Raw genomic sequence first — 57,671 nt, 5'->3', positions numbered from 1 at the left:
GCGTGGTGGATGTGATCAAGGTCGGTCAGCAGATCATCGAGCGCACCTACGAGTCGGTGCTGATCTACGGCTTCCTGTTCCTGTTTTTCTTTGTCCTCTGTTATCCGCTGTCGGCCGCCTCGCGCGTGCTGGAACGTCGCTGGAGTCATGCATGACCGCGTTGATCGAACTGGATTCATTCAGCAAAAGCTTCGGCGCCACGCCGGTGCTGCGCAAGGTCGACCTGCGTGTCGAGCGCGGCGAGGTGGTGGTGATCCTCGGCCCCAGCGGTTGTGGCAAGAGCACTCTGCTGCGCTGCCTCAATGGCCTGGAGCAGGGGCAGGGCGGCAGCCTGCGTTTCGCCGGGCGCGAACTGGGCGGCAAGACCGACTGGCGCGCCGTGCGCCAGGAAGTCGGCATGGTGTTCCAGAGCTACCACCTGTTCCCCAACAAGACGGTGCTGGAAAACATCCTGCTCGGTCCGCTCAAGGTGCAGAGACGCGCCTTCGGCGAGGCCTTGGCCCAGGCCGAGGCGCTGCTGGAGCGGGTCGGCCTGCTGGACAAACGCAATGCCTACCCGCGTGAGTTGTCTGGCGGCCAGCAGCAGCGCATCGCCATCGTCCGGGCGCTGTGCATGAACCCGCAGGTGATGTTGTTCGACGAGGTGACCGCCGCCCTCGACCCGGAAATGGTCAAGGAGGTGCTGGAAGTGATCCTCGGCCTCGCCGAAGGCGGCATGACCATGCTTATCGTCACTCACGAAATGGCCTTCGCCCGAGCGGTGGCCGACCGAATCCTGTTCATGGACGGCGGCGTGATCGCCGAACAGAACGACCCTGAAACTTTTTTCAGCAACCCGCAAACCGCACGCGCGCAGCAGTTTCTGGAGAAGTTCTCCTACGTGGAAAACATGCCCAAAAGGAAAGCGCAATGACCTTTAAATCTGCCCTGACATTCCCCTTGCTCGCTGCCAGCCTGCTGATTGGTTGCGGCCCATCCGATGAACCCAAGCAGGCCGCGGCCGAGCCCGCCGCGCCGACGCCGCCGGCCGCCGAAGCTGCGCCCAGCGACAGCTACCTGGAGAAGATCAAGGCCCGCGACAAGCTGATCGTCGGTGTCTTCAGCGACAAGCCGCCATTCGGCTTCGTCAACGAGCAGGGCGAGTACGTCGGCTTCGATACCGATATCGCCAAACGCTTCGCCAAGGATCTGCTCGGCGACGAGAAGAAAGTCGAATTCGTGGTCGTCGAGCCGGCCAGTCGTATCCCGTTCCTGCAGAGCGACAAGGTCGACCTGATCCTCGCCAACATGACCGTCACCCCGGAGCGCGCCGAGGCGGTGGATTTCACCAACCCGAACCTGCGCGTCGCCGTTCAGGCCCTGGTGGCCGACGGCAGTGACGTACAGAAGCTCGATGACCTGGCCGACAAGACCACCATCGTCACCACCGGCACCACGGCCGATATCTGGCTGACCAGGAACCATCCGGAGTGGAAGCTGCTCAAGTTCGAGAAGAACTCCGAGTCGCTGCAGGCCCTGGCCAACGGTCGTGGCGATGCCTATGCCCAGGACAACCTGGTGCTGTTCAGCTGGGCCAAGCAGAATCCGGGCTATCGCGTCCTCGCCGAAACCCTGGGCGATGAAGCACCGATCGCCCCGGCAGTGAAGAAGGGCAACATCGAACTGCGCGACTGGGTGAACGATGAGCTGGCCAAACTGGGCGAGGAGAAATTCCTGCTCAGCCTGTACGATCAGTACGTTCGTCCGGAGCTGGCCGAGGGCACCGATCCAGAAGCGATCATCGTCGAAGGCGGCAAGTGGGAGGAGTGATCCGCCACTGACAACCGCTGCAATGAAGAAAGCCCGCCCGGGAAACCAGGCGGGCTTTTTTCCTTCAATTGTTTTTAGGAATTCAGGTGATTTGCCAAGAGCTGGTTACAGGAAAGAGGAGGGTGAGGGTATTTCTAGTTCATAGAGGAATATGGTTATGATAAATAGATTCTTTTAAGGCATAAGGCCATCAAGCAGACTGATGCCGTCATCCGCACCCACCCCGTAAGGAAACCCTGGATCATGCTGAAAAAACTCCTGTTGGCGACTGCCGTCACCACCTCGCTGCTCGGTAGCGCTGCTGTGCTGGCTGCAGACAAGCCGATTCTCAATGCCTCTTATGACGTGGCCCGTGAGCTGTTCGCCGAGATCAACCCCAAGTTCCAGGCCCACTGGAAAGCCGAAACCGGCAAGGATCTGAAGATCGATCAGTCGTTCGCCGGCACCTCGCGCCAGGCTCAGGACATCATCCAGGGCAAGAAGGTCGACACCGTGACCTTCAACCAGGTTACCGACGTGGATATCCTGGCCAAGCGTGGCCTGGTGCGTAAGGATTGGGCCGAGCAGTTCCCCAACGGCAGCTCGCCGTACTACAGCACCACCGCCTTCCTGGTACGCAAGGGCAACCCGAAGAACATCAAGAACTGGGACGACCTGGCCCGTGCGGACGTGAAGCTGGTGTTCCCCAACCCGAAAACCTCCGGCAACGCCCGCTACAGCTACCTGGGTGCCTGGCTGTACGCCAACGAAACGTTCAAGGGCGATGAAGCCAAGATCAAGGAATTCGTCGGCAAGATCCTGCACAACGTCGAGAACTTCCCCACCGGCGGCCGTGGTGCCACCGTGGCCTTCGCCCAGAATGGCCAGGGCGATGTACTGCTGAGCTTCGAATCGGAAGTGGTCAATATCGCCAATGGCGAAGAGTTCAAGTCCGGCGAGTTCGAAGTGGTGGTGCCGCCGGTAAGCGTGCTGGCCGAATTCCCGGTCGCCGTGGTGGACAAGGTGGTTGACGAGAAGGGTACCCGCGATGTCGCCAAAGCCTACCTGGACTTCCAATACAGCAAGGATATCCAGAAGCTGCTGACCACCTACCACTACCGCGTGCAAGACAAGGAAGTGGCTGCCGAAACCGCAGGCCAGTTCCAGGATCTGCGCCTGATCAACCCGACCGAAGTCCTCGGTACCTGGGACGAGATCACTGCCAAGCACTTCGATGGCAATGCTATCCTTGACCAGCTTTTGGCCGAAGGTCGCTGATCGTCTAGTATCGATCTGCTGCGCGTCGGCTCTGCAGCGTTGGAAACAGGCCGCTTTGCCTGTTTCCACGGGGGCGCCTAGCCCGTGCATGGTTCTAGCTCGCGAGATCTCGATCATCGCCGAGGGCTGAGCCGCATCAGATGTATTTCACAAACCGCCGATCCTTCGGCGGTTTGTGCATTGAAGGACTTTCGAGTGAGCAAGACCCCCGTTTTCTTTCTGCAGAATCCGTTGCTGCCGGGCTTCGGCCTGAGCTTCGGTTTCAGCGTTTTCTACCTGTCGCTGGTCATCCTGTTTCCGCTGTCCGCCCTGTTGCTCTACGTCAGCGACATGAGTTGGGCGCAGTATTGGCAGGCGATCAGCGATCCGCGCGTGGTGCAGAGCTACAAGGTCACCATCAGCGGTGCCTTCTATTCCACCGTGATCGTGCTGCTGATCGGCTTGCTGATCGCCTGGATCATCACCCGTTACGAATTCCCCGGCCGACGCCTGGTCGATGCGCTGGTGGATCTGCCGTTCGCGCTGCCGACCTCGGTCGCCGGCCTGACCCTGGCGACCCTGCTGGTGCCCGGTGGTTGGCTCGGCCAGTATTTCGACGCTGTCGGCATCAAGATCGCCTATGCGTATCCCGGCCTGCTGATCGCCATGGTGTTCACCAGCCTGCCGTTCGTGGTGCGCACCGTGCAGCCGGTGCTGCAGAGCCTAGGCACGGAATACGAAGAGGCGGCCAGCACCCTGGGCGCCAACAAGTGGCAGAGCTTCGCCTACGTGGTGCTGCCGAGCCTGGCTCCGGCGCTGATCACCGGGGCGTCCCAGGCGTTCGTGCGCAGCCTGGGCGAGTTCGGCGCGGTGATCATGATCGCCGGCAACATCCCGTTCAAAACCGAAGTCTCGTCCCTGATGATTTTCGTGCGCTTGCAGGAATTCAATTACCCGGCAGCGGCGGCGATCGCCTCGGTGATTCTCCTGGCATCACTGTTCCTGCTCTTCGCCTTGCAGGTGGTGCAGGGGCGCTTGTTCAAATGGCAGCGGCAAAGCAGATGAAAAAACCTCAGCACTGGCATCAATGGTTACTCATCATCCTCGGCCTCGGTGCAGTCGCGCTGATGCTGCTGGTTCCCTTGGCGCTGATTTTCACCAAGGCGCTCAGCGGTGGCTGGAGCGTACTGGTCGACAACCTGTCCCAGGACTACATGCAGCACGCCATCGGCCTGACTCTGCTGGTCGCTGCGCTCACCGTGCCGCTGAACCTGTGCTTCGGCATTCTGCTGGCCTGGTGCGTGACCCATTACGACTTCCGTGGCCGCAAGCTGCTGACCACTCTGGTGGATATTCCCTACGCCGTGTCACCGGTGGTCGCGGGCCTCTGCTATCTGGTCGTCTATGGGCTGGAAACCGCGCTGGGCCGCTGGTTCTACGATAACGACATGCAACTGATGTTCGCCTGGCCCGGCATCGTCATGGTCACCGTGTTCGTCACCGCACCCTATGTGGCGCGCATCCTGATTCCGGTGATGCAGTCCCAGGGCAATGACGAGGAAACCTCGGCGTTGTGCCTGGGAGCCAATGGCTGGCAGATTTTCCGCCATATCACGCTGCCCAATATCAAGTGGGCGTTGCTGTATGGCGTGGTGGTCACCAACGCGCGGGCAGTGGGGGAATTCGGGGCGGTGTCGGTGGTGTCCGGCACCATCCTCAACCAGACTCTGACCCTGCCGCTGCTGGTGGATCAGTTGAACAACGATTACAAACCCGTAGCGGCTTTTACCGCAGCGGGCCTGTTGGCCTGCATGGCGTTGTTCACCCTGTTCCTCAAGACCTACATGGAGTGGCGTCAGCGCGTCAACATGCAACGCGCTGCCGACAGCTGAGTCAGCTCGATACCTGCGTCAGGTGTCGAGCCAGCGCCGATTTGAGCGGCGACAGGTTCTGCGCCAGGCGCAGGCCGGCATTGCGTAGCAGGCGAGAGGGCATTCGATCATCGGTGTACAGCCGCACCAGCAGGCTGGTGGCCTGATACAAGGGCCAGCTGGCTCGCTGCTGGGCGCGGGCGTAACGCTGAAGAACGGCGGGGGTGCCGATATCTCGGCCCTGATGCAACGCGTCGAGAAGCACATCCGCCAGCCGTTTCTGGCTCTGCAAGCCAAAGTTGAAGCCATGCGCCGTCACCGGATGCATGCCCACCGCGGCATCGCCTACCAGGGCACTGCGTAACCCGGCGAAACGCTCGGCATAGACGCCAACCAGCGGGTAGGCATGACGCTCGCCAAGCAGTTCCATACGCCCCAGGCGTCGGTCGAAACGTCGCTCCATATCGCGTGCGAAGGCCTCGGCATCGAGGCTCATCACTTTGCTCATTTCCTCAGGCGATAACGTCAGCACCGCCGAGGCGCAGTTGCCGTTCAGGGGCAGCAGGGCAAGTGTCTGCCCATAGCCGAACCACTCCCAGGCAACCTGTTCATGGCTGTACTCGTGGGCCATGCGGCAGACCAGCATGGTCTTGCCGAAGTCCTCCATGCGCGCGCCGATTCCCAGACGCCGTCGGGTTTCCGAAAAACGACTGTCGGCAGCGACGATCAATCGCGCACCCAGGCTCTGGCCACTGCTCAGGCATAACGTCACGCCCCGTGTCGTGCAGCGCAGCTCGCTGACCGTGCACTCGGCCAGCAATTGAACGTCAGGGCATTCCTTTACTGCAGCGAAAGCGGCGCGACGGATCGCCTGATTGGGCACCAGGCATCCCAACCGATCCTGGCCGGCTGCCGCCGCGGCGATACGCAGTGCGTAAGGGGAAGGGCCATTGAGCACTTGGGCGTCGCGCAGCGGAGCGATGTCTTCAGCCGAGACGTGTTGCCACAGCCCTAGCGATTGCAGCGTTTGCTGCGATGTGTGGGTGAGGGCGATCTCGCGGCCATCGAAGGGCGGCATTGCCAAATCATCGAGCGACTGACGTTCGATCAGTCGAATGGAAAGCCCGTGGCCGGACAAGGATCGCGCCAGGCAAAGGCCCGCCGGCCCGGCTCCGACGATGACGACATCCGCTTGCATGGCGGCTCCCCGCAGTTGCTGACAGGCACTTACTGTAGGTCAGTAGCCACCGGGAGGCATTGCTCGGGATCAGGCAAAAGGACGGTCACCAGAAGCCGATGGGATGACGCTCGTTGATGTAATCGAGCGGCAGAGCGAAGCCTTTGCGGAAGAAGTTGGCCAGACGGGTGTCGATGACCTTTTCGTTGACCGATGCCAGCAGCGATTCCTGGCGGTGGATATCGCCGCTGTCGGCGTAGTACTCCTCATGCAGCATGCGCTGCGCCGCGATATTGGCGACCAGACTGTAGCTGCTGACCAGGCCTTCATCGGGCCGGCTGACCGCCAGGATCAGGCGCGGCTTGTCGTTTTCCAGCGCCAGATCGACCACCACGTCAAGATCGTGGTTGCGTGCGTAGCTGGCTGCTTCTTCGAACAGAGGGCGCGCTTTCTCGCTCAATGCCTGGATGAATGCATCGCGAATCGAACCATCGCTCACATCGTGCAGTTCATGGGTGTCTTGCAGCTTGCGCAGAGTATTCACTTCATTGCCCCTTGGGTTCGTCTGCTGTCTAGCGTGGGAAAAACAAGCGGGCTGCAGAGTTCAGCCGGGTCGATGGATGGTCTCTGCTAAATATCTGGAACTTGTAGCCCCCAAGTACTGCCATAGACACACAGTAACGGTTGGGTTGGAGACTTTCGCCAGCATGCAAAACATCGAGCAGGCGGTTCATTTCCTGGAAAAGTACAACCTGGTACTGAGCACTGCCGAGTCGGCCACGGCCGGGCTATTGGCCGCCACCGTTGCGGCCGTACCGGGCTGTGATGGCGTGCTCGAGAGTGGCTTCGTCGTTTACTCCAAACGGGCCATGCAGGCCAGCCTCGGGGTGAAACTGGAGACCATCGAGACCTTCGGCATGAATAGCGAAGAGGTCGCCCGGGAGATGGCGCTGGGTGTGCTGCTGGCCAGCAGTGCGGACATCATCCTGGCCATCACTGGCGCGCCAACCGCGGACGACAAGAGCGGCCTGCAGATGATTGATGGTGCCATGTGTTTTGCCTGCGTCACCCGCCTTGCCGAACATCAGGGTGTGACCAGCGAGACCATCACTTTCCCCGGAGACAACAACGAAAGGCGCGCTGCTGCGGCGTGCCATGCCTTGCTGCAACTGCCTTATTACTATGAACGGCTGCGTCAGACCTCCTGACGCCACCGGTTCAGCGACTCGTGCAACATCGACCATTCAAGGAAAAAACATGATCAAGAAATGCCTGTTCCCAGCCGCCGGTTACGGCACTCGCTTTCTGCCGGCGACCAAGGCCATGCCCAAGGAAATGCTGCCTGTGGTCAACACGCCGTTGATCCAGTACGGCGTGGAAGAAGCACTCGACGCCGGCCTGAACGAGATCGCCATGGTGACCGGTCGCGGCAAACGTTCCCTGGAAGACCATTTCGACATCAGCTATGAGCTGGAACACCAGATCCGCGACACCGAAAAGGAAAAATACCTGGTCGGTATCCGTCGTCTGATCGACAACTGCACCTTTTCCTACACCCGCCAGGTGGAAATGAAGGGGCTGGGACACGCCATTCTCAGCGGCCGCCCACTGATCGGTGACGAGCCGTTCGCCGTGGTGCTGGCCGATGACCTGTGTATCAACCTCGGCGGCGATGGCGTGTTGACCCAGATGGTCAAACTGTACAACCAGTTCCGCTGCTCGATCGTGGCCGTCCAGGAAGTGCCGATGGAAGAAATCCACAAGTACGGGGTGATTGCCGGCGAGATGATCCGTGACGATATCTTCCGCGTCAGCCACATGGTCGAGAAACCGAAGGCCGAAGATGCACCCTCGAACCTGGCGATCATCGGGCGCTACATCCTCACTCCGGATATCTTCGACCTGATCAAGGACACCCAGCCAGGCAAGGGCGGTGAAATCCAGATCACCGACGCGCTGATGAAACAGGCCCAGGAGGGCTGCGTACTGGCGTACAAATTCAAGGGCCGTCGGTTCGACTGCGGTGGTGCCGAGGGTTACATCGAAGCGACCAACTTCTGCTTCGAAAACCTTTACCGTGAAGGTAGCGGCTAACACGCGAACCTGAATGAGAAACCGGGCCATGAGCTCGGTTTTTTGTACCTGCGATAAGCAGAACCGGCTACGAGGGCTCGAAACCGTTGCTTGAACACGCCATAAAGGGCGGCGTTACCTTCATTGGCTCAGTATCCACAAGCAAGACTACCGTTCGAGTCAGTTGTTAATTAGAATCGATCTCGTTATTGACTCTCGCGACGGGTGCCCGGCATGTTCGGTTCGGCTTTATCAAATGAACAGGCTTTTCACGATCTCTATCGTGACCACCGCAGCTGGCTGGAGCAATGGCTGAGCCGGCGGATGGGCAACGGCTGGGATGCGGCTGATCTCAGCCAGGATGCCTTCATTCGTGTACTGGCCGGTTCTCAGGCTATCGCCGAGCTGCAAGAGCCGCGCGCCTACCTGAAAACCATCGGCAAGCGCTTGCTGATCAATCTGCACAAGCGCCGCAGCCTGGAGCAGGCGTATCTCGATGCTCTGATGCAATTGCCCGAAGCCTGCGCACCGTCGCCCGAACAGCGTTGGCTGGTGCTCGAAACCCTGCAAGCCCTGGACGAATTGCTCGATGGCCTGCCGCGAATGGTGCGTCGCGCCTTTCTACTCAGCCAGCTCGAAGGGCTGGGCTATCGGGAAATCGCCGAACGGCTGGAAGTTTCCGAGCGCAGCGTCAAACGCTATATGGTTCAAGCCTACGAACACTGCCTGCTGGTCGAGCTGTGCTGAACCGCGAGGTCGGTGACGACACCCGCCGTGTCGCGCGTTCCGCAGCACGCTGGCTGGCGCTGATCGAATCCGGCGAAGCCGGGGAGCGCGACCACGCTGGCCTGCAGCGTTGGCGTGAGCACAGTGCCAGCCACGAACATGCCTGGCAGCGGATTCAGGCACTGCGCACCCGTTTCGATGGTCTGCCGCCCGAACTGGCCATGGCCAGCCTCGATCGCCCTGATCAGGGCCGCAGGCGAATGCTCAAGGGCATGCTCGGTATTGCGGCGGTGGCACCTGCGGCCTGGCTGGTAACGCGGGAATTGCCCATCGATGCCTGGCGTGCGGATCTCTCCACGGGCACCGGCGAGCGGCGCAGCGTGACGCTCGCCAGTGGCAGTGTGCTGGATATGAATACCGCCTCGGCGGTGAATATCGACGCAGGTCGGCAACGCCTGACGCTGGTGCGTGGCGAAATTGCCTTGCGCGTGGCTGGAGCCTCACCGTTCATCATCGATACGGCTCAGGGGAGGGCGACGCTCGGTGCGGGTGAGATTTGCGTGCGCCAGCAAGGCGATACCTGCGAATTCTCGGTTTTCAGCGGTAGCGCGCCGCTACGGCCAACGGGGTACGACACGTTCGTGCTGAGGCCTGGCCAGCGCGTGCGGCTGCGCGAAGGGCGTATCGAGTCCAGACAGACCTTCGACACCGGAGTGCCAGGCTGGCGTGACGGCGTGCTCATGGCCAACGACCAGCCGCTGGGCGATTTCCTGCGTGAGCTCGACCGCTATCGAGCGGGCATCCTGCGTTGGTCTGCAGCGCTGGAATCATTACGGGTGACCGGCAGTTTCCGCCTCGCCGACACCGATCAGATCCTTGCTCTTCTCGCTGCCAGCCTGCCGCTGGAGGTGCGTGCCCGCACGCGTTACTGGGTGACCCTCGTACCCCGCGAGCGAGCGGCCTAAACCTGCCTCCATTAACCGGCAGGAGCTGCGGGGGCGCATAGCCTTGCGGGCGATACGATCGTAGCCATTGCGAACCATCCGTGGAGCCCCCACCAATCGCCGGCAAGCCAGCTCCTACATGTAGGGCGCTGAAGTTTTTTCCTGAAACCTGTCCCTTTTTTTTCACTGACCTGTCATGGGAAGTAAGTGAATTAAAAAGAGAGCGTTTGCCATGCTATCAATGACACGTCATCGGCCACGTCTGGTGTCATCCATTTCCTACCCCACGGTGTGCCTGAGCCTGTTGCTCGGCTTCGGGCCCGTTGCGCCGTTCATCAGTCATGCCCAGGCTCAGGAGCGCAGTTACAACGTGCCGGGCAGTGACCTCGGCGCGGCATTGAGCCGCTTCGCCAGCCAGGCTGGGGTGAGTCTTTCCGTCGATCCGGCACTGGTCAGTGGCCGCAGTACTCCGGGGATTTCCGGCAGTTACAGCGTTGATGAGGGCTTCGCGCGCCTGTTGCAGGGCAGCGGGCTGCGTCTGCAGGCGGTAGGCAGCGAGGCCTATACCCTGGTACTGGCCAATGAGGGGGCCGACGCCATGGAAATCGCACCAACGGCGATCACTGGCGTCACGGTTCCTTCCGAGAGTCTCGAAGGCGAGCGCTATGCCGGTAGCCAGGTGGCGCGTCGCAGTTCGCAAGGGCTGCTGGGCTCTCGGGACTTCATGGAGTCGCCGCTGAGCATGACTACCTACACCAGCGAGACGGTGAAGAACAATCAGGCGCGCACCCTGGCCGACCTGACCTCCAGCGACCCGGCGGTGCGTTCCACCAACCCGGCGGGCGGCCGCTACGAGCAGTTCACCATTCGCGGCTTCAGCCTGTTCAACACCGATGTGTCCTACGGTGGCCTGTACGGCATCATGCCGACCTATTCCATCGACATGGAAATGGCCGATCGCGTCGATATCCTCCGTGGGCCGACCCAACTGGTCAACGGCATCTCGCCGCGCGGCAGCGTAGGCGGCGGTATCAACATCGTGCCCAAACGTGCCACCGACAAGCCGATCACCGAGTTCACCGGCAGCTACGCCTCGGATAGCCAGGTCGGCGGCGCGGTGGACGTGGGCCGCCGCTTCGGCGAGGACAACCGCTTCGGCATCCGTTTCAACGGCGTGAAGCAGTCCGGCGACACCGAATGGGATCACCAGAAGGTCAACCGCGAAATGGCGGTGCTGGGGCTGGATTACCGCGACGAGCGCCTGCGTCTGTCGATGGATCTGGGACATACCGAGCGCGATACCGACGCGCCCCAGGAGCGTGTGCTGATCGCCGATGCGGCGCCGGTGCCGAAGGCCGGTGACGTACGCCACAATTATGCCCAGCATTGGAGCAAGGCCAAGACCGACGACACCTTCGGCGCCCTGCGCGGCGAGTTCGATATCGATGATTCGACCCTGGTCTATGGTGCCGTGGGCGCACGCAAGAGCAACCACGATTTCCTCCGCCACAATGTCTCGATCACCAATGCGGCGGGCGACTTCACCGTGCAGCCCCGCGACTTCACCCGCGACGAGGAAGTGCGCACGGTGAACATGGGGGTACGCAAGTGGTTCCACACCGGTGCTGTCAGCCATGAAGTCAATCTGGCCGCCGACTACTTCGAGCTGGATTTCGAGAACGGTGGCGCTCGCTACGCCAACGGCGACAGCAATCTCTACGATCCGGTGCAGACGCCGAAGCCGCTCGTCCCGACGCGTCTCGATGCGAAGATCTACACCGAGAGCCGCTTCAGCGGTGTGGCGCTGTCCGATACCCTGGGCTTCATGGACGATCGTCTTCTGCTGACCCTCGGCGCCCGCTGGCAACGGGTCAAGATCACCGACTGGAGCGACGGTGTCGAACGACCCACCGGCTACGACGAGGAGAAGGTATCGCCGTCGGTTGGCGTGCTGTTCAAGGCCACCGACCAGCTGTCCCTGTACGCCAACTATATGGAGGGGCTCAGCCAGGGCAAGATCGCGCCATCGACCTCGGACAACAACGACGAAATCTTCCCACCCTTCATCAGCCGTCAGATCGAGGCGGGTGCCAAGTACGACATGGGACGCTTTGCCGTCACTGCCGCGGTGTTCCGCATCAAGCAACCGGCCTATGAGACCAATTCCACATCGCGGCTGTTCGGCCCCAACGGCAAGCGGGTCAACGATGGCGTCGAGCTCAGTGTCTTCGGTGAACCCGCGAATGGCTTCCGCCTGCTTGGCGGGGTGATGTATATCGACAGCGAACTGCGCAACACCATTGGCGGTGCCACCGACGGCAACCGCGCACCGGCCACGCCGAAATGGAACGCCAACCTGGGTGCCGAGTGGGATGTGCCTGGCCTACAGGGGCTGACCCTGACCGGGCGCGGCATCTACAGCAGCTCGCAGTACCTCGACCAGGCCAACACCAAGGAAATCGATTCGTGGACGCGCTATGACGTCGGCGCGCGCTACGCCTTCAAGGTCGACGACAAGGACATCACCCTGCGCGGCACCGTCGAGAACGTGCTCGACTCCCGGGACTGGATCTCGGCCGGCGCGTCGGACGACAGCGAGCCGGGACTGACCATTTCCACGCCACGTACTTTCATTCTGTCGGCAACCGTTGGGTTCTGACCGTCCGTAGCACCTCTGTAGCGAACGCCTGTGCACCAGGCGTTCGACTGCAAACAATAAAACCAATTATTCAGGGATGACGCGGGAGACCCCAAAGGGGTTGCCCCGCATTTTGCGTGACCTGCCATTGACTGATGAGTGCAGTGCTGACGACTTTCAACGGCTCCACCCGGAGCCTCGAACAGATAGAGGCGAGCACCATGCTAAGTGAACGAACCATCCCGCTGGATCGAGTCCATCGCGATTCGGCCCAGAGCAACAATGCGGATTACCTGGAACGCCAGGAGCGATTCGAATCCAATGTGCGCAGTTACCCGCGCAAGCTGCCCCTGGCCATCGCCAAGGCACAGGGCGTGTGGGTGACCGATGTCGAGGGGCGTCGTTATCTCGACTGCCTGGCCGGCGCAGGAACCCTGGCGCTGGGCCACAACCATCCCGCCATCGTCGATAGCCTGGCTGGTTTTCTGGCTTCCGGGGTGCCCATGCACACCCTGGATCTCACCACGCCGCTGAAGGATGCCTTCAGCGAGACACTGCTGGGCGTGCTGCCGAGCCAGGGCTATTGCCTGCAGTTCTGCGGGCCCTCCGGCGCCGATGCCGTGGAGGCCGCGCTCAAGCTGGCCAAGACCGTGACCCGGCGCAGCAACGTCATCGCCTTTTCCGGTGGCTACCACGGCATGACCCACGGCGCCCTGGCGGTGACCGGCAATACCGGCCCGAAAGATGCCGTGGCCTCGCTGATGCCCGGCGTGCAGTTCATGCCATATCCCCACGAGTATCGCTGCCCGCTGGGCATCGGTGGCGAGGCGGGCACCCGTGCGCTGTCGTATTACTTCACCCAGTTCATCGCGGATGTCGAAAGCGGCGTCTGCCTGCCGGCGGCGGTGATCGTCGAGGCGGTGCAGGGTGAGGGAGGCGCCAACCCGGCACCCAATGAATGGCTGCGTACCCTGCGTGAAGTCACTCGGCGCCACGGCATCCTGCTGATCGTCGATGAAGTCCAGGCCGGTTTTGGCCGCACCGGGCGGATGTTCGCCTTCGAACACGCCGATATCGAACCCGACATCATCGTCATGTCCAAGGCGGTCGGCGGCGGTCTGCCCCTGGCCGTGCTGGCCATCAAGCGCGAGTTCGATGCCTGGCAGCCAGGCGCCCATACCGGCACCTTCCGCGGCAACCAGATGGCCATGGCCAGCGGCATGACCACCCTGCAGATCATTCAGAACGACGCCCTGGCCGAACAGGCCCGGGTACGCGGCGACTGGCTGAAAGAGCGTTTGAACGCGCTGCGTGAGCGCTATCCGGCGATTGGGCAGGTACGTGGCCGTGGGCTGATGCTGGGCCTGGAGATCGTCGACGAACGCCAGCCAGCCGACGCCCTGGGTGCCCATCCCATGGATGCGGCGCTGTCGGCTTCCATCCAGAGCCACTGCTTCAAGCAGGGTTTGCTGCTCGAACGAGGCGGGCGCCACGGCAGTGTCATCCGCCTGTTGCCGCCATTGATCATCGACGAGGCGCAGTGCGGCGAAGTGATCGTGCGTTTCGAACGCGCGCTGGATGCGGCACTAGCCGCTGCGCCGGGAGGTGCCCGTGGCTGATCTGTCCGCAAGCGCCATGCGCGCTTACCCAGACCTCGATGTGCAGCCAGTCGACGTCACTCGCATCGATTCCGTGCGCGCCAGCCTGGCGCAGGTGGTCAGTGAAATGGCCGCGTCCCATGCATTGCTCAACTGCCTGATCAAGGAATTCGCGCTGCCGGAGAACCGCGCGCGCTATGCCTGGCCGTCTCATGTGCGGGGTATCGCACCCGCCAGCTACCTGCGGGCCATTCAGGGCAAGGGCATGCCGCTGGTCATCGACCTGCCGCAAAAGTGGCAGTTTCTGGTGCTGGTGGATCGCCGCGATCCGCTTGGTAGCCAGCGATACCTGAGCGATGTGTACACGCGCCAGGGCGATGCCGACTGGCGTTGCCCGCCATTCGCCGAGTTCGCCGCGCAACTGCTGGAGGCCTGCCAACAACTCACCGGCTCGCGCAATGAGGAGTTGCTCGAGCAGGTCATGCAAAGCCAGGGCGTTACCGCGGCTATCGTCGACAGCGCGCTGGAGTCCGAAGAGAACGACCCACTGCGCGATTATCTCGCCAGTGAACAGGGGCTCTGGTTCGGCCACCCCAACCATCCGGCGCCCAAGGCCCGGCTGTGGCCCGAGCACCTGGGGCAGAAGACCTATGCGCCGGAGTTTCGTGCCTGCGTTCCGCTGCATGTCCTCGAAGTGCCCCGTGACGGCCTGCAGCTACGCGGTAACGGCCTGAGCGGTGAGCAGGTACTCGAGGGTTTCGCCAACCAGCGACTGGCGCACAGCGGCCGTGCGGCGATCTGTCTGCACCCGGTGCAGGCCCAGCTGTTTCTCGCCGATCCGCGGGTCAAGGGGTTGATCGAGCGTGGCGAGATCGTCGATCTCGGCCAGAAGGGGCCGCTGGCCAGCCCGACGGCCTCGATGCGCACCTGGTACGGGGAAGGCAGCGGCTACTTCCTCAAAGGGTCGCTCAACGTGCGCATCACCAATTGCGTGCGCAAGAACGCCTGGTACGAGCTGGACAGCGCCATGCTCATCGACCGCCTGTTCACGCGCCTGCAGCGCGAGCACAAGGCCACGATCGGCGGCGCCACCCTGGTCAGCGAGCCGGGTTCGCTCAGCTGGGCGCCGGCGGGCAGCAGCGCCGAGGACAGCCACTGGTTTCGCGAGCAGACCGGCGCCATCCTGCGGGAGAACTTCTGCCGCTATGCGCCTGCCGAATCCTGCCTGATGGCCGGCACGCTGTTCGCGAGGGACTTGCAGTTGCAGCCGCTGATCCATGGCTTCCTGCAGCAGGGGGCGAAAAAGCCCAGCGACGAACATCTGCTGGGCTGGTTCGAAGCCTACCAGGCGCTATTGCTGCGCCCGGTGCTGTCGCTGTTCTTCAACCATGGCGTGGTGCTGGAGCCACACCTGCAGAACGCGGTACTGGTGCACGACAACGGCTGGCCAGCGCAATTGCTGTTGCGCGACTTCGAAGGCGTGAAACTCACCGATGATCTGGGCGTGTGCTACCTCGAAGAGGGTGTGCAGGAGCGTGTTCGGCAATCGCTGACCTACTCGCGTCAACAAGGCTGGAAACGCATCAGCTACTGCCTGTTCGTCAACAACCTGTCCGAAGCGATCCTGGCGCTGAGCTGGGAGCGCCCGCACCTGGCCGCGATCATGTGGCAGCGGGTCGAGCGCCAGTTGTGTGAGCTGCGTGGCGAACTGATCAGGCCCGCGCCGGAGCTGGACGCGCTGCTCGCCGGGGAGCCCATCGTCTGCAAGACCAACCTCAAAGTGCGTCTGTCGGCCCAGGCCGACCGTCATGCCGGTTACGTGCAACTGGCGTGCCCGTGGGCCGAGGGGGTGCAGCATGGATAAGCTGCCCATGGCGGTGCTCGACGCCATCGAGCAGGCCCGCAGCCGTGCGGTGGATCCCCTGGCGCTGTTCGTCTATGACCTCGATGCATTGGCGCAGCACGTCCGCGAGGTCATGGCTGCGCTGCCCGCAGGCGTGGAGTTGTACTACGCGATCAAGGCCAACAGCGAGGCGCCGATCCTGCGGGCGTTGTCACCGCTGGTCGACGGCTTCGAGATCTCGTCCGGTGGCGAGATCGAGCGGCTGCAGGCGGCCGCCAGCGACAAGCCATTCGTATTCTCCGGCCCCGGCAAGCTCGACTCCGACCTGCGTGCCGCCCTGACGCACGGCGTGGAAGCGATCCATATCGAGAGCCTCAACGAAATCGACCGCCTGCAACGCATCGCCGCGGAACTCGGCCGCGTGCAAGCGGTGTTCATCCGTATCAACCCGGAACTGCCAGCCACGCTATCCAGCCGGCTGGCCATGGCGGGCACCGCGACGCCTTTCGGCCTGGACGAGTCAGAGGTGCCGCAGGCGGTCAGGCGTGTGGAGGCGTGCAGCCATCTGCGCCTCAAGGGCTTCCATGTACATGCGATGTCCCATCAGCAGCAGGTGGAGCGCCACGAGCAGTTGCTGGATCTGTACCTGGAACATTGGGCGCAATGGAAAGCCCTGGCCACGCGGCCCGAGACCGTCACCCATCTGAACGTCGGGGGTGGCATCGGGGTGGACTACCTGAGTGGCGAGCGCTTCGACTGGCCGCGGCTTTGCCACCATCTGGAGCAGCGTCTGGGGGCACTGCGCGATGCGCCGATCGTGCGCTTCGAGCCGGGGCGTTTCATCAGTGCGTTCTGCGGCTATTACGCCATAGAAGTGCTGGACGCAAAATCCAGTCACGGCCAGCACTTTCTGGTCTGCCGGGGCGGTACCCACCAGTTCCGCCTGCCGGTCGCCCAGGGTCACGATCATCCGGTGATCCATGTACCGGCGCCAGGTCGTGCAGCGAGTGGCGTGCCCCGGCTGTGGACGGTGGTTGGGCAACTGTGCACGCCCAAGGATGTGCTCAGCCGCAGTCGCCAACTGGTCGATGCCGCCGTAGGCGATCTGCTGGTACTGCCGCTGGCCGGTGCCTACGGCTACAACATCTCGCATGCCGATTTCCTCTGCCATCCGCGCCCCGAACAGCTGTTCGTCAGGGGCGAGGGCAGTCGGGGAGGTGACGGATGATGGCGCCGGCACGGGCGCCAGCACCGACGTCGCGCCGGCTGGTGGTGGTCGCTGTGATCCTCGGGACCACTACCGTGAGCCTCAACAACACCTCGCTGAATCCGGCATTGCCGGTCTTTATCGAGGCGTTCGAGCTGGGCCCGGTGATGGCTACGTGGATCGTGGCGGCCTTTATGGTGAGCATGGGCATGAGCATGCCGCTGACCAGCTACCTGGCCCAGCGCGTGGGGCGAAAGGTTCTGTATCTCGCCGGCCTGTCGCTATTCATCGGTGGCTCGCTGCTGGGCGCCATGGCCGACTCCATCGCCTGGGTGATCACCGCGCGGGTGGTGCAGGGCATTGCCAGCGGGCTGATGATCCCTTTGTCCCTGGCGATCATCTTTTCGGTCTACCCGAAGGGGGAGCGTGGCGCGGTCACCGGCCTTTGGGGCGCCGCGGTGATGCTCGCGCCCGCGGTCGGGCCGCTGTGCGGAAGCCTGCTGCTGCAGTGGTACGACTGGCGTGCGCTGTTTCTGGTCAACGTGCCCATCGGCTTGCTGGCCTTCGGCCTGGGCGTCAAGGTGCTGCCGAGGAACGAGGCGGGCGCGGGCAAGCCGTTCGACCTGACCGGCTACCTGCTGGTCGCGGTCGGCATCGGCGCGCTGATGGTCACCGTGGGACGGCTTCGCCATATACAGGCTCTGCAGGATCCGCTCAACCTGCTCGGCCTGTTGCTGGCGGCGGGTTGCCTGGTGGCGTTCGTCAGGCACCAGTTGCGGCACACGGCGCCCTTGCTGGAGCTGCGCATCTTTGCCCTGAAAGGCTATCGATCGAGCGTGATCATCGCCGTGGTGCAGTCCATCGGCATGTTCGAGTGCCTGGTGCTGGTGCCGTTGCTGGTACAGATGGTGATGGGCCACAGCGCCATCTGGACCGGTATCGCGCTGCTCTGCACCGCGTTGTCAGCCAGCCTGTTCGGCCACTACGGCGGCAAGTTGCTCGACCGCCACGGGCCACGAGGCATCGTCTCTGCCGGCTTGCTGCTGACCGGCCTGGCGACCTTCGCCCTGGGCATCATCGATCACGATGTCGGGATGCTCGCCATCTGCCTGCTGATGGTGGTACGCGGTGCCGGCCTGGGGCTGTCCTACATGCCGGTGACCACCGCCGGGCTGGACGTGCTGCCCGAGGCGCTGGTCACCCAGGGCGCGGCGATGAACAACATCTCGCGCCGCTTGCTGTCGTCCCTGGCCATCGTGCTGGCCTCGCTGTGGCTGCAGATCCGCCTGGGTGATAACTGGGGCGCGGCCCATACCGGCACGGCCAGCGCCATCGGCGAAGTGTTCATCGCCACCGCTGCCCTGATCCTGCTCGCGCTGCCTTTCGCCTGGCGCTTTCCGTATTCCCTTTCCAACGACCCGGTCGAGCCAGGCTCGGCCCTGTCCGAACACCGTTCATGAGGTGTCTATCCATGTCTTCCTTTTCTCCACTTCGCCTGCCCGAACTCATCGCCCATGCCCACGAGTGGCTGACCCCGGCGGATCCCCAGCGCTACCGCCAGGTGTCACAACGGGTGATCGGGCAATTGCTGCAAGCCCTGCTCTTTGAGGATGTGCTGAGCTATCGCTGCGAGGCTCTTGAAGAGGGTCGTCATCGCTTTATCGTCGAAGGCATCGATGAGCGGGAGGCCGTGGTCGAGTACCGCTGCCTTGGCTTGCTCAGCGACAGCTTCGCCATCATCCGTCTGGATCCGGCGACCCTGGAGCGCGTCGATGCGCAAGGCCAGTCCAGCCAGCCGGATCTGCACCAGGCACTGTCGGAACTGCTCGGCGCCCTGGCCGATGGCCCGCACATGCCGCGGTTCATCCAGGAGCTGGAACAGACGTTGCTCAAGGATCTGCAGTCGCGCACCCAGAGTTACCGACCCGCCGCCGCGCCGCACACCCTGGATGCCGACGCCCTGGAGCGGCATTTCATGGATGCCCACAGCTACCATCCTTGCTACAAGTCGCGCATCGGCTTTTCCCTGGACGACAACCGCCGCTACGGTCCCGAATTCGGCCAGCCACTGGCCGTGGTCTGGCTGGGCATCGCCCGGCATCTGGGCTCGGTCAACCAGTCGAGCGATGTGGATCTGCAGGCTTTTCTACAGGAAGCCTTTGGCGCGCAGCGCTGGGCTGAGATCGACCGGGCGCTGGCCGAGCAGGGCCGTTCCCTGGACGACTACTGGCCGATTCCCGTGCATCCTTGGCAGTGGGAACAGGCCATCGTACCGACCTTCCAGGCCGAGCTGGCTCGGGGCGAGCTGCTCTACCTCGGCACCTCGGGCGCCCACTACCGGGCCCAGCAGTCGATCCGCACCCTGGCCAATGTCGAGGAGCCGGCGAAGCCCTACGTGAAGCTCGCGTTGAGCATGACCAACACCTCCAGCACGCGCATCCTGGCGCGGCACACGGTGCTGAACGGATCGATCATCAACGACTGGCTGCAACAGCTGATCGCTACCGATGCCACGGCGCGGGAGCTGGATTTCGTGATTCTTGGCGAGGTCGCCGGGGTGAGCTTCGACTACGCGCAACTGCCTGCCATCCGGCAAAGCCAGGCCTACGGCACCCTGGGCGCGATCTGGCGGGAAAACCTCAATGGCTACCTGAAGGAGGGCGAGCAGGGCGTGCCGTTCAATGGCCTAAGCCATGTCGAGAATCGCTATGCCGAAGGCGATCAGCAGCCCTTCATCGACGCCTGGATCGCCCGCTACGGCCTGCACGCCTGGGTGGAGCAACTGCTGCGCGTGAGCGTGGCGCCCATCGTGCACATGCTCTACGCCGAAGGCATCGGCATGGAGTCCCACGGCCAGAACATCGTGCTGATTCACCGCGATGGCTGGCCGCAGCGTATCGCCCTCAAGGACTTCCACGATGGCGTGCGCTACTCGCCGGCGCACCTGGCCCGCCCCGAACTGGCGCCACAGCTGGTGCCGCTGCCCGAGAGCCATGCGCGGCTGAACCGCAACTCGTTCATCCTCACCGAGGATGTCGATGCGGTGCGGGACTTTTCCTGCGATGCGTTCTTCTTCATCTGCCTAGCCGAGCTGGCGATCTTCCTGCGTCAGCACTACAGCCTGGAGGAGGGCGAGTTCTGGCGCATGACCGCCGAGGTGGTGCTCGACTACCAGCGCAAACACCCGCAGCACGCGGCACGCTTCGCCGTGTTCGACGTGTTCGCCGCCGAGTACGAAGTGGAAGAACTGACCAAGCGCCGACTGCTCGGCGACGGTGAGCGACGCTTCAAGCGGGTGCCCAATCCACTGCACAGCCATGGGCCACGCACATGCTGAGAAGCAATCGACTCAAGGCGCAACTGGCCGCGGGCGAGGGCGCTCGAGGCCTGATCGCGTCGATTCCCGCGCCAGCCTCCATCGAGCTGATCGCCGAGGCCGGCTACGACTTCGTGATCATCGACCTGGAACATGTGCTGATCAACCCGGAAACCGTCGAGCACATGATCCGCACCGCCGAGAGCTATTCGCTCACGCCCCTGGTGCGGGTGCCGGATTTCGACCCCAAGCGCATGCTGCGGCTGCTCGACGGCGGCGCCCAGGGCATCGTCCTGCCACAGATGGAACGGCCGGAGGATCTGAGCGCGGCGATTCGCGCCTGCAAGTACTACCCGCTGGGCGAGCGCAGCCTGAATGCCGGTCGTCCCGGTGCCTTCGGCAAGGCCAGCCTGGCCGAGTACGTTACCCGGGCCAACGGCCAGATCATGGTCGTGGCCATGATCGAGAGCGTCGAGGGCGTGCGCCGTGCCGCCGAACTGGCTGCCGTACCGGGGTTGGACATGATCCTCGAGGGCGCTGCCGATCTCTCGCAGTCGTTCGGCACGCCCTGGCGTATCGACCAGCCTGCGGTGCAGGAAGCGCTGATCGATACTTGGCGTGCCGCCCAGGCTGCCGGTATCCCGTACTGCGCCATTCCACGCCAGCCCGATGACCACCTGCGGTGGCTCGAGCGGGGCGTCAATACCTTCGTGCTGGGCGACGAACGCGGCATCGCGTTCCGTGCCCTCCAGGCCAGACTGGCCGCCACCTCGACGAGAGGAAACTGATCTCATGACAAACACCCACCATTCGATTGCCGCTGACCTGGTGATGCAGGATTTGCTCGACTGCCTGCTGGCCGAAGACTTCTTCGGCACTCTCGACGCCAACCTGATCGAACCTGCCGCCTGGCACGCCGCTCACCCCCAGGCGCCGTTCGCCGACCTGGAGGTGCCGCACAAGGTCTGGCACTGGCACTACGACGCCGCCGAACAGCGCGGTCTGGCGGTCGCCCTGCGGGCCGGCATCACCCAGGCCTGGGAGAAAGTGCCGGGTACCCCGGTGCTGGATGTGCAGGGCGACAGCACCCGGGTGCTAAGCCCCGATTCGTTCATGACCCTGGCCCTGAAGGGCGTGAAAGTCGATGCGCTCGACAACGACAAGGGCATCGAGCTGTTCATGGACGTGCTGCGTACCAGCGTCCGGCAGACCGCGTTGTCCCTCGACCACAAGGTCGCTACCAGCGGTCTGCTGGAGAAGGACGGCGCCGCCTTCTTCCTGGCCATGGAGCAATGGGCCTCGCTGCGCGACCGTCCGTTCCACCCCCTGGCCAAGGCCAAGCAGGGCTTGGACGACGCTCAGTACCGTCAGTACCAGGCGGAGTTCGACCAGTCCCTGGCGCTCAACTGGGTGGCGGTGGCCAAGGCCAGCCTGACCTTCGGCGCTGGCATCGACGGGCTGGACGGCTGCCAGCCGGCCCAGTACATCCTCAGCGCCGACCAGCGCGCCAGCCTCGACGCCGAGTTGCGCGCGCTCGGCATCGCCGACAGCCACGTCGCCCTGCCTGTGCACCCCTGGCAACTGCAGCGGGTGCTGCCCGCGCAGCTCGGTGCGGCTTTCGAGCGCGGCGAGTGCCGCCGCCTTGATTTCCAGGACGGCAGCTTCAACCCCACTTCATCCCTGCGTTCGCTGGCCTGTGCGGCGGCGCCGGCGGATCACATCAAGTTGCCGATGGCGGTGTATTCCCTGGGCGCCTCCCGTTACCTGCCGGCGGTGAAGATGATCAACGGCGGGCTGAGCGAAGCCTTGCTGCGCCAGGGTCGCGAGCGCGACCCGGTGCTGCGCGAGGCCCTGCATATCTGCGACGAAAGCAAATGGTGGGGCTACATGCCGGACGGCGGCACGCTGTTCGACGAGGCGCCCCGGCACCTCTCGGCCATGGTACGTGGCTATCCGCCGAAGTTGTTCGAAGATGCCGCCACGCGCCTGCTGCCCATGGCTGCGCTGGGCACCCCGCTGCCCGATAGCGAGCGGCATTTCTTCGACGACTGCATGAGCCAGCGCGGCCTGCCAGCCGGTTCGTCCTCGGTGCTGCAGCTGTTCAGTGAACTGTGCGAGCTGTTCTTCGACGTCAACCTGCGCATGTTCCGCCTCGGCATGCTGGGTGAGGTGCATGGCCAGAACGCGGTGCTGGTGTACGAAGCGGGCAAGGCCAGGGGCCTGCTGCTGCGTGACCATGACTCGCTGCGCCTGTACGTGCCCTGGCTGGAGCGCAACGGTATGCTCGATCCGCAATACCGGATCAAGAAGGGCCATGCCCAGACGCTCTACCACGAGCGCCCGGAGGATCTGCTGTTCTGGCTGCAAACGCTGGGCATCCAGGTCAACCTGCGTGGCATCATCGACACCCTGGAACGGGTCTATGCAGTGCCCTCGGCCCAGGCCTGGCGGGTACTGCGTGACTCGCTGAGCGAGTGTATCGCTACCTTGCCGTTCGATGAGTCCGCCCGTGCGTTGCTGCGTCGCGAGTTGTTCGAGTCCGAGACCTGGCCGCAGAAACTCCTGCTGCGCCCGATGATCGAACGAGCCGGTGGGCCTGGCAGTATGCCGTTCGGCAAGGGGCTGGTCGTCAATCCATTGCATAGGATCGAGCTTGAAACCTGAAAGCGGGGCACCTCTAAAAACTACCTGCGTTGTCAGCGCTGCGTTGAAACCCGGCTCAAAATGCTCATTTACAGCACGTAAACTGCGCTTTCTCGCCGGGTTTCGCCTTGCGCTGACTGCCTCGCCTACTTTTTTAGAGGCACCCGGCACGGGGTCGTTGTCCAGGCGCATATTGATGCGCCTGTCCCTGGGAGCTCTCGCTGCAGGTGCAATCCCACTGGCCAAGGCCGGATCTGCACCGCAGCGGGTCATCACCTTGTTTCAGGGCGCCACCGATACCGCGGTGGCGCTCGGCATTCGGCCGGCTGGCGTAGTCGATTCGTGGAGCGAGAAGCCCATGTATCGCTACCTGCGCCCAGCCCTGGCGGGCGTGCCCCATGTCGGTCTGGAAACCCAGCCGAGCCTGGAGGACATCGCCTTGCTCGCACCGGATCTGATCGTCGCCTCGCGCTTTCGCCACGAGCGGATCCAGGGGTTGCTCGAACAGCTGTGCCCGGTGGTGATGTTGGACGAGGTTTTCGAATTCCAGAAGACCCTGAGCGTGATGGGCATCGCCACCGCGCGCAGGGTCGAGGCGGACGCCTTGCAGGCGAGCTGGGACGCGCGCATCGCCGCGCTCAGGGAACGTCTGCAAGCACATTTCGGCGAACGCTGGCCGCTCAGCGTGTCGGTGCTGGATATCCGGGAGGATCACCTGCGCAGCTACCTGCCCGACAGTTTCGCCGGTAGCGTGCTCGGCCAACTGGGTTTCGTATGGAACGAGCAGGGCCGTAGTGCCCAGGGCGTGTCCATCAAGATCAGTGGCCGGGAAAGCCTGCCAGTGGTGGATGCCGACATATTCTTCGTCTTCGGGCGTGCCGACAGCCCGGGCGTACAACGCCATTACCAGAGCCTGACCGCGCACCCGATGTGGCAGCGCATGGCGGCGCCACAGGCGGGGCGGGTCTGGTGGGTGGATGGGGTGGCGTGGATATTCTCCGGTGGCATCCTCGGCGCCAACCGCATGCTCGACGATATCGAACGGACGATTCTGCGGGACGCCCAGTCATGAGGCCGGTAAGCAAACTGGGCATCGCGCTGCTGGTGCTGCTGGGCTGCTGTGCGCTGAGCTTGTCCATCGGCGCCAGCTGGATCGCGCCGCATACGGTGCTCACCGCGCTGCTGCATGCCGATCCGCTGAACGTCGAGCAACTGCTGGTCAGCACTACACGGCTGTCGCGCACCCTGGTCGCGGTGGTGGTGGGGGCCAGCCTGGCGGTGGCCGGCGCGCTGATGCAGGCCATGACCCGCAACCCGCTGGCCTCGCCAGGGCTGTTCGGTATCAACGCCGGCGCGACTTTTTCGCTGATTCTCTGCCTGTCGCTGTTTTCCATCAGTTCGCCCGAGCAGTGGCTGTGGAGCGCCTTCGTTGGTGCGGCGGTGGCCGGTGCGCTGGTCTGGCTGGTGGGCAATACCGGACAGGGCGCGCTCAACCCCTTGCGCATGGTACTCGCCGGCGCGGCGATCACCGCCTTGTTCACGGCGTTCAGCCAGGCGCTGCTGGTGATCGATCAGCAAGGACTGGATACGGTGCTGTTCTGGTTGGCCGGTTCCCTCAGCGAGCGCAGCCTGGCGACCGCCCAGCCGTTGCTGATCTGCGCCCTGGTGGCCTTGCTGGTCGCCTGTCTGCTCGGTGCCCAGGTCAACGTCCTCAACGCCGGTGTGCAGATCGCCATCGGCCTGGGCCAGAACACCGGGCTGATTCGCCTGCAACTGGGCGTGCTGGTGGTGATGCTGGCCGGTAGCGCGGTGGCCCTGGCGGGCAGCATCGGTTTCATCGGCCTGATCGTGCCGCACCTGGTGCGCCGCCTGGTCGGCATCGACCACCGGGTGATGTTGCCCGGCTGCGCGCTGCTCGGTGCCACGCTACTGCTGGTGGCGGATATGCTGGCCCGGGTGGTGATCCTCCCGCAGGAAGTCCCGGTGGGGGTGATGACGGCGCTGTTCGGCGCGCCATTCTTCATTGCACTAGCCAGGCGCGGAGGTCGTCATGCTTAACCCCGTCGTGCTGCGCTGGCGCGGCTTCTCCCGTCGTATCGAGCGCAAGGGCTCGTTGCGTCTGCTGCTGGCCGTGCTGTTCAGCGCAGCGGTGATGCTGCTGAGCCTGTGTCTGGGCAAGGTCGTGCTGTCGCCGCAGAGCGTACTGCAGGTTTTGGCAGGCGAGGGCAGTGCAGCCTTGTCGTTTATCGTCAAGCAGCTGCGCCTGCCCCGGTTGCTGCTGGGCGCACTGATCGGCGGTGCTCTGGCGGTTTCCGGGCTGATTCTCCAGGCCATCGTGCGCAACCCGCTGGCCTCGCCGGATCTGCTCGGGCTGTCCAGCGGCGCCAGTGCGGCGGCGGTGCTGTACCTGTCGAGCTTCGCGGCGGTGTGGGGCATGGGCGGCTTGCCCCTGGCGGCGATGCTGGGGGCGGGGGCCGCTGCGCTGGCGGTTTATGCACTAGCGTGGAAGCAGGGCACGTCACCGCTGCGGCTGGTGCTGATCGGCGTCGGCATCTCGGCGATGCTGGCCGCAGCCACCACCTTCATGCTGGTATTCAGCCCGCTGACCACCACCTTGTCGGCCTATGTCTGGCTGACCGGCAGCGTGTACGGCGCCGGCTGGCCCGAAGTGCGTGCCCTGGCGACCTGGCTGGTCTGCCTGCTGCCGATCCTGATGCTGCTGTCGCGCCATGTGGTGGTTCAGCAACTGGACGAAGGGCTGGCCCGCGGCATCGGCGTGCGCGTGCAGTGGCTGCGCGCCGCATTGCTGGCCGTCAGCGTGGCCCTGGCGGGTTCCGCCATCGCCTGGGGCGGCGCCATGGCCTTCGTGGGGTTGATCGCACCGCATATCGCCCGGCAACTGATTCCCATCGGCTTCGCCGCCCAGGCCTGCATGGCCGCGCTGGTCGGCGCCAACCTGGTGATGCTCGCGGATCTGGCCGGGCGCACCCTGTTCCTGCCGCTGGATCTGCCCGCCGGCATCTTCGTCGCCGTGTTCGGCACACCCTATTTTCTGTACCTGCTGATCAAGCAGCGGCAGTGAGGAACCCTCGACATGACATCGATCGCGAGCCGCAACCTGACGCTGGCTTATCAACGACAAACCATCATCGAGTCCCTAGATCTGCAGTTGCCGCGCGGGAAAGTGTCGGTACTGATCGGCAGCAACGGCTGCGGCAAGAGCACCCTGCTCAAGTCCTTCGCGCGGCTGCTCAAGCCCCAGGCGGGAACGGTCATCCTCCATGGCACCGACATTCAGCGCAAGGCGACCGCCGCCGTGGCCCGGGAGTTGGCGATCCTGCCGCAGATGCCGGTACCGCCCGAGGGCATCAGCGTGCGCCAGTTGGTCGCTCTGGGGCGCTATCCGTACCAGAGCTGGATGCAGCAGTGGTCGGCCGAAGACGAAGCCGTGGTGGCCCGCGCCCTGAGCCGCACTGGACTGGATGACCTGGCCGAGCGCCCGGTGGACGCCTTGTCCGGCGGTCAGCGGCAGCGCGCCTGGATCGCCATGACCCTGGCCCAGGAAACCGAGCTGGTACTGCTCGACGAGCCGACCACCTTCCTCGATCTGGCCCATCAGATCGAAGTGCTGGATCTGCTGCGCGAGCTCAACCGCCAGGAGGGCAAGACCATCGTCATGGTGCTGCACGACCTCAACCTGGCCTGTCGCTACGCCGATCACATGGTCGCCGTGCACCAGCGAACGGCCTATGCCCAGGGCCGCCCGGAAGAGATTCTCACCGAAGCACTGGTCAAGACCGTGTTCGATCTGGATTGCCGCATCATCCCCGATCCGTTCTTCCATACGCCCTTGTGCATCCCCTTCGGCCGGGATATCCCGCGATGAGCCACGCATTCACCGAGTCCGAATGGGCCATGCTCTCGGGGCCGTTGCGGCTGAGAAGCGAAGGCGAGCGGGATCTGCCGCGCAGCCTGGCTGCAACCGAATTGCTGGACGAAAGCGTCTGCGTCGCGCTGTTGGACGAGCTCGGGCCCATCATCATCTCGCCGTCGAGGCGCATCACCGCGTCCCTGCTGGGCAAGCGCCTGTCGTTCCTGTTCACTGGCGCCTGCCTGTATGCGCTGTCGGCCTACGACAAAGGGCTGCAGCTGTCCCTGGACAATACGTTCATCGAGTACGGCCACGACAAGGGCGTGTGGATCTCGTCATTGCCGCTGTACAGCCTCGCCATCACCCGGCCTGAACCGGGCAGAAGAGCGGACTGGCGTCAGGCCGTCGCCACGCAGCTGTTCGCCGGCCTATTGCAGCCCTTGTGGGGCACCTTCTACGGCGTCACTGGCGTGTCACGGCGCATCCTCTGGGAAAACACGGCGGTGCGGGTGTACTCGTTGTATGAGCGTCGCCTGGCAAAACTCGAGTGCGCCGAAACCCGTCAGCGCTGTGCCGAGGATTTCAGGTGGCTGACCGAGCAGGCGCCTGGCAGCGTGTTCGGCCTCGACTACAACCCGCTCAAACATTTCAACCGGCCGGTGACGCTGGTCGACGACGGCGCTCGCGCCGTGCGCTTTCGCAGAACCTGCTGTTTCTACTACCAGGCCAGCGACCCGGTGGAGTATTGCTCGACCTGCCCATTGATCCGCCCGAGGGCCGCACGATGACGCTCGCAGTACCAGCCGACACCATCCCAGCAGCGCTGATCGACGCCTACCGAGGCATCGCCGCGTCCACCATCGGCCACCTCCTGCGTGAAGGCCATATTCATGGCCTGTCGCCGCTGGTGGGCGATGTGCACATCGTTGGCCGTGTCACCACGGCGCAAATCCATGCACCGGACGGCAGCGTCCTGCGCGACGCCCTGATCGCCAGCCAGCCCGGCGACGTGCTGGTGGTCGCCAACCGAGGCGAGCAGGGCTGTGCCTGTTGGGGCGAGCTGCGCACCCTGGCCGCAAAAATCAAAGGTCTGGCCGGCGTGGTGATCGACGGCCCTGTCACCGACATACGAGCACTGAGGGCACTCGGCCTGCCGATCTTCTGCGACGGGGTCAGCGCCTACACCACCCGCTCGATCGGTGAGCACGGCGCCGTGAACGTTCCGGTGACCCTCCGTGGCGTCAGCGTGCAGCCCGGCAACCTGCTGATCGCCGATGACGATGGCATCTACGTGCTGGAGGCACAGCAGGCCAGTCAGTTGCTGCCACGCCTGCAGAACAAAGAAGCCGCCGATGCTTCGCGACGTGCCGAACTGCAGGCGCGGCTGCTCGCCGAACGCCTATAGCGGGCTCAGTCGTAGGATGGGTGAAACCCATCAATTGCCGATGGGTTGCACCTGCGCGCCCCGATCCACCCTACGAACGGCCGCTTACGCTCTACTTTGCTGCCATTGCACGTGGATTCGTGTCGAAAAATCATGAACAGGCTCTTTAGGGCCTTGGTCGACCGACTTGGACATGTTCCCCTGGCTGATCAACCAGCGAATCAGGCTTACCAGCGGCACCTTGTGATCGCGGGTGGTGCCCCAGATGGATCTGTCCTCGCAATACAGCTCGGTATAGCGGCTGAGTACGAGGTGGCGCCCGTCATCGGCCAGGCGCAATTCGAGTTCGCGGCAATGCAGCGATGCCAGGTCGGGCGTTCTTATCCGCCGATGCAGAACCAGCACGCCTTCATTGCTCATCGTTCGCTCCGCTCTCACAACCCTCGGGAAGATCCATCTCCGCACCGAGCTTTCCTTCGCTGACGAAGTGCGCCCGTTGCTCGGCCACGGCATCACGAAGTGCCACGTAGTAGTCAGGCTCCTTTCTCAGTTCGTCGGTCAGCGGCAAGGCCTCTGCGCGGCCATCGACGATACCGCCCACCGTACTCACGGTGCTCAAGGTCTCCACCGTATCGCTGTTGCTGCCCAACGGTGATACCGCGAAGCTCAGCACCTTGCCTGTCGCGTCTCTCAGGTTGGCGGTGCCCAATAGCGGCAGCTCGATGATCGGGCCGTCGGCGATGTTCCATACACCGAAGGTCTGGCCGAAATCGGCCTTGTGCCGTTCCATGCCCAGCCGCCCCGATACATCGACCAGGCCGACGATGCCCACGGTGGTATTGAGCGCGAAGCGACCCACCGTCGTCGCCGAGCGCCTGGCGTTGCCCTGCAGCACATCGTTGATGAACACCTTGGGCTCGCCGAAGTTGGCGACGAAGTTGTGCACGCCGCTCTGCACGAAGCCCGGCAGGTGCCGATAACCCCGCGCAACCGGCGACAGCAGGTAGTCGTCGACCGTTTTGTTGAACGCGAAGATGCCCCGGTTGACGGGCTCGGCAGGATCATGGGGCGTATAGACCGTGGCCAGGCAGGTTTGCGCCGTAATGCTTGGCGGTGAACTCGCACAGCCACTGGCAAGTGCTACGACGACAGCAATCGAAAGGCTGCGAGCAAGGGGCGGAGCGATCGTGATGGTCGGCATGCGTGAAACCTCGATAGGGACTGCCCGCATGCTGCCTACGGCTTTTTTCCCGAGGATTTCTCTCGTGTTGCAAAGCGGCAGCTTTATTGCCGAATTGAAATATATGACGCGCCTCAGCCAATGGTTTTAGATAGCCGTTCCAGAACCTACCGTGCAGCGTGTTTTCCGTGATCCATTTATTGCTTGTGGACGATGACCTCGAAGTTCTCGCCCTCCTGAAGAAATTCCTCGAGCAACACGGCTATTGCGTCGATGTGGCAACCGACGGCCACAGCCTGTGGCAGGCGATGGAGCGGCAATTGCCGGATCTGGTGATTCTCGACGTCATGCTGCCCGGCGAGAGTGGCCTGGTGCTGTGCCAGCGACTGCGCAGCGAGCACGCGGTGGCGGTGATCATGCTCACCGCCATGGGCGAGCTCAGTGATCGCGTGGTGGGCCTGGAGCTCGGTGCGGATGACTACCTGACCAAGCCCTTCGATGCCCGCGAGCTGCTGGCCCGGGTGCGTGCGGTGCTGCGCCGCACAGGGGAGGTCAAGAGCGTATTGAACGACAAGCCGCGGCCAACCCTGGAGTTCGCCGGCTGGCAGCTGGATGTCACGCGCCGTGAATTGCGCTCGCCGGAAAAGGTGATGATTCCGCTCTCCGGCGGCGAATTCGAACTGCTTCTGGTGTTCGCCGAACATCCGCGCCGAGTGTTGACCCGCCAGCAGTTGCTCGACATGACGCGGGGTGAAGCCCACGACGCCTTCGATCGCAGCATCGACGTTCAGGTCAGTCGCCTGCGCCGCAAGTTGGAGAGCGATCTCAGTGGTTCACCAGTGATTCGCACCGTGCGCAACAGCGGTTATCTGTTCACTCCCAACGTGCTGGTGAAGCGATGAGGCTGCTAGAGAGGCTTCGTCGCCCCCGCGATACGGTGGCGCGCTGGATCGCACTGACCACGATGGCGGCGATGTTGACGGCGCTGGCACTCACCTGGCTGCTCAGCCAACTGGCTGGTGTCTGGGCCCGGCCGCCGCTGCAGGAAACCGGCTTGCTGGAAAGCCTGGGCAGCATCAGCCGCATCATCGACGCAGCGCCGCGCGAGCAACGGCCGGCCATCGCCAGATCCGCGAGTGACGATATCTACACCACCACCTGGCTACAGAAATACGAAGATGCGGGACTGCCAGGGACGGACGACGACGTGGACTTTCGCACCGGCGAAGACTTTCTGCGCAGCCAATTGCGCAACCCAGATGCCAGGATCGAAGGCTACGAGCCTGCCGACTGGCCAGCGAATGATCCCGATGCGAGTTACGCCCTGCTGGTCGAACTGCGCGACGGCTCCTGGGTGAAGTTCTCCGCGCTAACACGCAACTGGGGCCTCAACGAGCTGCCGCGCAACCTCATCGTCATCGCCCTGGTGTTGCTCTCGACCATCATCGTCGCCCTGGTCGCCACCCGACATCTGGCCAGCCCGCTGGAGCGTTTCGCGAGAGGCGCGCGGCGCTTTGGCACGGACTTCCGTGCGCCACCGATTGTCGTGGAAGGGCCGCAGGAAATTCGCCAGGCGATCATCGCGTTCAATGCCATGCAGGCGCAACTGCAGCACTTCATCAATGACCGTACGCAGATGCTCGCGGCCATCTCCCATGACCTTCGTGCGCCGCTGACCCGTATGCGCCTGCGTGGCGAATTCATCGAAGACGTCGACCAGCAAGCCAAGTTGTTCAGGGACGTGGATGAGATGCAGGCGATGGTGAACAGCGCCCTGGAGTTCTTTCGTGATGACGCCAGGCTCGAACCGGCGACCGCTTTCGACCTGGCCGAGCTGTTGCATACCGTGGTCGATGATTACAAGGACGCAGGTGTCGAGGTTCTCCTGAGCGGGCCGAGCCGAGTGGTTTACGTGGGCCGGCCCATCGGCATCAAGAGGATGCTGACCAACCTGCTGGATAACGCCATCAAATATGGCCAGGAACCCGCCATCCGACTGAAGAAGGGCGGGGACAAGCTCGATATCCGTGTGCTGGATCGCGGGCCAGGCATCGCCGCCGAGTTTCATGAGGCCGTGTTCAAACCCTTCTTTCGAATCGAGGGTTCCCGCAACAAGCATACGGGCGGCGTTGGCCTGGGTTTGTCGGCGGCCCGTGCAACGGTGCTCGAGCATGGCGGTACCATGACGCTTCGCAATCGACGCAATGGGGGCCTGGCGGTCAGCATCGTTCTGCCTTTCGCCTAAGACGATTACCTAGCTACCTCATCACCTTCAGCTTTGCCGCCGAGCGCCTCAGTGGCGCATCGGCATGTAGGACAGCAGACGGTCGGTTTCCTTTTTCACCACGGCATAACACTCGCAGCTCATTTGTTCGAGGCGCTTGCGGTTGAGCACGGTGATATGTCCACGGCTGTATTCGATCACGCCCTGGCGTTGCAGCTTGCCGGCGGCCTCGGTAACACCCTCGCGGCGCACGCCGAGCATGTTGGCGATCAGTTCCTGGGTCATGGTCAGCTGGTTGCCGGGCAGGCGATCCAGTGACAGCAACAACCAGCGACACAGCTGCTGGTCGATCGAGTGGTGGCGGTTGCATACGGCGGTCTGCGACATCTGGGTGATCAGTGCCTGGGTGTAGCGCAGCATCAGCACCAACAGTTCGCCATGACGATTGAATTCATCCTTGAGGCGCTGCCCCTGCAGGCGGTAGGCGTAGCCACTGCTTTGCACCACGGCACGGCTTGGCGTGCTTTCGCCCCCCATGAACAGGGAAATGCCCACCAGCCCTTCGTTGCCGACTACGGAGATTTCCGCAGAGGCGCCGCTTTCCGTGACATTGAGCAGGGAGATGATGGAATCGGTCGGGAAGTACACATGGCGTACGGATTCGCCGGACTCATAGAGAACCTGCCCGAGTGGTAGAGGGACATGTTCCAGGTGCGAGAAGAGCCTCTGCTGGACTTCGCCAGGCAGAGCCGCCAACAAGTGGTTCTGCTGCGGCATGCAGTCTTCGAGCATGAAATTCCTTCGCTATTTATTCCTGTTGACCCCTCACTATACGCCTGGAAAACACGCTGCTCCGTTGCTTAGCGAATATAGTTCGTCGAGTGTTCCGCTTCGCTGTGCAGTACGTTGTCGACGCTGATCAGATCCTGCCCAGCGGCGAACAGCCGCTCATAGCGTTCGAGGTGGTTCAATGAAGCATAAACGTGGGTGACGGTTGCCGAATCGGCAGGCCTGGCGTTGCGCCGAGTCACCCGGATGATGTTGCCCGAACTGTGTGAAACGACGAAGTAGGCGTCGAGCATGGGCGCCCTCCAGAGGCGTTGGGGTGGTTTGCCTGTCAGGTCGTGCGGTGCCGCTCGAAGAAGCTCACGATCTGCTTGTGCGCTTGATCGTGAGTCATGTCGTAGCGTTTTTGTACCAGGTGGGTGAGCTTGTCCAGGTCGCCGTCGGACTTGAGCAACTCGTCCAGGGTGAGCTCGTCCCAGACAATCTGGGCCAGGCCCGCCAATAGCCGCCATTTACCCTTGATGATCTCGGTCAGTGGTCTGTCCATGACATCTACCCTCGTATTGGTTGCGGCTGAGGAATCACCCTGACCGGTTTTGCCATGTCCGTCGGTGTGCCAGGCTCCGGATGAGGCCACTGGATCTCGACCTGATGCTCCTGGCCGTCGTCGAGCAGGGTGATGCTGTCTCCTAGCACTGCGATACCGTCCAGATGGAGGCTCGAATCGCCTGTATCCGTGCAGCACAGGGCGATGCGGTAGAGCGTCGCGCCAAAGCGGTAGTGCAGGGTGAACCCAGGCCAGTGCGCCGGCAGCACCGGCTGTATGCGCAACTGCGTACCGCTGCGCTGCACACCGAGCAGCGACTCGACGATCAGCCGATACATCCAGCCGGCCGAACCGGTGTACCAGCTCCAGCCTCCGCGTCCTTCATGGGGCGGCATGCCATAGACATCGGCGGCCATCACATAGGGCTCGACCTTGTAGGTGGCGATGGCTTCTGCACTGTTGCCGTGATTGACCGGGTTGATCAGGCGCAGCAGTTCCCAGGCTCGTGCACTGTCGCCCAGTTCGGCGAAGGCCATGCTCGCCCACACCGCCGCATGAGTGTACTGGCCGCCATTCTCGCGCACGCCGGGCACGTAGCCCTTGATATAGCCCGGGTCGAGCACGCCGCGATCGAAGGGCGGTGCAAGCAGTTGCACCAGGCCGATGTCGCGGCGCAGCAAATGCTGTTCCAGCGAGTCCATGGCGGTACGCCGGCGGTTATCGGGTGCCGCGCCGGACAGTACCGACCAGCTCTGGGCGATGGAGTCGATGCGGCATTCGTCATTGCTGGCCGAGCCCAATGGCGTGCCATCGTCGAAATAGGCGCGGCGATACCAGGCGCCATCCCAGGCGTGGGCGTCCAGGCTGAGGTTCAGGGCATCGGCCTGTTCGTTGCAACGCCTGGCGAATTCGGCGTCGCCGTTGAGCAGGGCGATGGTGGAGAAACGGCGCAGCACGTCGTAACCGAAGAAACCGAGCCAGACGCTTTCGCCCTTGCCCCGTTCGCCGACGCGGTTCATGCCGTCGTTCCAGTCACCGTGGCCCATCAGCGGCAGGCCGTGAATGCCGCGCGCCAGGCTGTGCTCGATGGCCCGTACGCAGTGCTGGTAGAGGGTTTCCTGCAGGTGAGAGTGGTTCGGCAGGTCGTAATAGGACTCCTCGCCGCTATTGAGCATGCGGCCTTCCAGATAGCCCACGGTTTCCGCGAGCACACTGTGATCCCCGCTGACCTGCACGTAGCGGCTGGTCGCCAGAACCAGCCACAGGTAATCGTCGGAGCAGCCGGTACGCACGCCACGATCCAGCGGCGGGTGCCACCAGTGCTGCACGTCGCCTTCTATGAACTGATGGGCGGCGCACAGCAGCAGGTGCTGGCGTACCGCTGCCGGGTCGGCATGCAGCATGGCCATGCTGTCCTGCAATTGATCGCGAAAGCCGAAGGCGCCACCGGATTGGTAATAGCCGCTGCGGGCCCAGAAGCGGCAGGCGATCACCTGGTACATCAGCCAGCCATTGACCAGTACATCCACGGCGGGCTCCGGGGTTTCGATCTGCACGCTGCTCAGGGTCTTGTGCCAATGGTTGCGCACATGCTCCAACTCGACCTTGGCGGTGCTGCTGCCGCGCATGCGCTGTACCAGGCGTGAGGCCGCATTGCTATCCCGTGCGGCGCCCAGGCGGAAGATCACACTGCCGTTTTCGTCGGGCTCCAGTTGCAGATCGACCCGCAACGCCGCACAAGGATCGAGGCCTGGGCCGCTGCGCCCCGACAGGTGCGGCTGGGCCATGGCCGCTGGGGCGCTGAGGTTGCCGTTGCGCCCGATGAACTCACTGCGCCCGGCGGTACTGCTGGCAAGCGGTGCGTCGACATCGAAAAATGCCACCCGGCCAGGGAATTCGATGGAGTAGGCATTGCGCGCGAACAGCGCGCCGCTGTTCGGGTCGGCCTCGCTGACCACGTGCATGGACGATTTTTCCCGCAGATCACCCAGTACCCAGGCCACGTAGCCGGTCACCGACAGGCGCCGAGGCCGGTCGGAGGTGTTGTGGATCTTCAGGTGTGAGAACTTGACCGGATCCTGTAGCGATACGTAGACCCACAGTTCGCTGCGAATGCCATCTTCCTCGTGTTCGAAGACGCTGTAGCCGAAACCGTGGCGGGTCACGTAGCCGCCCTTGCCAGGGCGGGGCAGTGGCGTTGGCGACCAGTAGTGGCCGCTGTCTTCATCGCGCAGGTAAATGGCTTCTTCGCCGGGATCGCTGACCGGGTCGTTGCGCCAGGGCGTAAGGCGGAACTCATGGGCATTTTCATGCCAGGTGTAGGCGCTGCCGCTTTCCGAGATCACGCTGCCGAAGTTCGGATTGGCCAGTACGTTGACCCAGGGCGCCGGCGTAGGCTGGCCTGCATGGAGGTGGATGACGTATTCCTTGCCATCGGCGCTGAAGCCACCATGGGGATTGCTCAGGATCAACGACGAATCGGCTAGCGGAACGACTACAGCCGGCGCCGGCCTGGGCAGCAGCCTGGAGTCGAAGGCGGGCAGGGCGGGTTCTGCCCGGCGCCGGTGAATCTGTTCGGCGAGGCTGCCGCGCTCGTCGCTGAGCACCAGATGAGCCACAGCCAACATCAACACGCGATCCTCGCTGGAGAGTTGTTGGGCGGGGCGTACGAAAATACCGCCAGGCCTGTCCAGCAGGTGGGCCTCGCTGCCGGAGGTGACCAGTTCCATGATGACATCCTGCAGATCCTGTCGGTAACCGGCCTGGTCTTCGTTCCAGATCACCAGATCCACGCTCAGGCCCTTGTGTCGCCAGTAGGCATGGGCTTGCACCAGTTGCCGCACCAGGTCGATATGGGCGACCGCGGAAATCTGCAGGAGCACGATGGGCAGGTCGCCGGAAATCGCCTGACCCCACAGGCCGCTCTGATTGCGCTGATTGGCCGTCAGTACGCCAGGCGCGGCGCGCAGCGAGGGGTTGGTATAAATGATCGACGCGGCCATCTGTTCGAACAGACGGGCCTCGGCATGGGAGGTGTTGAGTTGGCGCAACAGCACCTGGCTGTGAGTCCAGGCCAGGTCGAAGACACGGTCGGCCAGGTGTCGATCGCGGTACTTGTTGATCAGTTGCAGGCAACCGTCACGGCTGTCACTGACTCCGGTCACCAGGTCGATGGTCGCGGTCTGGCCAGGCTCCAGGGTGATCCGACAGCGGATCGCCACGATGGGATCGAGCACTGCGCCGCAGGTGCCGGAAAGCACCTCGCTGTCCATCGCCGCGGGATGCGTCAGATTGCGTCCGCGACCGATGAAGCGGGCACGGTCGGTTTCATAGGAAATCGCTGCGATGTCCACCTCGTGCGCTGCCAGCAGGTGGCACAGCCAGGGCACCTTTTCTTCGCTGGAGCGTGGCCGTCGGCTACACAGGATCGCCTGCAGCGGCGTCAGCAATTCGCTTTCTACGAACAGCTTGCTGAAGGCCGGGTGCAGGGCGTCGCTGCGTGCGGGGGCCAGCACCACTTCGGCGTAGCTGGTCAGCTCCAGGGTACGGCGCTGCGCACCACGGTTACTGATGTGCAGGCGGCGCAGTTCGATATCGTCTTCCGGTGAGACAACGATCTCGGTGTGGGTATCGAAGCCACGTTCGCGCACGCGGAACTCGGCACGGGCATCGGTGAAGATCGCCTCGAAACCTTCGGTCACGCGCAAGGTGGGCTGGTGCGCGGACGACCAGAAATCACCGCTGTCGACATCGCGCAGGTAGCAGAAGGTACCGGCGTTATCGCAGGTTATATCCTCCTGCCAGCGGGTGACCGCCATATCGTCGCGGCGGCTGTAACCACCGCCGGCATTGCTGATCATCACGTGATAACGGCCGTTGGAGAGCAGTTGCACGGCCGGGTGCCGGCGCCCCGGGTCGGTGTAGACCCGCAGCTTGTTCTCGTCGATCCGGGCGACCTTGCCCTCCAGCGAGGCATTGGCGGTGTGCAGGTACTGCGCCGCGCTTTTCGGCACACGCTCCTGGAGCAGCAGAGCCGTGGCCTGGAATTGCGGGTCGGCTTCGAAGCGGCGCTGCATGGGGCGGTCGAGTAGTACATAAGCCAGTGCCAGCAGGCTCATGCCCTGGTGGTGGGCCATGAAGGACTGGATCAGCGCAGCGCTCTGTCCCGGTGGCAGGCGGGCGCTGGTGAAATCGATGGCTTCGTACAGGCCGTAACGTCCGGCCATGCCCATGCCGGCCAGACGCTGGAGGTTCTTGCAGGCGGCTTCCGGCGCCACCATCAGGGCCAGCACCGAGGCATAGGGCGCCATCACCACATCTTCGCCAAGCCCGCGTTTGAGACCCAGGCCGGGAACACCGAAGGCCCGGTACTGATAGTTCAGTTGCGCATCCAGGGTGTTGTAACCAGACTCGGATACACCCCAGGGCAGACCCAGTTGCTGGCCGTATTCGATCTGCCGCGCCACTGCTGCGCGGCAGGTCTGGTCGAGCAGGGTGCCTGCATAGCTGGGCATGACCAGCATCGGCATCAGGTACTCGAACATGGAGCCGGTCCAGGACAGCAGCACGGGAACGCCACCATTGCTGGTCAGCAACCGGCCTAGGGTGAACCAGCCTTCCTGGGGCAGCTGCCCCTGGGCAATGACCACGAAATTGGTCAGCCGTGCTTCCGATGCCAGCAGGTCATAGTAAGCGCTGTCCAGGCGCTGCTCATCGGCGTTGTAACCGATAGCCAGTAGCTCCCGTTGCGGGTCGTAGAGGAAGGTGAAATCCATGTCCGCCAGCGCGGCGGCCAGATCTGCCAGGCGCAGTGTGGTAGCGATGCGTTCGGCAGCGTGGCTGATGACCGCGCGAACCTGGGCCTGCTCGGCGGCTGGCCATTGATCGGCGTCGAGCTGCGCCAGTTCTCGCCAACTGGACGATGCCAGGGGGTTGCCGGGCAGGGTCAGACAGGCCAGTTCGCTGTGCAGATCCTGGCAGTGGGCGAGCAGGGCCTGGCGCCAGTAGTCCGTTTCGGGAACCGCTGACAGAGCGGTTTCCAGGCCCTGGGCGAGAACGATCAGACGCTGCAGGACAGCACTGATCTCCGTCAGGCTCTCGGGTTCAAGGGTGTGTGCCGCCGCCAGTTCGCTAAATGCTTCATCGAGCAGGTGCCCGTCCAGTTCGCTGGCCAGCAGTGCGTCGTGCAGCACGCCGAAGCTGTCGGCCAGGCCGCTGAGCCAGTTCGGGCCGATCAACGCCGCATCCGGCAGCTCGTACAGGCCGGGGCGCAGGGTCAGCAGCAGGCCTGCCAGGTTGCCGCTGTCGACGGTGGAGACGTAGTGCGGCGAGAGCGGTTTCAGCGTCTGGGTGTCGTACCAGTTGTAGAAGTGGCGGCGATGGCGCTCAAGCCGCGACATGCTGGTCAGGGCATTATCCAGGCGCGTGAGCAGGCGACCACCACTGAGGTAGGCGAAATCGTAAGCGGCCAGGTGCGACAGCAACGCCATGCCCATGTTGGTCGGCGAGGTTCGGTGGGCGGTTACCGCCGTTGGCTGCTCCTGGATGTTGTCAGGCGGCAGCCAGTTATCCGCCGGGCCCAGGTGATCGTCGAAGAAGGCCCAGGTCTTGCGCGCCAGGCGACGCAGAAACTGTTGCTCTTCGAGCGAGGGGGCGAAGGCCACATAGGTTGCAGGCCTGCTCAGCCAGCAGGCGATGGCAGGTGCCAGCAACCAGGCCAGCAGAAAGGGCGCGGCGATTGCCAGCACCACGGGTTGGCCGAACAGCAGCACGGCCACGGCGACCGCCAGCAGCGGCGCCACCCACATCAGCCGGTACAGGCTTGGCAGGTCGTTGCGGCTGCTGCGTTCCACTTCTCGCGAGGGATTCCATTGCAACAGGCGGCGCTGGCTGACGGTCATGCGCCACAGCGTGCGGGCTATCGCGTCCAGGCTGCTGAATGCCTCGAAGGGTAGCCACACCAGGGTCAGCAGCGCACGACTGAAGTTCTGCGCTGCGCCGCGAAAAGTGACCTTCAGGTGCTGGCCGAGGGTGATGTCGTGGCCTTTTTGCAGCAGTTCCAGCAAGGTGCTGAGCAGCGGCTGGGCGATGATCAGCAGGAATACGCCCAGGCTCCACAACAGCGGTTGGGAGCTGGCGAACCACCCCCACAGCAACATGCAGAGAAAGGCGGCCGGTTCCAGGCTGCGGCGCAGGTTGTCGACGATCTTCCAGCAGGCCAGATTCGTCAGGCGGTTATGCTCCAGGCCGCCACCGGGTTTCGGTGTCCAGGGCATCAGCCAGGGCAGCAACTGCCAGTCACCGCGGATCCAGCGATGACGGCGCTTGGCATCGGCGCTGTAGCGCGCCGGGTGTTCTTCATAGAGCTGTACATCGCTGATCAGCCCGGAACGGGCGTAGCAGCCCTCGATCAGGTCATGGCTGAGAATGCGGTTGTCGGGAAAACAGCCCTGCAGGGCCTGCTCGAAGGCATCCACGGCGTAGACACCCTTGCCGATGAAGGAACCGTTGCCGAACATATCCTGGTACACGTCGGACACCGCGCGGGTGTATGGATCGACGCCAGCGTCACTGCCGAACAGCTGGGCGTAGGCGGAGCGGGCGATGCTCGGCAGGCTGATGCCCACGCGCGGTTGCAGGATCGCGTAGCCGCTGACGATGCGTCGTTGCAGCGGATCGAAGCGGGCCTGGTTGAGCGGATGGCAGATGGCGCCGATGAACTGCCGCGCCACATCGCGCGGCAGTTGGGTGTCGGTGTCCAGTGCGATGACATAGCTGATGCTCGGCAGCGCGGCGATATCGCCTACGATGAGGGAAAATCGTTCACGGCCATGGCCGCGCAGCAGTGCATTGAGCTCGGCGATCTTGCCGCGCTTGCGCTCATGCCCCATCCAGCACTGTTCGGTGGGGTTCCAGCGCCGCGGGCGATGCAACAGGAAGAACCGTGGCGCACCGGGTTCCAGGTACTTGAGGTTCAGCGCTTCGATCGCCTGGCTGGCCTGTTGCAACAGTGCCGCATCGGCGTCGAGTACCTCGCTCTGGGCATCCATGAAATCGGTGAGCAGGGCGAAGTGCAGGTTGGCATCACGGTTGGCGAGAAAGCGTACCTCGATACCGTCCACCAATTCCTCTACATCCTGGGCGCTACCGATCAGCGTCGGCACCACCACCAGCGTACGTGCCTGAGGCGGAATGCCCGCGCTGTAATCCAGGCGCGGAAGAATGTCCGGCGGCAGGCTGAGGGTCACCAGCCGGTTGACCAGGCCAATGGCCAGGTGACTGGTCATCAACAGCGTCGGCACGGCGAGCAGCAGCAACGACCAGGGGCTCCAGCCGTCAGCTCGCAGCATGGTGAAGAAGGGCCAGGCCAGCAGACCGCTGAGCAGCACCACCGGCGCCATAAAGAAAACCAGCGGCGACTGGCGCAGCAGACGCCGGCAGCGCTCGGCTACGGATGGCCGCACATCCAGTTGCCGCTCCAGCTCGGGCAACCCTGCGTCCAGCAGATAGAAGCCGACATGCTTCGTCAGCGGATCTTCGGCCGACGCGGCATGGCACAGGCCGATGGCCGCGTGGGCGATGTCGATTTCCGAGTGCGGACAGGTGCGCGCCAGGCGCTCGACGGCGTGGCGGTAATGGTCGCGGGTGGCGAAATCCATGCTGGCGTAGACGGCAGCCGGGTCTTCAGCGAGTGCGTGCTCGACGCCACTCATGTGCTCGACGAACTCGCGCCAGTCGGTGGCCGAGAGCAGACGCAGGCTGTTGATGCTGTTGCTGATCGACACCTGATCCGTCGCTTGCAACTGGGCATCGAGATGCACCAGACGCTCGACGCTCTGGCCGGATTCGGCCAGGGCCTGTTCGACCCAGGTCATCGGCAGGATCAGCGCCGTGCTCTGACCCTGCAGGCGCCGCGCCAGTTCGGCAACGAAGGCACTGGTCATGGGCGGTGCCGAGCGTGCCAGGTCGGCCACCAGCAGCACCACGCTCTTGGTGTCGCGCTCAGCGGTCGCGGTGAGGCGATCCGCCCAGTCATTGGCCAGGTTGCGGTCGTTCCAGTTGGCCATCACCTTGGAGGCGACTCGACGCAGATTCTCGATCAGCGCCAGACGCAACATGATGGGGATGGCCCATAGTTCACCCAGGGTCAACGGCATGACCGCCTGATAGGCCGCCACGAAACGGCCCAGGCTGTCACTGTCGACCCGGCCGTCACCGTGGGCGATGGTTTCCAGGGCGATATCGTAAACCCGCGGCAGCGTGCGTGATGGCCCATCGGCCAGGCCGGGCAATTCGCGGCAGTAGCCTTTGGGCAGATGTTTCTGCGCCGTGCGTATCTGCTCTTCGACCAGGTAGAAATTGTCCAGCAGCCACTCCGCAGCTGGCGTCGCGCGCCGGTTGGAAAGTGCGGCCACGGTCATGGCCTGGCAACTACTGGCCAGTACGGCGGTGTTTTCGGCGAGCCGGTGGAGCAGGGCGTCGGAGGTGGTGTCGGGGCTGAGGTGATGCTGCCGGGCCAGTTGGGCGCCGTGGGTAGCCATCTGTTCTGCGCTGAACAATTCCGCGCGCAGGGCCGGCTCGTACTCGAAGGTGCGCGGCGCGGGCCGCCACAACCGTTGGATTGCTCGAAGCCATTGCCTGTCCATGTTTTCCTTGGCGTGCAACGTGAAGCGCTGGCAACGTTGCCGTGATGCGTGTCACGCAAGTGCTGCGGGCGTGACGAATGAGGAGGGTACAGTCCTGCAGTGTGAAATCCTCCCGTTAGGGCGTCTGTCTGCTAGCGCACATAGCAGCGTCGCCAGCCGATCACGCTTGGCTTTAAAACCTCGCGTAGCCGTAGGGAGGAGGGCGTGGGAATTAGACCAGGATAGGGCTTGCGCCCCTAACGTTCGGCCGAGCCTCGCGATAGGGCGAGGAGCGTAGGCACGGCTGGCGAGGCCCGCCGTGCTCCACGCTCCAGGCCCCGCAATCAGCTGTTGCTGGGAAAGGCGAACTGCGCCGCTTCATGGCTCTTGCGCTTGACCCAGCGCTGGGTGATCGACTTGCGCCGGGTGTAGAAGCGCACGCCGTCCGGGCCGTAGGCGTGCAGGTCGCCGAACAGCGAGCGCTTCCAGCCGCCGAAGCTGTGGTAGCTCACCGGTACCGGCAGTGGCACGTTGACACCGACCATGCCGACCTCGATCTCGTCGCAGAACAGCCGCGCCGCCTCGCCATCGCGGGTGAAGATGCAGGTGCCGTTGCCGTACTCGTGGGCGTTGATCAGGGCCATCGCCTCTTCCAGGCTGGCGACCCGCACGATGCAGAGTACCGGGCCGAAGATTTCTTCCTGGTAGATGGTCATCCCGGGCTTGACGTGATCGAAAAGGGTGCCGCCGACGAAGAAGCCTGCCTCGTTGCCCCTCACCTTGAGGTCGCGGCCGTCCAGCAACAGCCTGGCGCCCTGTTCGACGCCGCTGGCGATGTAGCCCACCACCTTGTCCCGCGCCGCCGCGCTGACCAGCGGGCCCATGTCCAGGCCGGCAGAGGTGCCGGCGCCGATTTTCAGCTCACGGATTTTCGGCAGCAGCTTGTCGACCAGGCTGTCGGCGACCTGGCCACCCACGGCGACCACCACGGAGATCGCCATGCAGCGTTCGCCGCAGGAGCCGTAGGCGGCGCCCATCAGCGCGTTGACGGTGTTGTCGAGGTCCGCGTCCGGCAGCACCACGGCATGATTCTTCGCGCCGCCGAGCGCCTGCACGCGTTTGCCGCGCCGGGTGCCTTCGCGGTAGATATACTCGGCGATGGGCGTCGAGCCGACGAAGCTCAGGGCCTTGACTTGCGGGGCCTCGATCAGGGCATCCACAACCTGCTTGTCGCCCTGCACGACGTTCAGGACGCCCTTGGGCAGACCGGCCTCGTTGAGCAGCTCGGCGATGTACAGGGTGGCGCTGGGGGTACGCTCCGAGGGTTTGAGGATGAAGCAGTTGCCGCAGACGATCGCCAGCGGATACATCCACAACGGCACCATGGCCGGGAAGTTGAACGGGGTGATGCCGGCCACCACGCCGAGCGGCTGGAAGTCGCTCCAGGCGTCGATGTTGGGGCCGACGTTGCGGCTGTATTCGCCCTTGAGTAGTTCCGGCGCCGCGCAGGCGAACTCGACGTTCTCGATGCCGCGCTTGAGTTCGCCAGCGGCGTCTTCCAGGGTCTTGCCGTGTTCTTCGCTGATCAGGCGGGCGATGACCGCTTCGTGCGTCTCCAGCAATTGCTTGAAGCGGAACATGACCTGGGCGCGCTTGGCCGGCGGCGTGTTGCGCCATGCCGGGTAGGCCGCGCTGGCCGCATCGATCGCCTGGCGCAGTACATCGGCATCGGCCAGACCGACCTGGGCGATGACCTGCCCGGTGGAAGGGTTGTAGACATCGGCGCTGCGCCCCGTACCCACCACGTGGGTATCGTCGATCAGGTGAGGGATTCTTTTCGTCATGGTGGCTCCGCAAGGGCCGGGTACGCACCCGGCATCAGATGATGGGCGAAAGCCTCGCCCGACGGCCTGTCAGGCCTTGACTGCCGCCTGGATCGCGATCTCGACGAGGATGTCCTCGCCGGCCATGTTGGCTTCGACGGTGGCGCGGCTGGGCAGCGACTGCTGCGGCGCCCAGCTGCGCCAGGCCTTGTTCATCTCCTCGAAGTCCTGCACGGCGTGCTTGAGCCACACCTGGGCGAAGAGCACATGGCTCTTGTCGGAGCCGGCCTCGGCCAGCAAGGCGTCGATGCGCGCCAGGATCTGCTCGGTCTGGCCGTGGACATCCTGGCCGCAGTCATCGGCGACCTGGCCGGTCACGTAGACCACGCCGTTGTAGACGGAGGCATGGCTGAGTAGCCCGGAATAGGGCTGGATGCGTTTGATAGAGGTCATGCGGAAGTCTCTGCTGGAGTGAGGGGGATGGGCGGCGTGTGCCGGTGAACGCGACGCAGGAAGTCCTGGGTGCGTGGATGCTGTGGCGCCTCGAGTACCTGGGCCGCGGGCCCGCTCTCGGCGATGACCCCGTCGTAGAGGAAGCAGACCTTGTCCGCGACCTCGCGGGCGAAGCCCATTTCATGGGTGACCACGACCATGGTCATGCCCTCGTCGGCCAGCTCGCGCATGACGCCCAGCACGTCGCCGACCAGTTCCGGATCGAGCGCGGAGGTGGGTTCGTCGAACAGCAACGCCGCCGGCCGCATGGCCAGGGCGCGGGCGATGGCCACCCGTTGCTGCTGCCCGCCGGAAAGCTGCTGGGGCTTGCAGTCCCGCTTGCTGTGCAGGCCGACTTTTTCCAGCAGCGCCATGGCGTAGTCGATGGCGTGCTGCTTGCGTTCACGGCGAACGTGCACGGCGCCTTCGATGACGTTCTCCAGCACCGTGCGGTGGGGGAACAGGTTGAAGCGCTGGAACACCATGCCCACCTGGGTGCGCAACTCGTGGATGTCCTTGCTCCGCGCATCGACGCGCTTGTCGCCGATGAGGATGTCGCCGCCGTCGTAGGTTTCCAGGGCATTGATGCAACGCAGCAGGGTCGACTTGCCGGAGCCCGAGGGGCCGATGAGGCAGACCACTTCGCCGCTGGCCACTTCCAGGCTGATGCCCTTGAGCACCTCGAGGTTGCCGTAGTGCTTGCGCACGTTGGATAGCTTGATCATGGAAACTCCCTCCCTTATCGACGCAGGTGCCGTTCGAGCCAGCCGACCAGGAACAGCAGCGGCAGGCTCATGGCGAGGTAGAGCAGGGCGGTCAGGGTGTAAACCGTCAGATTCTGGAAGGTGGCGGAGGCGATCAGCTGTCCGGCATGGGTCATCTCCGCCACCGTGATGGTCGAGACCAGCGACGAATCCTTGAGGATCATCGTGAAGGTGTTGGCGTAGGGCGGCAGGCTGATGCGCAGGGCCTGCGGCAGCACGACCCGGCGCATGGTCATGCTGGACTTCATGCCGATGGCCTTGGCCGCCTCGACCTGGCCCTGGTCGACGGCCTGGATGCCGGCACGGAAGATTTCCGCCTGGTAGCCCGCATAGCCGATCCCGAGGCCGAGTACGCCAGCCTCGAAAGCCGTCAGGTCGATACCCAGCTCCGGCAGGACGAAGTACATGTAGAACAGCACGATCAGGATCGGCAGACCCCGGATGATGTTGATCATGGCGCCTGCCGGATAGGCAAGCGCCCGCTTGGGCGAGAGTTTCAGCAACGCCAGAACGAGGCCCAACCCGCTGCTCACGAGCAGGGCCAGCAGCGAAACCTTCACCGTCACCACCGAGGCCGCCAGCAGCAGCGGCAGGAACTGAAGAACGTTATCCATCATGACTAGGCGATCTCGTCACAGCTTGAAAGGAACCAGCGGTTCGAGAACCCGATGTCACTCGAGCGTCCACTTCTTCAACAGGGCGTCGAGGCGGCCATCCTGCTTCAGCGCGTCGAGGCCGTCATTGAGCTTCTTCAACAGCTCGCTATCGCCATCCTTGACGGAGAAGCCGATGCTGCCGGCCATCTGGGCGCGGTAGTCGGGTGCCATCTTCAGCTTGGCGTTGGGGTTTTTCTGCAACTGGAAGGCGAGGATCGGCGCATCCCACAGGCCGACATCGGCGCGGCCGAGGGCTACGTCGCGCATCAGGTCCACCGACGAGCCGTACGTCTTGATGTCCTTGATGTCGCCACGTTTGCGCAGGATTTCGATGAAGGTCGTGCCGGTTTCGACGCCGACGACCTTGCCCTTCAGATCGTCGAGGCTGCGGTAGTCGGTGGCATCGTCGGCCTGCTGCAGCAAGCCTTCGCCATAGGTGTAGATGGGCTGGGTGAAATCGACGACCTTCTCCCTTTCCTCGGTGATGTACATGGGGGCGGCGATGATCTGGATCTTGCCGGTGCCGATGGCCGGGATCAGCGAGTCGAAGCGACTGGGCACCAGCTCGTAGGTGAAATCCTGCTCGTCGGCCAGGGCCTGCATGAGATCCGGAACGAAGCCCTGGATTTCTTCCGAATCCAGGTCGAGGAAGGTGAAGGGCATGCCGGAGGTGGTCGTGCCGACCTTGTAGGTCTGGGCCTGGACAACGCCGGCGAAGGCCAGCGAGCCGGCCAGCAACAGCGAGGTGATCGGGCGCAGGAGCCTGGTGAGACTCGCTGCGGTTCCGTTGAACCGGGACTTGCTGAGAGTGCACTGCATGGACATGGTCAACTCCTTTCATTATTGATATTGGAACTGAGCGCTCCGCGGCCGGCGGCGGGTGCGTACCGGCATCACGAGGCGTTCTAGGCAGTTGGCAAGTGTTGCGGGCCGGCTCTGCGCCGGCAGTCGTGTGGCTCTTTCTTATGGGTGATTCGGTTCAGCGCATCAGCCGTTCCAGGCTCGCGGCAATGCTGCTCGCCAGCGTCCTGTGCCAGGGCGCGGTGTTCGGATCTGCCAGCAGGCGATCCTCGTTGGCGAATGCCGACATGATTCCCTTGTAGGCAAGCCAGCGGCAGGGCTCGGGTTCCCAGGTCGGCAGTGTCGACAGGGGCTTCTCCCGGATCACCCAGGGTTGTTCGACGCGGCTGCTGTTGCGCTCGAGGATCAGGTCGGCGAGGGTCTGCCCAGCCAGGTGCGTGGCGCCCACGCCCTCACCACCGAAACCGCCGGCCAGGGCCAGGCCCTGTTGCCTGTCGCACAGCATGTGCGGGCGAAAGCGGCGGGCCATGCCCAGGTTGCCGCCCCAGGCATGGGTCAGGCGCACACCGCGCAGCGAGGGGAAGAGCGATTCCATGAGCATGCGGCGCAGGCCTATTTCATCCTCGCTGAGCTGGAAGTCCGCGCGCAGGCGACCGCCAAAGCGATACCCGCCCCGGGCGCCGAACACCAGGCGGTCGTCCAGGGTTCGCTGGGCGTAGGTGACCTGGCGGCTGTGCTCGCACAAGGCCTGGCCCCGGTCGAGGCCGATCCGTTCCCAGCGCTCCGCCGACAGCGGCTCGGTGGCCACCAGCATGCTCTGAACGGGGATCTGGATTCTTTTCAGGGCGGCGAAATCCGCGGCGTAGCCTTCCACGGCGGGCACCACCCATTGCGCGCGGATGCGCGCCTTGTCGGTACGGATTTCACGTCCGTGCCAGTCGCTGACCGGGCTCTGGTCATGGATGCTCACGCCGAGGCGTTCGACGGCATCGGCCAGGCCGCGCACCAGGCGGGCGGGGCTGATGGTCGCGCAATGCGGCGAGTAGATCGCGCCATAGGCGCCGGGGATGCGTACCTGGGCCGCCAGTTCCTGCTGATCCAGCCAGCGGTAATCGTTTTCGTCGTGGCCCTCTTCGTACAGGGCCTGCAACTCCTGGCGCAGGCGGGTCGCCTGTTCCGGGTAGCGCGCCGCGCAGTTGAGCATGCCCGCCTTGCGGTAGTGGCAATCGATCCCCTCGCGCTGGAGGACGCCCTGAACCTCGTCGGGGATGGCCTGCAACAGCCGGTACGCCTGCCTGCGTCGTTCGGCGCTCAGGTGGCCGAGAAGGCGTGCCTCGCCGAGCATCCCGCCGATCAGCCAGCCGCCGTTGCGGCCGGAGGCGCCGAAACCGCTGGTCTGGGCTTCGAGGACGACGATGTTGAGCTGCGGTGCCTGGCGCTTGAGGTAGTACGCCGTCCACAGGCCGGTGAAGCCGGCGCCGATGATGGCGACGTCCACATCGCGATCCTGATCCAGGCAGGGACGAGCGGCGACCGTCTCGCCAAGCTGATCCATCCACAGACTGACATGTTTCCAGGCCGGCATTTGCGACTCCCAATCAACGTGCATGACGGAGGTTAGGAGTGCGGGCGGCCCGGCGTCTTTCTTCCGTGCCCGTCAGGAATTTTTGCTGGCCAGCTGCTTCATGTAGGCCTTGGGCGACATGCCCGTGCGTTCGCGGAAACAGCGGTAGAACACCGACAGCGAATTGAAGCCCGCCATGAAGGCGAGATCGTCCGGCCGCAGTTGCGGATTTTCCCGCAAGCGCTCGAGCAGCCAGTCGATCCGCGCCTGGCTGAGGTACTGGTAGAAGCTCTGGCCCAGCACCTGATTGAGCAGGTAGGACATCTGGTTGCGCGTGTAGCCGATGGTCGTGGCCAGCCGGGTCAGATCGAAGTCCGCTTCCAGGAAGGTCTTGCGCGTGGCGAAGAATTGCTCCAGATCCAGCAGCATGACACTCAGTTGCTGCCTCGACAGGCCCAGGCGTTGCACCTTGCTCTGGCTCTCCAGCGGCTCGTCACGCACCATGGTGGCGTACTCGTGGACACGCCAGATCAGGTCATCCTTGACGGTGATGGCCTCACTGGCGCGGAAGGAGGCCAGGCGGCTGCTGCGCCTGAGCGAAAGGCGCGAACAGTACTGGATGAAGGCCGTGTCGCCGTCCACCCGGATGCGATCGATATGCTCGATGTGCTGCTCGGCGCTCCTGGGCATGCCGGTGCGGACGTAATCCTGCATGTCGGCATAGGAGAGCCGCAGGTTGTTGAAGAAGTCGTAGTATTCGAGCTCGGGGTGATAGAGCTGCAGGATGCTTTCGACGTCTCGTTCGATCCAGGCCTTGTGGTAACGGGTCATGACCTCCCGGGTGCGGCGGGTAACAGGATCCAACGGATACCTCCATAAGCCGAAAGCCGTGCAGGGCGTCAAACGGGGAGCTGCCCGTGGTCTGCTATCGATCCTTGTATGAGCTGAAGCAGGTAGGCTGGGAGCGCGCGGGTCGGCGGCACGCCACAACGCTCTGCGGGATTGCTCCCTTGTTAGATAGAAGGCACCAGTTTAAGAGTTTTTCGAGGAGACCAGCAATAACGAAGGCTGACCAGTGCATAGCATTCACGGGCTCTGAGCCTTGGGTTCAACTAGTTCACTCCCACATATCCCCGACCCTCAAATACCTCTTTGATTTATATAAGGTTTTAAAACCCACCCCATAATTCCCTGGTTATTTGATGCAAAAAAACCGGTTAATTATGAAATTCAACCTATATAAATCAATAGGTTACATATCTTCGGTAATTTGATGAGCGGCGCTTGTACCCTAGGTGTTTGTTCCCGAGAAGTAATGGGCCGGGTTGTAATTGAAAGACTGCGGGTCTTTATGCCATTGATCCAAGATAAAACCAATCGGGGTGCGTCTCTGTGATGTCGATGTGCAGATAGCCCAGCGGGTAACGCTTGAAGGGCTTCTTTTCCCGTCTGGTTTCGGCCGAGCGGGGCAATTGGCTGATGCCGTGGCGCTGATACAGGCGGTGCAGACTGGAGCGAGTCAATGTCGGGATGGAGCGCTGTAGGGCATGCAAGCAATCATCCAGCGGCAGCAGCTTCTGCCGAAACGCCACAGCGGCGGCTTCTTGCAGGGGCGTCATGGAGGTCGAATGAGGGTTACTCGGCCCCATAGGCGCATCCTCGACGGTGACGCGATTGCGCCACTTTCGAACCGTTTTGGGGTTGAGGTTGTAGCGCCTGCTCAGTACCGTGATCGAATCTTGCGATCGTTGTATTTCTGCTCGGATAGCGTGCGTGGTCGTGGCGCGTTTGTGAAGAACTTGAGCCATGGGTTCTCCTCCGATAGAGGCTCATACCATAGACCAGTTCTCCCTGGGATCAAACACCTAGAATCATCAATACTCACTTGGCTTGATCAATTTGGTCACTTCAGCCACAATCGGCGCCAAGCATCGCAGGAAGCGGCCTTAGGGGGAGTATGGAATGCTCAAGGCAGCGATCTAGACTTAGCCTGATCGCCATGGAAGATGTCTGCCAATCTTATCTTATGGCAGATCAACGTCTTTCAGTTCTCAACAATGTCACACTTAAAATCCGGTCAGGTGAAAGTTGCGCAATTGTCGGCGCGTCTGGCTCAGGCAAAAGCACGTTGCTCAATATCATTGGCCTACTTGATCAGCCTATTTCTGGTCGACTCATTATTGATGGGTATGATATAGCAGAGCTTTCAATGAACCATCGTGCTGATTTACGTAATCGGCTGATCGGATTTGTTTTCCAAAATTTCAATTTGCTGCCGCGTCTAAGTGCTTTAGATAATGTAGCCCTTCCGCTGCAATATCGTGGTTATTCACTTAAAGAGGCGCGACAACAAGCGCATCGACAGATCGAGCGGGTTGGTCTGGCTGATCGTCTTAATCACCGACCTGCAGATCTATCTGGTGGGCAACGCCAGCGTGTTGCCATCGCCCGTGCTTTAGTTGGAGAGCCGTCACTTATCCTAGCTGATGAGCCCACCGGGAATCTTGACAGCTCTATAGCACGCGAGATCATTGACCTGTTATTGGATCTAAACCGCTGTCAGGGCGTTACCCTAGTGATGGTTACTCACGACACGGCTCTCGCGCAAATGTTAGGTCGCCGCCTGCATGTGCAGGGTGGGCAAGTTCTCAGTGAAGAATGACTCCCAGGTAATGCCCGGTTTTGAGAACTGGCGTGATAAACGCAGGCTGCTGCTTCAACAGACCTTTCGCGAGTCGGTGACCAGCATCCGTCTGGTTGGGCGGCGCGCTCTGCTGGCACTCCTAGGGATTGCTGTTGGCTGCGCCGCTGTTGTTGCCCTTTTAAACATCGGTCATAACGCGGCTAATGAGGCTATCAGTACGTTCAAAGGTTTAGGCACCAATAACTTGGTAGCCAGCTATCTTCCCCATCCAGGTACTAATAGGCCAGGGCCTGATCAAGTGAATGTAGAGGTGGCCAAATCAATATTGCCGGAAGTTAACTACATTGCACCGCTTTCGATGCATTCGGCTCGCCTAATTCATACAGGACGAGCGTCGGACGCGACTGTAGTAGGCACCACCAGTGGACTTGCTTCTGTATTGGGCTTGCCAATCGAAAATGGGCGCTTTCTCTCAAGCTATGATCGTTATGTAACATATGTAGTAGTTGGTGCTCGTGTCGCACGTGAATTAGGACACCCCAATAGGTCGTTGCAACTGGGTGATCGATTGCCGATAGAAGGATATCTGTTCGAAGTAATTGGGATCGCATCAAGCTTGCCTAGAAATGTTCTTGTCCCTGTTGTTGCTGACGATTCGGTTTTTATTCCAATTGAAGGCATGCGGCGACTGCGACCTTCACCAGAAATCAACAGCATAATTGCTCGCATACATGATGTACCCGATTTAAGCGTTGTTGCACGCAGTCTTAAGAGGTTTCTCAGCGATACGGCTGGTGGTCGTGAAGTTGAAGTGCAAATTCCCCAGCAGTTGCTTGATGGCTTGTCCCGGCAGGCAAAAACATTTTCCTATCTATTAGCCGGGCTGGGTGGAATCTCTCTGCTGGTGGGAGGCGTAGGCGTCATGAATGTAATGCTCATGAGTATAGCCGAACGCCGTCGCGAGATTGGGATCCGAATGGCGCTTGGGGCTCGTAGCAGTGATATCAGAAATCTTTTCTTGATGGAGGCTGCCATTCTTTCCACTTTGGGTGCTCTGATAGGGGCGACGGTCGGTGTCGGCGCTGCCTACATCTTCGTTTATCTCTCCGGCTGGTTATTCACGCTTGCTCCACTGTCACTGCCATTAGGAATGATCAGCGCTTTCATTGTAGGCATCTTTTTCGGTCTTCATCCCGCGCTATCTGCGGCACGGCTCCAGCCCGTCCAGGCTCTGCGTGATGATTAAATATATTCTTACCCTCACCATCTGTGGCTTGAGCTCGCTGACGAACTTGGTGGACGCACAGCCGCTCCGCCCTTCCCAAGCCAGCATGCCCGGAGAGCCGATTTCACTGAGTTCGCAAGTTGTTGAACTGACCTTGTCAGATGCGGTTTTTCTCGGCCTACGTAACAACCGAGCTATTCGCAGCGCCTATCTCACTCGCATTGCTCAGAAGTTCGACCTGGAAGTCGAAGAGGATCGTTTCACGCCCAAGCTCGTAGTCAGCGGCAGGCACCTAGCTAATCGCAACCGGGGGGATAGCTATCGGCAAACTGAGGTCATTCCTCAAACAACCGCTCTCACTGAATTTGGTACTCAATTTAGTCTGTCTTGGAGTAACCAGCTGACCCAGGCCAACCGCGCGGGCCGAGCCCGAACAGATGGCGCCACTCTCACCGTTATTCAGCCATTGTTGCGAGGAGCGGGCCGCGATGTGGCTACTGCTCCGGTGCGACTGGCGAGATTAGCTGAGCATGCGAACCGGCTTGCTCTAAAATCTACCGTTTCGGACACTATCACCCAGATCATCACTGGCTATCGTGAGCTGCTGCGGGCGCAGGAACAATTACAGATTGCTCGCGATGCTTTGGAGCGTTCTCGTCAACTTATGTTGGCAAATAGGGAAATGATTTCAGCAGGGCGTATGGCGGAATTTGAGATCGTTCAGACCGAGGCAGATGCCGCTACGCAGGAGCTAGGAGTTGAAGAAGCAGCCAATCAACTGGACTCTGCCCGCCTAGAACTCCTTAGGCTGCTTGCTCTCGATCTCGGAACACAGATCCGAGCGGAAGAAAGCCTGGATGCAGCTCGGATAGAGTTTAGCTTGGCCCGTGCACTCTCCGTGGCTCAGGAGCATCAACCGGCTTACTTGACTCAGCTAGTAGCTGCTGAGCAGGTGGCGATTAATCATACCGTTGCTCGTAATAGCACTCTTTGGGATGTCTCGCTGGTTGGTGGAGCGTCTCAAGTTCGTGATCGCTTCAACTCCGATACGAGTAACGACACGTCACGCGCATGGGAGGGCTACGCGGGCATCCAAGTGGATATTCCGATTGGTGACATTAGCACTCGGCAGGCCGAAGTACGCGCTCGGGTAGAAATAGAGAATCAAAGTATACGGTTTGCAGAAGCTAAGCAGTCATTAGAGCGGGATGTTGGGGACGCCGTACGCGATTTAGGTACTCGATGGAGACAATATGAAATTGCTCAGCGCGCGCGTGATCTTTCTCGCCGTAAACTGGATATTGAGAGAGAAAAGCTGCAGGCAGGTCGCTCTAGCAATTTTCAAGTTTTGAGCTTTGAAGCTGATCTTCGAAATGCCGAAAGTGCACGATTAAATGCGCTCATTGCGCATCTAAATGCTCAAGCCCAATTAGATCAGGTTTTGGGTACTACGCTTGATAGTTGGGAGGTCGAACTTAATGATTAGTCTTCTAGCAAGATCTCGCATCCGCCCCGGTGTTATCTTTGTTGTATTGGCTATCATCAGTATTGCTGCTATTTATTCATTCTTACCTAGAACTTCGGGAGTTGCTGAGGAGGAAAAGTGGGTTCACGTGCAACCCCAACTTCTTGAGAGCCAGATTGGGTTGGTTGGTCGTATTGAGGCTGCTGCCCAGATGACGCTCGTAGCGCCATTTGATGGCCTAGTTGAAAATCTGAAAGCGGTTGAAGGTCAGCGAATTGAACGTAATCAGCGCGTGCTATCGCTTAATACAGAACAACTGGATATTCAATTGCGTGAGGCATTAACAGAACTGTTAAAGGCGCAGCGAAGTGTATATGACTTGCAGAACTGGTCAAAAAGTCAGGAGGTGGCACGTGCTAGGCGTGTTGTGGCCACTGCGCGCATGGGGCTAAGCGATACCAATAATAAGCTTGCTGAGACTCTTCGGCTCTTTGAGCGGGGTATTGTTGCCCGGATGGAAGTTGATGCTCTAGAGCAGCAAGCGCGAGCTCAGCACTTCGATCTAAGCGCTTCAGAAGCCGAATTGCGCTCGGTTTTAAACAAAGGCGAAGATGAGGGACGCCAAATCGCCGATATGGAGTTTGAGAACGCACAGGTTCGCTATCGAGCTTTACAAGCTTTGATTAGCCGACGCGATTTGAGCGCGCCGTTTGCAGGGATTCTGCTTCGCTCGCGCAAGCAAGATGACCGTGACGAACTACCCAGTCTGCAGGATGGGGTGCAGGTCACTCGCGGAGCACCACTTTTTGATATTGCGAGTATTGAGCGTGTCAAAGCAGTTGCTCAAGTGCAGGAGTTCGACCTTCACCAGTTGAGAGAAGGCATGCCAGTGAATGTTACTGGTGACGGATTCAGCGGTATAACTCTTCAGGGCCATATTCAATCAATTGGTGTACAAAGTGTGCCTTCTGATACATATGGGGGCGGCGCTACTTATGAGGTCATTGTTGCTGTCGACCCGTTGACCTCTAAGGAGCTAGAGCGGGTAAGGTTAGGGATGAGCGCTCGGCTGGGGATCATCATATATCGAAACCAGAAAGGCTTTGCCGTGTCGGAGGACGCGCTTCAACGGGGCGAGTCGGGAGAGACATTTGTCTTTTACCGTAAGGCAATAGATAGTCAGCTAGAAAAAATCCCTGTAACTGTAGGAAATGCTGTTCCACAAGGTGTCGAGATATTCGGATTGAAATCCGGATACGTCATGATAGGAATGTCGGGGGAGTGACTACCAGACAGGCTAGTGCAACCAAGGGCGGCTGCAATTTTCATTGCCTTAGTGTTGTATTATTTTGAAATATTTTTCTGGCCATCGTATGGACTATGGGTTGCAGTTGATCGTATTTTTGGCTAAGAATAATATTCTTCTTCCGTACAAGGAGTGCGGCGAAATCATGGAATATATCACGATGGATTGTATTCAGATATCCTCCTTTCAGAAGTCCCAATCTCTTCCCTTGCTTCGGCAGTTAACGCATGTTGATTGCTGCATCAGCATCATTCAAAAACTGAAGTCTAGATTTACCTCCTAGTCATCAGTACTCCGACCCTGTAGTGCTTCTATTGTAGCATTACCCACGAGCAACACCCCAAAGACACCGCGGTGTCAAATAGCGTCACAATATCTGTCATATGGAGATGTACAGTATGAAATCGCATCAAAGTTTAGTTGGCCTGTTTGCCGTGACCGCTCTTCTCGTAGCCGGTCATGCTTATGCAGTGGATGCAACTATTTCGAAGTCTGTAAAACCGGATAATATCCTGGTTCTATCTAGCGGTGGTAGTGGCCTAGCGCAGTTCAATCTGAGCACTTCAGATTTCCCTCCTGGCACTGGGAACTTGACAAAAACTCTGAAAGGAATTGACTATACTACAACTTCTTATCCAAGCCATGTCGGCGAGGAAGTTGAATTGTGCTACTACCGTCCGTACAATAGCACGCCATATGACTGCGTGGAGTTGCTTCCGAATTCCTCCGGCGTAGTAAATTATTTCAATAACACGACTTTTGGCCCAGGCGCAAGAATTGTGATTCGTCACACTGTTACCAGCGGACCTAATCCAGGCTATCCTGCCGGTAATGATCAAATCGTAGTTCGCTTTAGTTATTAAGCAGGTGTGGCCTCTGGGCGTTATTGCCAGAGGCCATTTTCTTGAAAAATCAGGCATTGAGGATGTCGGATTGTAGAAAAATGCTAAAGATTTTCGGCCTGCGGTCGTTAGTCTTCTAGGATTCAATTCAAAGCGGGACTCATCGCAGGCAAAAATCGAGGGAGTGAGCGATCATGGTCGGTATCAACACCTACACAACGCTGGCCAACACCCGGCCTTCCAATACTTCAAGTAAGATCTCCGGCCAGACACAGGATGATACATCTGCGACATTACAGAAGAAGGAAGCTGCAGGTAGTGGGGCTACTACCGACTCCGTATCAAACTTGGCGCAAAAGCTTAGCCAGGCTGCCGAGCGCGCAGCAAGCCGTGACTCCAGCCATTCGCGTGAATCGCTGGGCCAGCATGCTGAGAAGTTACTTCGCGCGATTAACAGTGGCAACGATAGCAGGCAGGGGGATAGTGCTTCTGTCAGCCTGGGCGCAGAGCAGGCCGAGAGGGTTGATCAGGCTACCAAGTTTTTAAACGGCTCTGGTAGCAATCCATTTAAAGGTCTTTCTCGCGATCAACTAGCACTCGTCGTTTATGACGAGAGCGGTGCCTTTACTATCAACGAGCGGCGTGCAGCGTTGGATGAAGCCCGGGTGCAAGAGGATGTGTGGGCCCAAAAGACGTTAGCACAATCGCAAGGCGCTATGGAGCAGCCTGGTAGGCTAGCCAGTATTCTCAACCAAACACTTGATCATTTTAATAGTTTGCCTGCGATCGAGCAGTCCCGGTATCCCTCTGATTACGTGAATACCCTTCAGCGGGAGATCGACCTTGGCGTTAGTGATGCGATCCGTCAATCCCACCGAGGGGAGACCAGCTTATATGACCTAGCCACGTCTTCTCTCACAGCAGGTAAGTACACATCTTCGCAGGCTAGCGACGCTTCTGGCCAGAGTATAGCGGAAATCACTTCCGCCTCCGTTTCGGTTGAGCAAAAGACTAGTCCTACCTCTAAAACCGGATATGACCTCATGGTGTCTCGCTTGTGGGGTGGCCGCGAGCCAGCGGTGGCAAATGGTGCGGAAGGCATGAGCTCCAATAATATTGGACGCAACCGTTTAGATTTCCTTACTAAGGATGATCGTGCTGTACTTGCTGAGATGTATGCCTACGCTCAAAGTGAGGGTGCGGATCTCAATTATGTCGACCGTATAGCAAGTGTGCTTGGTAGGTACCGGCAGCACGATGATGGACGCGTAGGTGTAAGCTTCAATAGTGGCCATCATTTCGATAGGGAAGGACATCAACTGTCGGTCAGCTTCAACGAGCAAGATACTGCCACGGCTTCGCGAATTCTAAATGGCAGTGCGATTAATAGCACTCAGTTGGATCAAGGTTTCCTAAGGTATATGCTTGATCCTGGTTACGGCGCCTTAAGCCATACCACCGACTTTGAATTTCTTGAGCATATGGTTAACAAGTTCTCCAATGAGGGCGAGTCCCAACCGCCTCTAGATAGCCGGTTTGCAACTTACAATCCAGTAACCCGTATTGCAGACAACATTGTGATCACTGCTTCTCCAGATGTGAGAATTGAGCCTTTCAAGCCTGATATTGAAAACATCAATGGGGTTTGGACTGTAACTGAGAAAGGTGCAGCCGCCGGAATAACTTTGGATCAACTAACGGGTGAGTCCACCAAGTTGCAACATCTCGATAACTTCCGCTTGGAGCAGAATCGTTACATTCTCGATGCTATGTTCGGTAAGAAGGGGCAGGGCGGCTCTCGTCCAGAGTGGCTGACTAACCTTCTTGAGCGCTTGAGTAAGTAATGCGCGGCAAGTAATTTATCTATTTCTCATCCCACTGAGGCAATGACGGCAGCCCAAGAAACTGGCAATAGCGTTTGAGGTACTTGGTCACGTACTCGCCCCGGATCGCGATTTTCCAACTTTGTTGCCTTTCCCTACGCCGTGATGCCACCAGTTCCTTTCGGTGTCCTGGCGTAAGTCACCCATTCGAAACTCCATCCTGATCGTGCTGAGCAGCTTTGTCTTTAGGCCAAAGGGGCGCCACCTGTCGGGTATTGGGCATAACTGGCTCACCCCAAGCCGACTCAGAGTGATCACTCGTGAAGAATCGACCCCGTGAGCTGAAGTTTAAGAGTTTTTCGAGGAGACCAGACCAGCAATAAGGCTGACCAGCTCATAGCATTCAGGGGCTCTGACATAATATTTAATTTAACATAATATACATTATGCGAAGCCAAAGGTTAAGACCCCTGAGCAGATCTGCTCGCATATTTAAATATGGAATCTCCAGATCGTGATCAGCTAGAGCCCTAGTGCCACGCGGGTTCAGCATAGACGATTTCGAGCTC

At 61.7% G+C, this 57,671-nt stretch carries 48 protein-coding genes (1 of these 48 running past the window's edge); 32 read left to right on the top strand and 16 right to left on the bottom strand.

Features of this window, described 5'->3' with window-relative positions; translation table 11 throughout:
* The 6 genes from DNK10_RS15410 to cysW form a co-directional block, all read left to right on the top strand.
* Positions 1–155, top strand: the 3' portion of a protein-coding gene (locus DNK10_RS15410) for an amino acid ABC transporter permease (RefSeq protein WP_131180611.1). The gene continues 505 nt to the left of window position 1, outside the view; 155 of the gene's 660 nt are visible here — the last part of the coding sequence; its start codon lies beyond the left edge, outside the window; its stop codon occupies positions 153–155.
* Positions 152–913 carry an amino acid ABC transporter ATP-binding protein gene (locus DNK10_RS15405; protein WP_131192171.1) on the top strand — a complete coding sequence of 254 codons (762 nt, stop codon included), beginning with the start codon at positions 152–154 and terminating at the stop codon, positions 911–913. Before DNK10_RS15410 ends, DNK10_RS15405 begins: the two co-directional genes overlap by 4 nt.
* Positions 910–1,809, top strand: coding sequence for a transporter substrate-binding domain-containing protein (locus DNK10_RS15400; RefSeq protein WP_131192170.1), 900 nt, complete (start codon positions 910–912; stop codon positions 1,807–1,809). The genes DNK10_RS15405 and DNK10_RS15400 overlap by 4 nt, the downstream gene beginning before the upstream one ends.
* Before the next feature lie 243 nt (positions 1,810–2,052).
* Positions 2,053–3,066: a thiosulfate ABC transporter substrate-binding protein CysP gene (gene cysP, locus DNK10_RS15395; protein WP_131192169.1), complete on the top strand. Its 1,014-nt coding sequence runs from the start codon at positions 2,053–2,055 to the stop codon at positions 3,064–3,066.
* 195 nt (positions 3,067–3,261) lie between these two features.
* Positions 3,262–4,110, top strand: a complete 849-nt coding sequence (cysT, locus tag DNK10_RS15390) for a sulfate ABC transporter permease subunit CysT (protein ID WP_131180607.1) — start codon at positions 3,262–3,264, stop codon at positions 4,108–4,110.
* On the top strand, positions 4,107–4,937 hold the full coding sequence (gene cysW, locus DNK10_RS15385; protein WP_131180606.1) for a sulfate ABC transporter permease subunit CysW: 831 nt from the start codon (positions 4,107–4,109) through the stop codon (positions 4,935–4,937). The genes cysT and cysW overlap by 4 nt, the downstream gene beginning before the upstream one ends.
* A gap of 1 nt (position 4,938) precedes the next feature.
* Here cysW and ubiM read toward each other — a convergent pair whose 3' ends face one another.
* On the bottom strand, positions 4,939–6,114 hold the full coding sequence (ubiM, locus tag DNK10_RS15380) for a 5-demethoxyubiquinol-8 5-hydroxylase UbiM (RefSeq protein WP_131192168.1): 1,176 nt from the start codon (positions 6,112–6,114) through the stop codon (positions 4,939–4,941).
* Positions 6,115–6,199: 85 nt separating this feature from the next.
* A complete protein-coding gene (locus DNK10_RS15375; protein ID WP_131180604.1) occupies positions 6,200–6,637 on the bottom strand; it encodes a hypothetical protein in 438 nt (145 codons plus the stop codon).
* A gap of 163 nt (positions 6,638–6,800) precedes the next feature.
* Here DNK10_RS15375 and DNK10_RS15370 point away from each other — a divergent pair, with 163 nt between their 5' ends.
* The 18 genes from DNK10_RS15370 to DNK10_RS15285 all read left to right on the top strand — a co-directional run bounded on the left by DNK10_RS15370 (position 6,801) and on the right by DNK10_RS15285 (position 28,357).
* The gene (locus DNK10_RS15370) at positions 6,801–7,301 is read left to right on the top strand and encodes a CinA family protein (protein ID WP_131180603.1); all 501 of its coding nucleotides are present in this window, start codon (positions 6,801–6,803) and stop codon (positions 7,299–7,301) included.
* Between the two features lie 49 nt (positions 7,302–7,350).
* Positions 7,351–8,187, top strand: coding sequence for a UTP--glucose-1-phosphate uridylyltransferase GalU (galU, locus tag DNK10_RS15365; RefSeq protein ID WP_131180602.1), 837 nt, complete (start codon positions 7,351–7,353; stop codon positions 8,185–8,187).
* Positions 8,188–8,400: 213 nt separating this feature from the next.
* Entirely contained in the window at positions 8,401–8,913 is a 513-nt protein-coding gene (locus tag DNK10_RS15360) for a sigma-70 family RNA polymerase sigma factor (RefSeq protein WP_131180601.1), read from the top strand.
* Positions 8,910–9,857 carry a FecR domain-containing protein gene (locus DNK10_RS15355; protein WP_425273862.1) on the top strand — a complete coding sequence of 316 codons (948 nt, stop codon included), beginning with the start codon at positions 8,910–8,912 and terminating at the stop codon, positions 9,855–9,857. Before DNK10_RS15360 ends, DNK10_RS15355 begins: the two co-directional genes overlap by 4 nt.
* A 211-nt stretch (positions 9,858–10,068) precedes the next feature.
* The gene (locus tag DNK10_RS15350; RefSeq protein WP_131192166.1) at positions 10,069–12,495 is read left to right on the top strand and encodes a TonB-dependent receptor; all 2,427 of its coding nucleotides are present in this window, start codon (positions 10,069–10,071) and stop codon (positions 12,493–12,495) included.
* Positions 12,496–12,695: 200 nt separating this feature from the next.
* Positions 12,696–14,093, top strand: a complete 1,398-nt coding sequence (locus DNK10_RS15345) for a diaminobutyrate--2-oxoglutarate transaminase (protein ID WP_131192165.1) — start codon at positions 12,696–12,698, stop codon at positions 14,091–14,093.
* Between the two features lie 106 nt (positions 14,094–14,199).
* Positions 14,200–15,936 (top strand): IucA/IucC family protein, encoded by a 1,737-nt coding sequence (locus tag DNK10_RS15340; protein ID WP_244216270.1) that lies wholly within the window; start codon positions 14,200–14,202, stop codon positions 15,934–15,936.
* Complete coding sequence (locus DNK10_RS15335) at positions 15,929–17,143, top strand: type III PLP-dependent enzyme (RefSeq protein ID WP_131192164.1); 1,215 nt, start codon at positions 15,929–15,931, stop codon at positions 17,141–17,143. Before DNK10_RS15340 ends, DNK10_RS15335 begins: the two co-directional genes overlap by 8 nt.
* Positions 17,140–18,582: a DHA2 family efflux MFS transporter permease subunit gene (locus DNK10_RS15330; RefSeq protein ID WP_244216265.1), complete on the top strand. Its 1,443-nt coding sequence runs from the start codon at positions 17,140–17,142 to the stop codon at positions 18,580–18,582. Before DNK10_RS15335 ends, DNK10_RS15330 begins: the two co-directional genes overlap by 4 nt.
* 11 nt (positions 18,583–18,593) lie before the next feature.
* A complete protein-coding gene (locus DNK10_RS15325) occupies positions 18,594–20,459 on the top strand; it encodes an IucA/IucC family protein (RefSeq protein ID WP_131192163.1) in 1,866 nt (621 codons plus the stop codon).
* Positions 20,453–21,226: an HpcH/HpaI aldolase family protein gene (locus DNK10_RS15320; protein ID WP_131180594.1), complete on the top strand. Its 774-nt coding sequence runs from the start codon at positions 20,453–20,455 to the stop codon at positions 21,224–21,226. Before DNK10_RS15325 ends, DNK10_RS15320 begins: the two co-directional genes overlap by 7 nt.
* Before the next feature lie 4 nt (positions 21,227–21,230).
* The gene (locus tag DNK10_RS15315) at positions 21,231–23,102 is read left to right on the top strand and encodes an IucA/IucC family protein (RefSeq protein ID WP_131192162.1); all 1,872 of its coding nucleotides are present in this window, start codon (positions 21,231–21,233) and stop codon (positions 23,100–23,102) included.
* A gap of 175 nt (positions 23,103–23,277) precedes the next feature.
* Complete coding sequence (locus tag DNK10_RS15310; protein WP_131192161.1) at positions 23,278–24,153, top strand: ABC transporter substrate-binding protein; 876 nt, start codon at positions 23,278–23,280, stop codon at positions 24,151–24,153.
* On the top strand, positions 24,150–25,139 hold the full coding sequence (locus tag DNK10_RS15305) for a FecCD family ABC transporter permease (protein WP_131192160.1): 990 nt from the start codon (positions 24,150–24,152) through the stop codon (positions 25,137–25,139). Before DNK10_RS15310 ends, DNK10_RS15305 begins: the two co-directional genes overlap by 4 nt.
* The gene (locus DNK10_RS15300) at positions 25,132–26,163 is read left to right on the top strand and encodes a FecCD family ABC transporter permease (RefSeq protein ID WP_131192159.1); all 1,032 of its coding nucleotides are present in this window, start codon (positions 25,132–25,134) and stop codon (positions 26,161–26,163) included. The genes DNK10_RS15305 and DNK10_RS15300 overlap by 8 nt, the downstream gene beginning before the upstream one ends.
* 12 nt (positions 26,164–26,175) lie before the next feature.
* The gene (locus DNK10_RS15295; protein WP_131192158.1) at positions 26,176–26,967 is read left to right on the top strand and encodes an ABC transporter ATP-binding protein; all 792 of its coding nucleotides are present in this window, start codon (positions 26,176–26,178) and stop codon (positions 26,965–26,967) included.
* A complete protein-coding gene (locus DNK10_RS15290) occupies positions 26,964–27,740 on the top strand; it encodes an IucA/IucC family C-terminal-domain containing protein (protein ID WP_131192157.1) in 777 nt (258 codons plus the stop codon). Before DNK10_RS15295 ends, DNK10_RS15290 begins: the two co-directional genes overlap by 4 nt.
* On the top strand, positions 27,737–28,357 hold the full coding sequence (locus tag DNK10_RS15285; RefSeq protein ID WP_131192156.1) for an RraA family protein: 621 nt from the start codon (positions 27,737–27,739) through the stop codon (positions 28,355–28,357). The genes DNK10_RS15290 and DNK10_RS15285 overlap by 4 nt, the downstream gene beginning before the upstream one ends.
* An 84-nt stretch (positions 28,358–28,441) precedes the next feature.
* On the opposite strand, the gene DNK10_RS15280 is transcribed toward DNK10_RS15285, so the two are convergent.
* Complete coding sequence (locus DNK10_RS15280; RefSeq protein ID WP_244216264.1) at positions 28,442–28,756, bottom strand: hypothetical protein; 315 nt, start codon at positions 28,754–28,756, stop codon at positions 28,442–28,444.
* A complete protein-coding gene (locus tag DNK10_RS15275; protein ID WP_131192155.1) occupies positions 28,746–29,537 on the bottom strand; it encodes an MlaA family lipoprotein in 792 nt (263 codons plus the stop codon). Before DNK10_RS15275 ends, DNK10_RS15280 begins: the two co-directional genes overlap by 11 nt.
* 167 nt (positions 29,538–29,704) lie before the next feature.
* Between DNK10_RS15275 and DNK10_RS15270 the strand changes: the two genes are divergently transcribed.
* Both DNK10_RS15270 and DNK10_RS15265 read left to right on the top strand, forming a co-directional pair.
* A complete protein-coding gene (locus tag DNK10_RS15270) occupies positions 29,705–30,418 on the top strand; it encodes a response regulator (protein WP_131180585.1) in 714 nt (237 codons plus the stop codon).
* A complete protein-coding gene (locus tag DNK10_RS15265) occupies positions 30,415–31,761 on the top strand; it encodes an ATP-binding protein (protein WP_131192154.1) in 1,347 nt (448 codons plus the stop codon). Before DNK10_RS15270 ends, DNK10_RS15265 begins: the two co-directional genes overlap by 4 nt.
* A gap of 48 nt (positions 31,762–31,809) precedes the next feature.
* Here DNK10_RS15265 and DNK10_RS15260 read toward each other — a convergent pair whose 3' ends face one another.
* The 12 genes from DNK10_RS15260 to DNK10_RS15205 form a co-directional block, all read right to left on the bottom strand.
* Complete coding sequence (locus DNK10_RS15260) at positions 31,810–32,532, bottom strand: Crp/Fnr family transcriptional regulator (protein WP_131180583.1); 723 nt, start codon at positions 32,530–32,532, stop codon at positions 31,810–31,812.
* Between the two features lie 68 nt (positions 32,533–32,600).
* Complete coding sequence (locus DNK10_RS15255) at positions 32,601–32,822, bottom strand: hypothetical protein (protein WP_131192153.1); 222 nt, start codon at positions 32,820–32,822, stop codon at positions 32,601–32,603.
* Between the two features lie 35 nt (positions 32,823–32,857).
* Positions 32,858–33,073 (bottom strand): CsbD family protein, encoded by a 216-nt coding sequence (locus tag DNK10_RS15250; protein ID WP_131180581.1) that lies wholly within the window; start codon positions 33,071–33,073, stop codon positions 32,858–32,860.
* A gap of 5 nt (positions 33,074–33,078) precedes the next feature.
* Complete coding sequence (locus tag DNK10_RS15245; RefSeq protein WP_131192152.1) at positions 33,079–41,718, bottom strand: glycoside hydrolase family 94 protein; 8,640 nt, start codon at positions 41,716–41,718, stop codon at positions 33,079–33,081.
* Between the two features lie 323 nt (positions 41,719–42,041).
* Positions 42,042–43,541, bottom strand: coding sequence for a CoA-acylating methylmalonate-semialdehyde dehydrogenase (locus tag DNK10_RS15240; protein ID WP_131192151.1), 1,500 nt, complete (start codon positions 43,539–43,541; stop codon positions 42,042–42,044).
* A 69-nt stretch (positions 43,542–43,610) separates the two neighbouring features.
* Complete coding sequence (locus tag DNK10_RS15235) at positions 43,611–43,973, bottom strand: RidA family protein (RefSeq protein WP_131192150.1); 363 nt, start codon at positions 43,971–43,973, stop codon at positions 43,611–43,613.
* A complete protein-coding gene (locus DNK10_RS15230; RefSeq protein ID WP_131180577.1) occupies positions 43,970–44,737 on the bottom strand; it encodes an amino acid ABC transporter ATP-binding protein in 768 nt (255 codons plus the stop codon). Before DNK10_RS15230 ends, DNK10_RS15235 begins: the two co-directional genes overlap by 4 nt.
* Before the next feature lie 14 nt (positions 44,738–44,751).
* A complete protein-coding gene (locus DNK10_RS15225; protein ID WP_131177400.1) occupies positions 44,752–45,390 on the bottom strand; it encodes an amino acid ABC transporter permease in 639 nt (212 codons plus the stop codon).
* Positions 45,391–45,447: 57 nt separating this feature from the next.
* Positions 45,448–46,257, bottom strand: coding sequence for a substrate-binding periplasmic protein (locus DNK10_RS15220; protein WP_131192149.1), 810 nt, complete (start codon positions 46,255–46,257; stop codon positions 45,448–45,450).
* 154 nt (positions 46,258–46,411) lie between these two features.
* A complete protein-coding gene (locus DNK10_RS15215; protein ID WP_131192148.1) occupies positions 46,412–47,818 on the bottom strand; it encodes an NAD(P)/FAD-dependent oxidoreductase in 1,407 nt (468 codons plus the stop codon).
* A gap of 72 nt (positions 47,819–47,890) precedes the next feature.
* Positions 47,891–48,628 (bottom strand): AraC family transcriptional regulator, encoded by a 738-nt coding sequence (locus tag DNK10_RS15210; protein WP_131192295.1) that lies wholly within the window; start codon positions 48,626–48,628, stop codon positions 47,891–47,893.
* 518 nt (positions 48,629–49,146) lie between these two features.
* Entirely contained in the window at positions 49,147–49,605 is a 459-nt protein-coding gene (locus DNK10_RS15205; protein WP_131192147.1) for a hypothetical protein, read from the bottom strand.
* A 191-nt stretch (positions 49,606–49,796) separates the two neighbouring features.
* Between DNK10_RS15205 and DNK10_RS15200 the strand changes: the two genes are divergently transcribed.
* From DNK10_RS15200 to DNK10_RS15175, 6 genes are all read left to right on the top strand, one after another.
* The gene (locus DNK10_RS15200) at positions 49,797–50,459 is read left to right on the top strand and encodes an ABC transporter ATP-binding protein (RefSeq protein WP_244216263.1); all 663 of its coding nucleotides are present in this window, start codon (positions 49,797–49,799) and stop codon (positions 50,457–50,459) included.
* Positions 50,460–50,469: 10 nt separating this feature from the next.
* On the top strand, positions 50,470–51,687 hold the full coding sequence (locus tag DNK10_RS15195; protein ID WP_131192145.1) for an ABC transporter permease: 1,218 nt from the start codon (positions 50,470–50,472) through the stop codon (positions 51,685–51,687).
* On the top strand, positions 51,680–53,152 hold the full coding sequence (locus DNK10_RS15190) for a TolC family protein (protein WP_131192144.1): 1,473 nt from the start codon (positions 51,680–51,682) through the stop codon (positions 53,150–53,152). Before DNK10_RS15195 ends, DNK10_RS15190 begins: the two co-directional genes overlap by 8 nt.
* Positions 53,145–54,416: an efflux RND transporter periplasmic adaptor subunit gene (locus DNK10_RS15185; RefSeq protein WP_131192143.1), complete on the top strand. Its 1,272-nt coding sequence runs from the start codon at positions 53,145–53,147 to the stop codon at positions 54,414–54,416. The genes DNK10_RS15190 and DNK10_RS15185 overlap by 8 nt, the downstream gene beginning before the upstream one ends.
* A gap of 419 nt (positions 54,417–54,835) precedes the next feature.
* The gene (locus tag DNK10_RS15180) at positions 54,836–55,300 is read left to right on the top strand and encodes a hypothetical protein (protein WP_131192142.1); all 465 of its coding nucleotides are present in this window, start codon (positions 54,836–54,838) and stop codon (positions 55,298–55,300) included.
* A 173-nt stretch (positions 55,301–55,473) separates the two neighbouring features.
* Positions 55,474–57,123, top strand: a complete 1,650-nt coding sequence (locus DNK10_RS15175) for a hypothetical protein (protein ID WP_131192141.1) — start codon at positions 55,474–55,476, stop codon at positions 57,121–57,123.
* Positions 57,124–57,671: the final 548 nt, after the last annotated feature.

Source organism: Phytopseudomonas daroniae, from assembly GCF_004327275.1.
Taxonomy (GTDB): domain Bacteria; phylum Pseudomonadota; class Gammaproteobacteria; order Pseudomonadales; family Pseudomonadaceae; genus Aquipseudomonas; species Aquipseudomonas daroniae.
This window is presented reverse-complemented; position numbering and strand designations above follow the sequence as displayed.

Excerpts from the sequence above, each read along its gene's own strand:
- DNK10_RS15405 (WP_131192171.1), top strand. The coding sequence starts at position 152 with ATGACCGCGTTGATCGAACTGGATTCATTCAGCAAAAGCTTCGGCGCC.
- DNK10_RS15400 (WP_131192170.1), top strand. The coding sequence starts at position 910 with ATGACCTTTAAATCTGCCCTGACATTCCCCTTGCTCGCTGCCAGCCTG.
- cysP (WP_131192169.1), top strand. The coding sequence starts at position 2,053 with ATGCTGAAAAAACTCCTGTTGGCGACTGCCGTCACCACCTCGCTGCTC.
- cysW (WP_131180606.1), top strand. The coding sequence starts at position 4,107 with ATGAAAAAACCTCAGCACTGGCATCAATGGTTACTCATCATCCTCGGC.
- ubiM (WP_131192168.1), bottom strand. The coding sequence starts at position 6,114 with ATGCAAGCGGATGTCGTCATCGTCGGAGCCGGGCCGGCGGGCCTTTGC.
- DNK10_RS15370 (WP_131180603.1), top strand. The coding sequence starts at position 6,801 with ATGCAAAACATCGAGCAGGCGGTTCATTTCCTGGAAAAGTACAACCTG.
- galU (WP_131180602.1), top strand. The coding sequence starts at position 7,351 with ATGATCAAGAAATGCCTGTTCCCAGCCGCCGGTTACGGCACTCGCTTT.
- DNK10_RS15360 (WP_131180601.1), top strand. The coding sequence starts at position 8,401 with ATGTTCGGTTCGGCTTTATCAAATGAACAGGCTTTTCACGATCTCTAT.
- DNK10_RS15350 (WP_131192166.1), top strand. The coding sequence starts at position 10,069 with ATGCTATCAATGACACGTCATCGGCCACGTCTGGTGTCATCCATTTCC.
- DNK10_RS15345 (WP_131192165.1), top strand. The coding sequence starts at position 12,696 with ATGCTAAGTGAACGAACCATCCCGCTGGATCGAGTCCATCGCGATTCG.
- DNK10_RS15340 (WP_244216270.1), top strand. The coding sequence starts at position 14,200 with ATGGCCGCGTCCCATGCATTGCTCAACTGCCTGATCAAGGAATTCGCG.
- DNK10_RS15335 (WP_131192164.1), top strand. The coding sequence starts at position 15,929 with ATGGATAAGCTGCCCATGGCGGTGCTCGACGCCATCGAGCAGGCCCGC.
- DNK10_RS15330 (WP_244216265.1), top strand. The coding sequence starts at position 17,140 with ATGATGGCGCCGGCACGGGCGCCAGCACCGACGTCGCGCCGGCTGGTG.
- DNK10_RS15325 (WP_131192163.1), top strand. The coding sequence starts at position 18,594 with ATGTCTTCCTTTTCTCCACTTCGCCTGCCCGAACTCATCGCCCATGCC.
- DNK10_RS15320 (WP_131180594.1), top strand. The coding sequence starts at position 20,453 with ATGCTGAGAAGCAATCGACTCAAGGCGCAACTGGCCGCGGGCGAGGGC.
- DNK10_RS15315 (WP_131192162.1), top strand. The coding sequence starts at position 21,231 with ATGACAAACACCCACCATTCGATTGCCGCTGACCTGGTGATGCAGGAT.
- DNK10_RS15310 (WP_131192161.1), top strand. The coding sequence starts at position 23,278 with ATGCGCCTGTCCCTGGGAGCTCTCGCTGCAGGTGCAATCCCACTGGCC.
- DNK10_RS15305 (WP_131192160.1), top strand. The coding sequence starts at position 24,150 with ATGAGGCCGGTAAGCAAACTGGGCATCGCGCTGCTGGTGCTGCTGGGC.
- DNK10_RS15300 (WP_131192159.1), top strand. The coding sequence starts at position 25,132 with ATGCTTAACCCCGTCGTGCTGCGCTGGCGCGGCTTCTCCCGTCGTATC.
- DNK10_RS15295 (WP_131192158.1), top strand. The coding sequence starts at position 26,176 with ATGACATCGATCGCGAGCCGCAACCTGACGCTGGCTTATCAACGACAA.
- DNK10_RS15290 (WP_131192157.1), top strand. The coding sequence starts at position 26,964 with ATGAGCCACGCATTCACCGAGTCCGAATGGGCCATGCTCTCGGGGCCG.
- DNK10_RS15285 (WP_131192156.1), top strand. The coding sequence starts at position 27,737 with ATGACGCTCGCAGTACCAGCCGACACCATCCCAGCAGCGCTGATCGAC.
- DNK10_RS15280 (WP_244216264.1), bottom strand. The coding sequence starts at position 28,756 with ATGAGCAATGAAGGCGTGCTGGTTCTGCATCGGCGGATAAGAACGCCC.
- DNK10_RS15275 (WP_131192155.1), bottom strand. The coding sequence starts at position 29,537 with ATGCCGACCATCACGATCGCTCCGCCCCTTGCTCGCAGCCTTTCGATT.
- DNK10_RS15265 (WP_131192154.1), top strand. The coding sequence starts at position 30,415 with ATGAGGCTGCTAGAGAGGCTTCGTCGCCCCCGCGATACGGTGGCGCGC.
- DNK10_RS15260 (WP_131180583.1), bottom strand. The coding sequence starts at position 32,532 with ATGCTCGAAGACTGCATGCCGCAGCAGAACCACTTGTTGGCGGCTCTG.
- DNK10_RS15255 (WP_131192153.1), bottom strand. The coding sequence starts at position 32,822 with ATGCTCGACGCCTACTTCGTCGTTTCACACAGTTCGGGCAACATCATC.
- DNK10_RS15250 (WP_131180581.1), bottom strand. The coding sequence starts at position 33,073 with ATGGACAGACCACTGACCGAGATCATCAAGGGTAAATGGCGGCTATTG.
- DNK10_RS15245 (WP_131192152.1), bottom strand. The coding sequence starts at position 41,718 with ATGGACAGGCAATGGCTTCGAGCAATCCAACGGTTGTGGCGGCCCGCG.
- DNK10_RS15240 (WP_131192151.1), bottom strand. The coding sequence starts at position 43,541 with ATGACGAAAAGAATCCCTCACCTGATCGACGATACCCACGTGGTGGGT.
- DNK10_RS15235 (WP_131192150.1), bottom strand. The coding sequence starts at position 43,973 with ATGACCTCTATCAAACGCATCCAGCCCTATTCCGGGCTACTCAGCCAT.
- DNK10_RS15230 (WP_131180577.1), bottom strand. The coding sequence starts at position 44,737 with ATGATCAAGCTATCCAACGTGCGCAAGCACTACGGCAACCTCGAGGTG.
- DNK10_RS15225 (WP_131177400.1), bottom strand. The coding sequence starts at position 45,390 with ATGGATAACGTTCTTCAGTTCCTGCCGCTGCTGCTGGCGGCCTCGGTG.
- DNK10_RS15220 (WP_131192149.1), bottom strand. The coding sequence starts at position 46,257 with ATGTCCATGCAGTGCACTCTCAGCAAGTCCCGGTTCAACGGAACCGCA.
- DNK10_RS15215 (WP_131192148.1), bottom strand. The coding sequence starts at position 47,818 with ATGCCGGCCTGGAAACATGTCAGTCTGTGGATGGATCAGCTTGGCGAG.
- DNK10_RS15210 (WP_131192295.1), bottom strand. The coding sequence starts at position 48,628 with ATGACCCGTTACCACAAGGCCTGGATCGAACGAGACGTCGAAAGCATC.
- DNK10_RS15205 (WP_131192147.1), bottom strand. The coding sequence starts at position 49,605 with ATGGCTCAAGTTCTTCACAAACGCGCCACGACCACGCACGCTATCCGA.
- DNK10_RS15200 (WP_244216263.1), top strand. The coding sequence starts at position 49,797 with ATGGAAGATGTCTGCCAATCTTATCTTATGGCAGATCAACGTCTTTCA.
- DNK10_RS15195 (WP_131192145.1), top strand. The coding sequence starts at position 50,470 with ATGCCCGGTTTTGAGAACTGGCGTGATAAACGCAGGCTGCTGCTTCAA.
- DNK10_RS15190 (WP_131192144.1), top strand. The coding sequence starts at position 51,680 with ATGATTAAATATATTCTTACCCTCACCATCTGTGGCTTGAGCTCGCTG.
- DNK10_RS15185 (WP_131192143.1), top strand. The coding sequence starts at position 53,145 with ATGATTAGTCTTCTAGCAAGATCTCGCATCCGCCCCGGTGTTATCTTT.
- DNK10_RS15180 (WP_131192142.1), top strand. The coding sequence starts at position 54,836 with ATGAAATCGCATCAAAGTTTAGTTGGCCTGTTTGCCGTGACCGCTCTT.
- DNK10_RS15175 (WP_131192141.1), top strand. The coding sequence starts at position 55,474 with ATGGTCGGTATCAACACCTACACAACGCTGGCCAACACCCGGCCTTCC.